At 70.9% G+C, this 51959-nt stretch carries 43 protein-coding genes; 30 read left to right on the top strand and 13 right to left on the bottom strand.

Features of this window, described 5'->3' with window-relative positions; genetic code table 11:
• The first annotated feature begins 1175 nt into the window (after positions 1 to 1175).
• The 3 genes from ACWD3D_RS03930 to ACWD3D_RS03940 all read left to right on the top strand — a co-directional run bounded on the left by ACWD3D_RS03930 (position 1176) and on the right by ACWD3D_RS03940 (position 5222).
• Positions 1176 to 3209: a serine/threonine-protein kinase gene (locus tag ACWD3D_RS03930; RefSeq protein WP_451459331.1), complete on the top strand. Its 2034-nt coding sequence runs from the start codon at positions 1176 to 1178 to the stop codon at positions 3207 to 3209.
• 72 nt (positions 3210 to 3281) lie between these two features.
• The gene (mqnC, locus tag ACWD3D_RS03935) at positions 3282 to 4481 is read left to right on the top strand and encodes a cyclic dehypoxanthinyl futalosine synthase (protein ID WP_451459332.1); all 1200 of its coding nucleotides are present in this window, start codon (positions 3282 to 3284) and stop codon (positions 4479 to 4481) included.
• 90 nt (positions 4482 to 4571) lie between these two features.
• Positions 4572 to 5222, top strand: coding sequence for an amidohydrolase family protein (locus ACWD3D_RS03940; protein ID WP_451459333.1), 651 nt, complete (start codon positions 4572 to 4574; stop codon positions 5220 to 5222).
• A 43-nt stretch (positions 5223 to 5265) separates the two neighbouring features.
• Here ACWD3D_RS03940 and ACWD3D_RS03945 read toward each other — a convergent pair whose 3' ends face one another.
• Both ACWD3D_RS03945 and ACWD3D_RS03950 read right to left on the bottom strand, forming a co-directional pair.
• A complete protein-coding gene (locus ACWD3D_RS03945) occupies positions 5266 to 6114 on the bottom strand; it encodes a hypothetical protein (protein WP_451459334.1) in 849 nt (282 codons plus the stop codon).
• Between the two features lie 16 nt (positions 6115 to 6130).
• On the bottom strand, positions 6131 to 6658 hold the full coding sequence (locus tag ACWD3D_RS03950; RefSeq protein WP_451459335.1) for a SigE family RNA polymerase sigma factor: 528 nt from the start codon (positions 6656 to 6658) through the stop codon (positions 6131 to 6133).
• A 188-nt stretch (positions 6659 to 6846) separates the two neighbouring features.
• On the opposite strand from ACWD3D_RS03950, the gene ACWD3D_RS03955 reads away from it, so the two are divergent.
• The gene (locus tag ACWD3D_RS03955) at positions 6847 to 7539 is read left to right on the top strand and encodes a demethylmenaquinone methyltransferase (RefSeq protein ID WP_451459336.1); all 693 of its coding nucleotides are present in this window, start codon (positions 6847 to 6849) and stop codon (positions 7537 to 7539) included.
• Positions 7540 to 7591: 52 nt separating this feature from the next.
• Here ACWD3D_RS03955 and ACWD3D_RS03960 read toward each other — a convergent pair whose 3' ends face one another.
• The gene (locus tag ACWD3D_RS03960) at positions 7592 to 8119 is read right to left on the bottom strand and encodes a GNAT family N-acetyltransferase (protein WP_451459337.1); all 528 of its coding nucleotides are present in this window, start codon (positions 8117 to 8119) and stop codon (positions 7592 to 7594) included.
• 97 nt (positions 8120 to 8216) lie between these two features.
• Between ACWD3D_RS03960 and ACWD3D_RS03965 the strand changes: the two genes are divergently transcribed.
• The 4 genes from ACWD3D_RS03965 (at position 8217) to ACWD3D_RS03980 (ending at position 11845) form a co-directional block, all read left to right on the top strand.
• Entirely contained in the window at positions 8217 to 9500 is a 1284-nt protein-coding gene (locus ACWD3D_RS03965; RefSeq protein WP_327176274.1) for a geranylgeranyl reductase family protein, read from the top strand.
• A 209-nt stretch (positions 9501 to 9709) separates the two neighbouring features.
• On the top strand, positions 9710 to 10276 hold the full coding sequence (locus ACWD3D_RS03970; RefSeq protein ID WP_451459338.1) for a hypothetical protein: 567 nt from the start codon (positions 9710 to 9712) through the stop codon (positions 10274 to 10276).
• A gap of 185 nt (positions 10277 to 10461) precedes the next feature.
• Positions 10462 to 11061: a dihydrofolate reductase family protein gene (locus ACWD3D_RS03975; RefSeq protein ID WP_451459339.1), complete on the top strand. Its 600-nt coding sequence runs from the start codon at positions 10462 to 10464 to the stop codon at positions 11059 to 11061.
• Positions 11062 to 11149: 88 nt separating this feature from the next.
• A complete protein-coding gene (locus ACWD3D_RS03980; RefSeq protein ID WP_451459340.1) occupies positions 11150 to 11845 on the top strand; it encodes an NUDIX domain-containing protein in 696 nt (231 codons plus the stop codon).
• 730 nt (positions 11846 to 12575) lie between these two features.
• Here the strand turns inward: ACWD3D_RS03980 and ACWD3D_RS03985 are convergent.
• Together ACWD3D_RS03985 and ACWD3D_RS03990 are read right to left on the bottom strand one after the other, a co-directional pair.
• On the bottom strand, positions 12576 to 12776 hold the full coding sequence (locus tag ACWD3D_RS03985; RefSeq protein WP_328721207.1) for a DUF397 domain-containing protein: 201 nt from the start codon (positions 12774 to 12776) through the stop codon (positions 12576 to 12578).
• Positions 12777 to 12787: 11 nt separating this feature from the next.
• Entirely contained in the window at positions 12788 to 13642 is an 855-nt protein-coding gene (locus ACWD3D_RS03990; protein WP_451459341.1) for a helix-turn-helix domain-containing protein, read from the bottom strand.
• Positions 13643 to 13894: 252 nt separating this feature from the next.
• Here ACWD3D_RS03990 and ACWD3D_RS03995 point away from each other — a divergent pair, with 252 nt between their 5' ends.
• From ACWD3D_RS03995 to ACWD3D_RS04005, 3 genes are all read left to right on the top strand, one after another.
• Positions 13895 to 14389: an ATP-binding protein gene (locus tag ACWD3D_RS03995; RefSeq protein ID WP_451459342.1), complete on the top strand. Its 495-nt coding sequence runs from the start codon at positions 13895 to 13897 to the stop codon at positions 14387 to 14389.
• Positions 14390 to 14601: 212 nt separating this feature from the next.
• A complete protein-coding gene (locus ACWD3D_RS04000; RefSeq protein ID WP_451459343.1) occupies positions 14602 to 15540 on the top strand; it encodes an alpha/beta fold hydrolase in 939 nt (312 codons plus the stop codon).
• A gap of 302 nt (positions 15541 to 15842) precedes the next feature.
• Complete coding sequence (locus ACWD3D_RS04005) at positions 15843 to 17057, top strand: esterase/lipase family protein (RefSeq protein ID WP_451459344.1); 1215 nt, start codon at positions 15843 to 15845, stop codon at positions 17055 to 17057.
• Positions 17058 to 17863: 806 nt separating this feature from the next.
• On the opposite strand, the gene ACWD3D_RS04010 is transcribed toward ACWD3D_RS04005, so the two are convergent.
• Positions 17864 to 18709 carry a C40 family peptidase gene (locus ACWD3D_RS04010; RefSeq protein ID WP_451459345.1) on the bottom strand — a complete coding sequence of 282 codons (846 nt, stop codon included), beginning with the start codon at positions 18707 to 18709 and terminating at the stop codon, positions 17864 to 17866.
• A gap of 1066 nt (positions 18710 to 19775) precedes the next feature.
• On the opposite strand from ACWD3D_RS04010, the gene ACWD3D_RS04015 reads away from it, so the two are divergent.
• The 15 genes from ACWD3D_RS04015 (at position 19776) to recQ (ending at position 38157) form a co-directional block, all read left to right on the top strand.
• On the top strand, positions 19776 to 20135 hold the full coding sequence (locus tag ACWD3D_RS04015; protein WP_266705409.1) for an NADH-quinone oxidoreductase subunit A: 360 nt from the start codon (positions 19776 to 19778) through the stop codon (positions 20133 to 20135).
• 15 nt (positions 20136 to 20150) lie between these two features.
• Complete coding sequence (locus ACWD3D_RS04020) at positions 20151 to 20705, top strand: NuoB/complex I 20 kDa subunit family protein (protein WP_103760379.1); 555 nt, start codon at positions 20151 to 20153, stop codon at positions 20703 to 20705.
• Positions 20702 to 21481 carry an NADH-quinone oxidoreductase subunit C gene (locus ACWD3D_RS04025; protein WP_451459346.1) on the top strand — a complete coding sequence of 260 codons (780 nt, stop codon included), beginning with the start codon at positions 20702 to 20704 and terminating at the stop codon, positions 21479 to 21481. Before ACWD3D_RS04020 ends, ACWD3D_RS04025 begins: the two co-directional genes overlap by 4 nt.
• Positions 21481 to 22803 carry an NADH-quinone oxidoreductase subunit D gene (locus ACWD3D_RS04030; protein WP_451459347.1) on the top strand — a complete coding sequence of 441 codons (1323 nt, stop codon included), beginning with the start codon at positions 21481 to 21483 and terminating at the stop codon, positions 22801 to 22803. Before ACWD3D_RS04025 ends, ACWD3D_RS04030 begins: the two co-directional genes overlap by 1 nt.
• Positions 22804 to 22829: 26 nt before the next feature.
• Positions 22830 to 23651 (top strand): NADH-quinone oxidoreductase subunit NuoE, encoded by an 822-nt coding sequence (gene nuoE, locus ACWD3D_RS04035; RefSeq protein WP_451459367.1) that lies wholly within the window; start codon positions 22830 to 22832, stop codon positions 23649 to 23651.
• Positions 23651 to 25033, top strand: a complete 1383-nt coding sequence (gene nuoF / locus ACWD3D_RS04040; RefSeq protein ID WP_266705402.1) for an NADH-quinone oxidoreductase subunit NuoF — start codon at positions 23651 to 23653, stop codon at positions 25031 to 25033. The genes nuoE and nuoF overlap by 1 nt, the downstream gene beginning before the upstream one ends.
• Positions 25030 to 27537 (top strand): NADH-quinone oxidoreductase subunit G, encoded by a 2508-nt coding sequence (locus ACWD3D_RS04045; RefSeq protein WP_451459348.1) that lies wholly within the window; start codon positions 25030 to 25032, stop codon positions 27535 to 27537. The genes nuoF and ACWD3D_RS04045 overlap by 4 nt, the downstream gene beginning before the upstream one ends.
• Positions 27534 to 28937: an NADH-quinone oxidoreductase subunit NuoH gene (nuoH, locus tag ACWD3D_RS04050; RefSeq protein WP_451459349.1), complete on the top strand. Its 1404-nt coding sequence runs from the start codon at positions 27534 to 27536 to the stop codon at positions 28935 to 28937. Before ACWD3D_RS04045 ends, nuoH begins: the two co-directional genes overlap by 4 nt.
• On the top strand, positions 28930 to 29637 hold the full coding sequence (nuoI, locus tag ACWD3D_RS04055; protein WP_451459350.1) for an NADH-quinone oxidoreductase subunit NuoI: 708 nt from the start codon (positions 28930 to 28932) through the stop codon (positions 29635 to 29637). Before nuoH ends, nuoI begins: the two co-directional genes overlap by 8 nt.
• Complete coding sequence (locus ACWD3D_RS04060; protein ID WP_451459351.1) at positions 29634 to 30515, top strand: NADH-quinone oxidoreductase subunit J; 882 nt, start codon at positions 29634 to 29636, stop codon at positions 30513 to 30515. Before nuoI ends, ACWD3D_RS04060 begins: the two co-directional genes overlap by 4 nt.
• Positions 30512 to 30811: an NADH-quinone oxidoreductase subunit NuoK gene (nuoK, locus tag ACWD3D_RS04065; RefSeq protein ID WP_024493678.1), complete on the top strand. Its 300-nt coding sequence runs from the start codon at positions 30512 to 30514 to the stop codon at positions 30809 to 30811. Before ACWD3D_RS04060 ends, nuoK begins: the two co-directional genes overlap by 4 nt.
• An 11-nt stretch (positions 30812 to 30822) precedes the next feature.
• Positions 30823 to 32718, top strand: coding sequence for an NADH-quinone oxidoreductase subunit L (gene nuoL, locus ACWD3D_RS04070; RefSeq protein WP_451459352.1), 1896 nt, complete (start codon positions 30823 to 30825; stop codon positions 32716 to 32718).
• 5 nt (positions 32719 to 32723) lie between these two features.
• Positions 32724 to 34295, top strand: a complete 1572-nt coding sequence (locus ACWD3D_RS04075; protein WP_451459353.1) for an NADH-quinone oxidoreductase subunit M — start codon at positions 32724 to 32726, stop codon at positions 34293 to 34295.
• Positions 34292 to 35956, top strand: a complete 1665-nt coding sequence (gene nuoN / locus ACWD3D_RS04080; RefSeq protein ID WP_451459354.1) for an NADH-quinone oxidoreductase subunit NuoN — start codon at positions 34292 to 34294, stop codon at positions 35954 to 35956. Before ACWD3D_RS04075 ends, nuoN begins: the two co-directional genes overlap by 4 nt.
• Before the next feature lie 149 nt (positions 35957 to 36105).
• Entirely contained in the window at positions 36106 to 38157 is a 2052-nt protein-coding gene (recQ, locus tag ACWD3D_RS04085; protein ID WP_451459355.1) for a DNA helicase RecQ, read from the top strand.
• 209 nt (positions 38158 to 38366) lie between these two features.
• Here recQ and fahA read toward each other — a convergent pair whose 3' ends face one another.
• Together fahA and ACWD3D_RS04095 are read right to left on the bottom strand one after the other, a co-directional pair.
• Positions 38367 to 39626, bottom strand: a complete 1260-nt coding sequence (fahA, locus tag ACWD3D_RS04090; RefSeq protein ID WP_451459356.1) for a fumarylacetoacetase — start codon at positions 39624 to 39626, stop codon at positions 38367 to 38369.
• Between the two features lie 148 nt (positions 39627 to 39774).
• Positions 39775 to 41769 carry a CocE/NonD family hydrolase gene (locus ACWD3D_RS04095; protein WP_451459357.1) on the bottom strand — a complete coding sequence of 665 codons (1995 nt, stop codon included), beginning with the start codon at positions 41767 to 41769 and terminating at the stop codon, positions 39775 to 39777.
• 219 nt (positions 41770 to 41988) lie between these two features.
• Between ACWD3D_RS04095 and ACWD3D_RS04100 the strand changes: the two genes are divergently transcribed.
• The 3 genes from ACWD3D_RS04100 (at position 41989) to ACWD3D_RS04110 (ending at position 45561) form a co-directional block, all read left to right on the top strand.
• Positions 41989 to 42999, top strand: coding sequence for a polyprenyl synthetase family protein (locus tag ACWD3D_RS04100; protein WP_451459358.1), 1011 nt, complete (start codon positions 41989 to 41991; stop codon positions 42997 to 42999).
• A 237-nt stretch (positions 43000 to 43236) separates the two neighbouring features.
• Positions 43237 to 44502 carry a LolA family protein gene (locus ACWD3D_RS04105; RefSeq protein WP_451459359.1) on the top strand — a complete coding sequence of 422 codons (1266 nt, stop codon included), beginning with the start codon at positions 43237 to 43239 and terminating at the stop codon, positions 44500 to 44502.
• 426 nt (positions 44503 to 44928) lie between these two features.
• Positions 44929 to 45561, top strand: a complete 633-nt coding sequence (locus ACWD3D_RS04110; RefSeq protein WP_451459360.1) for a TetR/AcrR family transcriptional regulator — start codon at positions 44929 to 44931, stop codon at positions 45559 to 45561.
• Positions 45562 to 45605: 44 nt separating this feature from the next.
• Here the strand turns inward: ACWD3D_RS04110 and ACWD3D_RS04115 are convergent, their stop codons facing one another.
• The 5 genes from ACWD3D_RS04115 to ACWD3D_RS04135 form a co-directional block, all read right to left on the bottom strand.
• Positions 45606 to 46187 (bottom strand): GNAT family N-acetyltransferase, encoded by a 582-nt coding sequence (locus ACWD3D_RS04115; protein WP_451459361.1) that lies wholly within the window; start codon positions 46185 to 46187, stop codon positions 45606 to 45608.
• A gap of 100 nt (positions 46188 to 46287) precedes the next feature.
• A complete protein-coding gene (locus ACWD3D_RS04120) occupies positions 46288 to 47115 on the bottom strand; it encodes an HAD family hydrolase (protein ID WP_451459362.1) in 828 nt (275 codons plus the stop codon).
• Between the two features lie 469 nt (positions 47116 to 47584).
• Positions 47585 to 49180: an FAD-dependent monooxygenase gene (locus tag ACWD3D_RS04125; RefSeq protein ID WP_451459363.1), complete on the bottom strand. Its 1596-nt coding sequence runs from the start codon at positions 49178 to 49180 to the stop codon at positions 47585 to 47587.
• A gap of 70 nt (positions 49181 to 49250) precedes the next feature.
• Positions 49251 to 50255 carry an EamA family transporter RarD gene (gene rarD, locus ACWD3D_RS04130; protein ID WP_451459364.1) on the bottom strand — a complete coding sequence of 335 codons (1005 nt, stop codon included), beginning with the start codon at positions 50253 to 50255 and terminating at the stop codon, positions 49251 to 49253.
• 174 nt (positions 50256 to 50429) lie between these two features.
• Positions 50430 to 51290 (bottom strand): SDR family oxidoreductase, encoded by an 861-nt coding sequence (locus tag ACWD3D_RS04135; protein ID WP_451459365.1) that lies wholly within the window; start codon positions 51288 to 51290, stop codon positions 50430 to 50432.
• Between the two features lie 138 nt (positions 51291 to 51428).
• Between ACWD3D_RS04135 and ACWD3D_RS04140 the strand changes: the two genes are divergently transcribed.
• Positions 51429 to 51836 (top strand): winged helix-turn-helix transcriptional regulator, encoded by a 408-nt coding sequence (locus tag ACWD3D_RS04140; protein WP_451459366.1) that lies wholly within the window; start codon positions 51429 to 51431, stop codon positions 51834 to 51836.
• The last annotated feature ends 123 nt before the right edge of the window (positions 51837 to 51959 follow it).

A 51959-nucleotide genomic window follows, 5' to 3' on the forward strand; every position in this document is an offset into this window, starting at 1 on the left:
TCCGAACTGGCCGGCCGGCCGGCCGGCCGGCCGGCCGGACGGACGGACGGACAACGCAGCGCGACGGACAAGGCAGGCGGACGGACAGGCCGGTACGTGCCCCGCACGCGTCTGGATGACCCGTGCGGGGTTCAGCCGGGCCGGGGATGGGGCTGGGGCTGGGGCGCACGCGCCCGTGGTTCCGGAATCCGGGCTCCGGGAGTCGGGCGCACGTCTTCGGAGTGCTCGGGGTGCTCGGGGTGCTCGCGCGCTCGGAATATCCGTAGCCCACCTCAGGGTGCCCGGAGGTTGACGCGGGTGATGCGGGTGATGCGGGTGACGCGAGGTCGCTCCGGGATGCCCCCGGATGCGATGGGCCGGCATGCGGTACCGCCGGCTACCTGCGCCCGCCCGCTCGGGCCGGCTACCTGCGCCCGCCTGATCGGGGTCCTCAAGGCTCTCCTTCGCCGACGAACCGTTCCTCCCTCTTCGCGTCCTTCGCGCTTTCCCTGCCCCTTCCTCTCCCTTCCTGACTTTCGCGCCCTATGGTGGCTTTCTTCCGAGAGGCCCGTCCTGGACGGTTGTTGTTTTGCCGGGCGCGGAGTGGTCCGGGCGAAAGGGGATCGCGGCGGCGCGGACCGCCCGTGAACGGATCTTGGTTCTTCGTACGGTGCGCCGCTCCCGAGCCGCGACAGCAATGGCCGGGCGGTGGTATCGATCTTTTGGTGTGCGCGCCAACGATGCGCTTCTCCCTCCTCTCGGTTCTCATGCGGGCACCCTCGATTCCGCTTGCCCATTTCCTCTGGCCGATCTCCTCGCCGATCCCTGTGGGCCTATGTCCCCGCGCAGCTTCGTTTCCCGACTTTCTCTTTCCGGACATGTTTTCTCCGTCGGTCGGTAACTTTGCGGTCGGCCATTTCGCTTCTTTCGTGACGTGGAAGGAGAGCTGGGCCCGGTCGCCGGATGTGCGGTGGGGAGGGATGCCTGCGCGTTCCCGATGTCGGACGGGGAGGGGTGCGGGGATGGTGGAGCGAGGGAGCACGGAATTCGGAAGGCATCATTCCGCTACCTGTCGTCACTCCGGGGAACGGTGTCCTTTCCGGCGGAGAGAAATCGGTGGACCGTTTCTTGTGACCGGGTGATGGGCAGCCCTTACGCTTCGGTCGAGGTCCAGTCGCTTCACAGGGGGAGTCGCCATGCAGCCGCTGGAAGCCGGCGAACCGCGCACCATCGGCGCCTACCGGCTGCTCGGCAGACTTGGCGCGGGCGGCATGGGACGGGTCTACCTGGGGCGTAGCGCGGGTGGCCGCACGGTCGCGGTGAAGGTGGTGCATCCGCACTTCGCCCTCGACGAGCAGTTCCGAGCCCGGTTCCGGCGCGAGGTGGACTCCGCCCGGCGCGTGGGTGCCCGCTGGACCGCTCCGGTCCTGGACGCCGACCCCGACGCGCCGGTGCCGTGGGTGGCGACCGGATACGTGGCGGGGCCGTCCCTCGCGCAGGCGGTGACCCGTCATGGCGCACTGCCCGAGCGCGCGGTGCGGACGCTGGGAGGCGGTCTCGCGGAGGCGCTGGGCGCCGTGCACGAGCAGGGCATCATCCACCGTGACGTGAAGCCTTCCAACGTCCTCCTCTCCCTCGACGGGCCCAGGCTCATCGACTTCGGTATCGCCCGGGCCATCGGCGCCACCGTCTCGCTCACCTCCACCGGGGTCTCCGTGGGTTCGCCGGGCTACATGGCGCCCGAACAGATCCGGGGCGCCGACATCTCCGGAGCGGCCGATGTCTTCTCGCTCGGCGCGGTCCTCGCGTACGCCGCCACCGGCTCGGCGCCTTTTCCCGGCGACTCCTCCGCCGTACTTCTGTACAAGGTGGTCCACGAGGAGCCCGAACTCGGCGATCTCCGGGGCGGAATGAGGGATCTCATCGCCGCGTGCCTGGCGAAGGACCCGGCCGCCCGCCCCTCCCCGCCCGACATAGCCGGCGCTCTCGCCCCCGGCGGTGCGGGCGTGTTGGTGTCGGCGGGCTGGCTTCCTGCCGCGTTGGTGCATGAGGTGAGCCGGGACGCCGTGGCGCTGCTCGACCTCGAACCCCAGGAGGGCCCGGTGCTGTCGGGCCCCGTCCCCTTCAGCAGCGCCTCGCTCGAAGCACGCCCGCTCGAAGCACGCCCCCTCGACGCACGCCCTGCCGACGCACGGGGCGCTGAGGGCCGTACGGCGGCGCCCGCCGACGGTGGCACCGGCGGCACCAGTGGCTCGGGTGGCAACGGCGATGAGAGCGCGGGCCCCCAGTCCGCCGACGGTCACTCCACGGGGCTCCACTCCTCCAGAGCCCCGTACTCCGGCGCCGGCCTCGGCGTCTTCGGCCCGCCGATCCCGCTGCCCGCCGTCGACGGGGCGGGAGGTGCCCCGGGCCTGGAGGCCGCTCACCATCCGGCGAACGATCCACGCCGCTCCCCGTCGGACTCGGCCCTCTCCCCGCCCGGGCCGCGGTTCTCCGTCGCGATGAGCGCCGACAGGCTGCCGGAGACCCGGCCCGGGGCCCGTCCCGGCCGGAGGGTCAGCTGCACCGTCGCGCTGGCCGTCGCCGGCGCGCTGGCCGTCGTGGCTCTGACGTCGGGCATGCTCGGCGACCTGTTGCCCTGGGGCGGTGACGCGGGCGATCACCGCGATACCGCCGCCACCCCGCACTCCGCCTCCCCGACCCCGGGGTCCTCCTCCGCCTCTCCGTCCACGTCCGACGACCCTTCCGCCGACTCCGGCTCCGGTACGCCGTCGGGTGACGTCACGTCGCCGCCCGCACCCGGCGACGGAGACCCCGGGGACGACGAAGGGAGCGGCGGCGGGACCGGCGACAAGGTCACCGCCCTGCCCAAGTCGTTCGTGGGTACCTGGTCCGGACCGACCACCGAACGCTCCGGCGTCTCGCACGGCAACCTCACCGCCGTGTTCACCGAGGGGAAGACTGGCCAGGACGTCGTGCGGATGACCCAGTCGATCAGTTACCTCGGTTCGCAGATCTCCTGTTCCAGCATCGGCACGCTCTCCTCCGGCACCAAGAAGGTGCTGAAGGTCCACGAGCGCTCGGACGCGAGCAGTTCCGCGAGCCTGTTCTGCACCGGGGCCGAAGCGGAACTCACCTTCACCCTCAACAAGGACGGAACTCTCGCCTACCGGTCGTACGAAGAGGCCGCAGGGCTTCCCACCGGCACGCTGACCCGGTCCGGCCACTGAACACCGTGAGGGCTGGCGTAGGCTGATTCGGTCCGTGGATCCGTAGAAACACCGCCGAAAGGTGACAGCCCGGTGACCGAGAAGGCCGACCTTCAGCCCATCCTCGACCGCGCCGCCGAAGGCGGGCGAATCTCCGAGGAGGAGGCGCTCGACCTGTACCGGTCGGCACCGCTGCACGCGCTCGGAGCAGCGGCCGACGCCGTGCGCCGCCGCCGCTACGCGGGTACGGAGCACATCGCGACGTACATCATCGAGCGCAACATCAACTACACCAACGTGTGTGTCACGGCGTGCAAGTTCTGCGCCTTCTACGCCGCGCCGAAGGACACCGCCAAGGGCTGGTCCCGCGACCTCGACGACATCCTGCGCCGCTGCGCGGAGACCGTCGAGCTGGGCGGCACCCAGATCATGTTCCAGGGCGGCCACCACCCCGACTACGGCGTGGAGTACTACGAGGAGCACTTCTCCGCCATCAAGAAGGCGTTCCCGCAGCTGGTGATCCACTCGCTGGGCGCTTCCGAGATCGAGCACATGGCCCGTATCTCCAAGGTGTCCGCCGAGGAGGCGATCCAGCGCATCCACGCCGCCGGTCTCGACTCCTTCGCCGGTGCGGGTGCCGAACTCCTGCCGTCCCGCCCGCGCAAGGCCATCGCTCCGCTGAAGGAGTCCGGTGAGCGCTGGCTTGAGATCATGGAGATCGCGCACAAACTCGGTGTCGAGTCCACCTCCACCATGCTGATGGGCACCGGCGAGACCAACGCCGAGCGTATCGAGCACCTCCGCATGATCCGTGACGTGCAGGACCGTACGGGCGGCTTCCGCGCCTTCATCCCGTACACCTACCAGCCGGAGAACAACCACCTGAAGGGCCGCACACACGCGACGCTCTTCGAGTACCTCCGCATGATCGCCATCGCGCGCCTCTTCCTGGACAACGTCCCGCACATCCAGGGTTCCTGGCTGACCACCGGCAAGGAGGTCGGCCAGCTGTCGCTGCACTACGGCGCGGACGACCTCGGCTCGATCATGCTGGAGGAGAACGTCGTCTCCTCCGCGGGTGCCAAGCACCGCTCCAACCGCCTGGAGATCATCGACCTGATCCGCAAGGCGGGGCGGGTGCCCGCACAGCGCGCCACGACCTACGAGCACCTGGTCGTCCACGAGGACCCGGCGCTGGACCCGGTCGACGACCGAGTCGTCTCGCACATCTCCTCCACCGCCCTCGAAGGCGGCACCGCTCACCCCGAGCTGAAGCTCCTCAACGCCAACTGACGACGTCGGCGTCCTTGGCGTCGCCGTGTTCCCCGGCATGCCGTCCTCCTTCCGTCTCTTCCCGCCCGGGACCGGGCCAGGTGTCTTCTCGTGCTGACGATCCACGCCGCCGATCTGCTGCTGCCCGGCCCCGGGCGGCGGCCGGTTGCCGGTGGTGCGGTTCTCGTCAGGGACGGGTCGGCCGTCGCCGTCGGCCCGTACGAGGACCTGGCCGACGGGAATCCGACGGCCCGGGTGCGCCGCTGGCCCGGGCTGCTGACGCCCGGACTCGTCCAGACGCACGGCTCGGCACTGCTGGAACGGGCCTACCACCCCGACCCCCGGGAGTCGGACGCCCTCGGCACCGAACCCCTGACCGGTGCCGCGCTGAGCGGCGTGGACATGGGCGACAGCCGGTGGGGCGCGAGTGCGCGACGCGGGGTGCAGCGGATGTTTGCCCACGGCACCGTCGCCGTGGTGGGGCCCTTCACACGGCCCTCCGTGGCGGACGCGGTGCAACGGTCGGGTATGCGGGTCCTGGTCCGGCCCTCGCCCGAGACGGGGGCGCCGGCCTCGCTGGACCCCCTCACGGGGCGTCGTACGGCAGCCGAGACGTTCGCCGGGCCTGCGCTCGACACCGCGAACCGCCCTGCGGACTTCGCCGTGTTCGACGTCCCCGACGACGAGACTCTCCTCGAGGTGGGCGCGGCCTGCTGCGTCGTCACCGTCCTCGGGGGACGGATGGTCTACCGGCGACGTTGAGGTCGAGTCGAGGCGGAGGCCCTGGCGCCGGCCTCTTCCCGCGTCACATCCCCTTCATCGGGTGCTGGACCGCGTACCGCACCCGCTCGATGAGCCGGGCGTCCTGCGCGATCCCGCGCAGCTTCTCGGCGGTGACGGGCGAGGACTTCCCGTGCTCGTCGTCCGGCGCCACGGAGAGGCCGACCAGGTTGTCCTCGTAGGTGAAGCTGATCCGTACGCCCGTCGTGTCCTCGGAGTTGACCGCGGCCGTCGTCGCGGTGCCCCATATGCCGTCCTGGACCAGGAACTTGTGGCAGGTGCTGTGCTTCGCCGGGACGTCCTCGCACGTCGGTTCACCGGTCTTCCCGCCTTCCGCGGGGCGGACCGAGAAGGTCAGGGGGAAGGTGAACTCCCCGGACTTGAGCTGGTACTGGCTGACGCGCAGGTCCACCGGGTGCACCACACCGTCGGCGAAGAGCATGTCGTCGAGTTCCTGGGCGGCCCTCTTCTGGAACTCCTGTTGGATTCTGCGCTCCGAGGCCGTCAGGTCCGCCATGGAGAACTCGCCGGGCGACGGCTCCACGTGCACCGGCTCGCGTGAGCGGTCGACGTGGCCGGCACGGGCCGGGACGTCCGGGGCGCCGGTGAGGGACAGCCCGGGGTCCGGGCTCGTGACGGCGGTCGTGGCTCCGCCGTCCGGCCAGGCGGACGCCGAAGCGAGGATTCCGAGGGCCATCACCGCAGTCGCCCCCGCGCCCAGGGCCGCCTGGCGGCGGGCACGGCGCTTGCGGCCCTGGACGACCGCTCCTGCGACCAGGTCGCCCGGCAGCGGCGCGCGGCCCGTGGCCTCCTTCATGACGGACCTCAGCAGATCACCCATCTCCCGCTCGACGTCCGTGGGATCGGTCAGCATGGTTCCACCTCTTCTTTCAGGCATGGACGGTGTAGGTGCGGGCGTCGCCGAGCTGCTCGCGCAGCCGGGCAAGGGAACGGGAGCACTGGCTCTTGACGGTGGACTCACTGCACCGCATCAGTGAGGCGACGGTCTCGACGCTCAGGTCCTCCCAGTAGCGCAGGACGACCATCGCCCTTGCCCGGGGCGGCAGTTCGGCCAGTGCGGACAGAAGGGTGACCGTCAGCTCGGGGCTGATGTCGGCGGTGGGTGGGTCCACCGGGGTGTGCGCGAGGAGGTCACGGATGCGCCGTCTTCGCTCGGCGAGGTAGGTGCGCGTCAGCACCGTCCTGGCGTAGGCGTGCGGCGAGTCGGCCGCACCCACTCTGCGCCAGTGCTGGAACAGCTTGGCCAGCGTCGTCTGCGTGAGGTCCCGTGCGTTCTCCGCGTTTCCGCAGAGAAGATAGGCAGTCCTGTACAGCCGGCGTTGGTTCGCGCGGGCGAATTCCTCGAAGCCCTCGGCATTCATGGGGCCGGTCGAGCCCCGGCCCGGTCCTGCGTCCATCTGTCCCCCCGTCCTGCTTCCTGCTACGTCCTGTTCGTCCTGTCCGTCCTGTCTCCCTTCTCTGAGTGCTCCCGCCGGGGAAAGGTTGAGAGGAAGTGGAAACTCGTCGCGGGCGTGCCGTACGGGTCCGGCGCGCCACCCCGGGTGCCCCCGCGAAGCCTGTCGGTGCGGGCTGCTTGAATGGGTGGGTGACCCGAGCATCCCTGGAAAAGCAGCCGCACGAAGTCGCCTCGATGTTCGACGACGTGGCGCGAAGGTACGACCTGACCAACGACGTGCTCTCGCTCGGACAGGCCCGGCTCTGGCGCAAGGAGGTCGCCAAGGCGGTCGACGCGCGCCCGGGGCAGAAGATCCTGGACCTGGCCGCCGGTACGGCCACCTCCTCGCAGCCCTTCGCACAGGCCGGCGCCTACGTCGTGCCCTGCGACTTCTCGATCGGCATGCTGAAGGTGGGCAAGGAGCGACACCCCTGGATGCCGTTCACGGCGGGTGACGGGACGAAGCTCCCGTTCAAGGACGAGACCTTCGACGCGGTCACCATCTCCTTCGGGCTCCGCAACATCCAGGACACCGATGCCGCGCTGAGCGAGCTCCACCGGGTCACCAAGCCCGGCGGCCGGGTCGTGATCTGCGAGTTCTCGCAGCCCACCTGGACGCCGTTCCGCACGGTGTACCTGGAGTACCTCATGAAGGCGTTGCCGCCCCTCGCCACCGCGGTGAGCAGCAACCCGGACGCGTACGTCTACCTCGCGGAATCCATCCGCGCCTGGCCGGACCAGGCCGGACTCGCGACCCTGCTCCAGAAGGCCGGCTGGTCGGGCGTCGCCTGGCGCAACCTCACCGGCGGCGTGGTCGCGCTGCACCGGGGCGTGCGCGACTGAGCGCCGGCCCTACGGGTACCCCCGGAGCCGGCCGGGGCACGTGGGGCACCCCTCAGCCGCCCAGCTCCAGGCGGTAGCAGAGCGCCGTGCGCGGGACTCCGGTGGTGATTTCGTACGACTCGGCGAGGCGCATCCCCAGCCGCTCGGCGACCGCTACCGACCGGTGGTTGCGCGAGTCGATCATCGCCACGACCTCGTCGACGCCCGCAGCCCGTACCCGTTCCAGCGTGGTGCGGGCGGCGGCGGTGGCGTATCCGTGGCCCCAGGCGGCGCGTCCCAGCCGCCAGCCGATCTCGATCGCTCCGACCGGCCCGAACGTGGCGTGCGGCCACGGCTGGGCGCCGGTGAAGCCCAGTACTTCGCCGGCCTCGTCGGTCAGCGTCCAGAAACAGAAGCCGAGTTCGGCGTCGTGCCGGCGCTGGCGCGCGGTCAGCTCCTCGTACACCGAGAACTCCGCGCTCCGGCCGCCGTGGAACTCCATCACCTCGGGATCGTCGAACGTCCGGTACCAGCTCAGGGCGTCCTCGTCGGTGGGAACCCGCAGACGTACCGTCGGGTGGGAGGAAGGCGCGATCGTCATCGGGGAGCCCTTCGGTAAGTTGATCTGCCGGTCCCCATAGACTGCATGGGACCGGTGCCCCGCGGCACGCGTTTTCGAGTCTTCGGGAGATCCGACCGTGACCGAGCCCCTCTCCGAACACAGCGCGGACGTGATCGTCGTCGGAGCGGGCCCAGCCGGCTCCACGACCGCGTACTACCTCGCCAAAGCCGGGCTCGACGTCCTGCTGCTGGAGAAGACGGCGTTCCCCCGGGAGAAGGTCTGCGGCGACGGTCTCACCCCGCGCGCGACCAAGCAACTGGTCTCCATGGGCATCGACATCTCCGAAGAGGCGGGCTGGTCGCGGAACAAGGGCCTCCGCATCATCGGCGGCGGCGTCCGTCTCCAGCTCGACTGGCCCGACCTCGCCTCCTACCCGGACTACGGCCTCGTCCGCAAGCGCGACGACTTCGACGAGCAGCTCGCCCGGCAGGCGCAGAAGGCGGGCGCGCGGCTGTACGAACGCGCCAACGTCGGCGCCCCGATCATCGACGAGCGCACCGGCCGCATCACCGGCGTCAACGCCAAGCTCGGTGAGGAGAAGACCCCGGTCACCTTCCACGCCCCGCTCGTCGTCGCCGCCGACGGCAACTCCACCCGGCTCTCCCTCGCCATGGGCCTGCACCGCCGCGAGGACCGCCCGATGGGCGTCGCGGTCCGTACGTACTTCACCTCGCCCCGCCACGACGACGACTACCTGGAGTCCTGGCTCGAACTCTGGGACCGGCGCGGCCCGCAGGACCGCCTGCTGCCCGGGTACGGCTGGATCTTCGGCATGGGCGACGGCACGTCCAACGTCGGCCTCGGCATCCTCAACTCCTCTTCGGCATTCCGCGAGCTGGACTGGCGCGAGGTCCTCAAGGCGTGGTGCGCCTCCATGCCGGCGGACTGGGGCTACACCCCGGAGAACATGACGACGCCCATCCGCGGCGCCGCCCTCCCGATGGCCTTCAACCGCCAGCCGCACTACACCAAGGGCCTGCTGCTCGTCGGTGACGCGGGCGGCCTCGTCAACCCGTTCAACGGCGAGGGCATCGCCTACGCCATGGAGTCCGGCCAGATCGCGGCCGACGTCATCGTGCAGGCCACCGCCCGTGCGACCCCGGCCCAGCGCGAACTGGCCCTGCACAACTACCCGAAGATCCTCAAGGACACCTACGGCGGCTACTACACGCTGGGCCGCGCGTTCGTGAAGATCATCGGCAACCCGAAGATCATGAAGATCGCCACGCAGCGCGGCCTCACCCACCCGCTGCTGATGAAGTTCACCCTGAAGATGCTGGCCAACCTCACCGACCCGACCGGCGGAGACGCGATGGACCGCATCATCAACGGGCTCTCGAAGGTGGCACCGAAGGCGTGAGGCGGGGGCCGGGCGCGAGGGTGACCGCTTCCTGAGCGGTGAATCGGCCGGTGGTGGCCCCGGGGGACGGCTGAGCCGCCCTCGGGGCTTCTGTCCGCGGAGGGGACATCCGAAGGCCCGCGACCGGTTGTCACCACGAGGGTCCGTGGCGACCATGGGGCCGTGGAGTCAGCGGGTCACGTGGGACGGACAGCCCAGGGGGAAGCGTGATGAGTACAGGTGTTGTCGCTCTGCTGGTCGCCGCCGTAGGGGTGCTGGGCACCTTGCTCGCGCCGGTCACCACTGCCTGGGTGAGTGCGCGCACCCGCCGTCTGGAGTTCGAGATCCAGCAGCGCACCGACCGGGCCAACCGGCAGGTCGAGGATGCACGGCAGGACCTGGAACGCAGACGTGCGACATACGTGGCCCTCAACTCCAGCGCACGTCGCTACCGGTTGGAACTGATGGACGAACTCCACGCCGTGCGCATGGGGGAGTCCGGGGTGCCCGGTCGCAGTTCCACCGAGAACACGCGGGCGAGCTTCCAGAACACGTACGCCGAGGCTCAGATGCTGGTCCCTGACTCCGTGCTCGGGCCGTGCCGAGCGGTGCGCATCGCACTCGCGGACGCTCAGAAGCTTCTGGACGCGCTGCGCGCGGTGACGACGTACGAGACCGATGACTGGGAGGAAGCGCACGCCTTCTTGCTGAGGTTGTGGGATGTCATAGGGGAGATGTCGGTCGCCATGCGACGGGACCTGGGGATCGCGTCGTCTCCCGGCCAAAGCGTGTTGTGAAGGGTCCGCCTATCCGCCGTCCGGGCGGCCGGTGCCACTTTCGGACCACGCCCCGAGCGGCGCACCGGCCCGATGCCCGTCCGGATCGGCCGCCGCGTCCGGCGCGCCGCGATGAGTTTTCGCCGGTCCGACTGTCTTCCTTACGTACAGAGCCTGTGGACGACGGAAGACCAGGGAGCGAGCCCGTGCGTATCGTCATCAGTGAATTCATGAGTCTCGACGGCGTCGTGCAGGCGCCGGGCGGCCCCGAGGAGGATACGGATGGCGGGTTCGCGCACGGTGGGTGGTCGCACCCGTTCTTCGACCCGGAGGTCGTGGGCGGGACCTTCGACGAGGTGCTCGCCAAGGCGGAGGCGCTGCTGTTCGGGCGCCGTACCTGGCAGACGATGGCCGGGGCGTGGCCGGACCGGGCGGGCGACCCGTTCGCCGACCGGATGAACGCCATTCCGAAGTACGTCGTCTCGAAGACGCTGGCCGACCAGGACCTGTCGTGGGCCAACACCACGCTGATTCCCGGCGGTGAGGCCGTCGACCGCATCCGTGCCCTGCGCGGAACGGAGGGTGGTGATCTGGCCGTCATGGGCAGCCCCACCCTCGCGCGGACTCTCCTGGCCGAGGGCCTGGCCGACGAACTGCGGCTGATGGTCATGCCGGTACTGCTCGGTGGCGGTAAGACGATCTTCCCGGCGGACGGTGGCCTGCGCACGCTGGAGCTGGTCTCGACGGTCACCAGCGCCGCCGGAGTGAACGTGTGCACCTACCGGCCGGCTGCTACGAACGTCTGATCGCCTCTCGCGAACGCTCTGGCGAACTCGGCTGTCTCTGCCGAGTAATGCCTTGCGTCCGCCTCCGGCCGCCCACACCATCGGGTCCATGAGAGCAGACGTGCGGTACGACGACGATGCCCTGGTGCTCACGAGCGACTCGACGGAGGACGGCCTCTACCACCTGCCCCGCGCCGGAGAACCGATGGACGAGAGCCGCTGCCGGGCCCTCACCCTCGCGGAGGCGCTGCATGTGCGCATCCGGCCGGTCGGCACGGCGGAGGAGGTGCTCCGCGACTGGACGGTCAGAGGCCCGAAGAGCGGCGCGGCGCGGTGGAAGGACCCGACGACCTCCGTGCCCAAGCGCGTACGGGCCGGTGCGATAGTCATCCGCGACGGACAGATCCTGCTCATCCGGCAGTCCGACCGCCGTTACACCTGGTACGAGATCCCCGGCGGCGGCGTGGAGGCGGGGGAGACCCTGCACGAGGCGGTGCTGCGGGAGTTGCGGGAGGAGACCGCGCTCGCCGGGAGCGTCGACCGGGAGGTGGCCCGAGTGTGGAAGGAGGAGACCCGGCAGCACTACTTCGTCGTACACGCGGAGGGTGAGGTCGGCGCAGAGGACCAACTCGACAACTACGGGGGCCGGCCCGTGTGGATGCCGGTGGCCGAACTGCCCGGGACGGCCCTCTGGCCACGGCGGCTGAGCTGGCGCATCGCCCACTGGCAGAACACCGGGTGGCCCGCGTCACCCATCGAACTCGCCGACAGCGTCAAGGACTTGGGGAAACCCTGTACGTGGTAGCTGCGGGGTGCCGAGGCTCGGTGACGGGTCCGGGTCCGGGTCCGGGTCCGGGTCCGGGTCCGGGTCCGGGGCCGAGGCTGGGGCGCGGTCGGGGCCGCCGTGCGCGCCGGACTCCGCGTGCGACAACAGGAGGTACGTCAGGGGGCGCACGTTCCACTCCAGGTGGCGGCCCTTGCGGAGCCGGAGCACGTACCCGCAGGGCTCGCCCTGGTACAGCGCGCCGAGGGCGGGAATCCAGCCGCCGTGATCCGCCCAGCGGCGGGCCTTGGCCGCCTCGTGCGGAGGCAGTCCGAGAAGGTGGCTCGCGCGGAGCCGGCCGCGGATGGCTCGGACGGCGTCGTGCGGGGTGGGCAGGCTGCGGGAGGTCCACGGGCTCGAGTGCGAAGCCGTTCGCGGGCCCGTAACGGAGCACCTCGAACCGTAAGTCGATCCGCCGCCGGGCCTCGGCGGGCTCGGGTGTTGTCCGGAATGAGTTGGGCATGGTGGACCGTCCGATCGCAGCATCGCGGCAGGGGCGCCCATGTGCCCGCATGACTGCGGGCAGGGCGCGTCATGTCGGTTCCAGGGCGGTCGAGCGGTGCGGGCCGACCGGTATCGACGACGTAGGGTGACGCTAGCGTGACTCCTGGATGCGGTGCAAGGGTGTTCCGGAGCTTTGATGTCGTGGTCACGCGCGAGAGCCCCCTGCCGGACGGCTGGGGGCTCTCGCGCGGTGCTGGGCAGATGTGTCCTACAGGGCGAAGTGGTCGAACTCGCCCGCCTTGACGCCCTTGATGAACGCGGCGAACTTGGCGGGGGTCGTCACTGTCACGATGCTCGGATCGTCGCTCTCCCGCATCAGGATCTGGCCGGCTTCTTCGGCGATCTCGACGCACTGCTCGCCGCCGCCTCCGGAGAAGGACGACTTCTGCCACTCGATCTCAGTGTTCATGCTCCGGATTCTCACATGTCCCGGGCGAGGTGGTGAATGAAGCTTCTCGACTCCTCCGGCGGCAGGCTTACTTCTCGCGCGAAGTCGAGTTGCATCCGGTATCTGCGCAGGTCTGCCGCCGCATCCAGGTGGACGCCGCCGAAAGGGGCGTCGACGTGCACGGTGTCCAGCTCGGGCACGATTCCGCCGGCGTACAGAACGGTCTGGGTGACCTCCACGAACCGATCGCTGGCGAAAGGGATCACTCGGATCGTCACGGCGTCCAACTCGGCTGATTTGAGTAGGTGTTCCAGTTGCTCGCGCGCTACCGTCCGGCCGCCCACGCGCATGCGGAGGCTGGCCTCGTGGACGATGGCCTCGAATCGCGGAGGGCTTTTGCGATGGAGGACCGACTGTCTGCGCATGCGATGTTCCACGCGTGCTTCCACCTCTTCGGCGGGTAGCTTCGGCAACACCCCGTCGAAGAGGGCGCGCGCGTACTCCGGGGTTTGGAGGAGACCCGGCAGGGTGACCGACTGGAGACACCGCATGTGGTCCGCGTGGTGCTCCAGTTCGGAGACGTCCAGGAAGCCCGGCGCGAGTGCACCGCGGTACTCGTCCCACCAGAACTGTCCGCGGTGCTCCAGCGAAATGGCACAGAGGGCATCGATCAACGCTCGGTCGTCGCAGCCGTAGAAGACGGCGAGACGTCGGATCCGCGCCTCGCCGATGCCGCTGCGCCCCGCTTCGATGTGGCTGATGCGAGCTTGGTCGGTGGAGATGAGTCCGGCGGCTTCGCGGGCGGTCTTTCCCGCGCTCTCGCGCAACTTTCTCAACTCCGCCCCCAGGCGGGCCTGGCGGGCGGTCGGGTTGTCTCTCGGTGGCATGTCACCTTCCCCTGTTCTGCCCCACAGTCTGGCGCGGTCGTGGCGTGATGGTCCACCCGACCGTGTGAATAAGGAGGGGGCAACCTTGTTCCGGTGCCTACTTGGACCCTATGGTCCTCCGCATGGCCAGTCGAGCGTGTCGAGGGCTGAGCTGCCTCGCCTGCAAACCGGTCAGCCGCACCACGGTTCGGCTGAAGTGGTCGGAGTCAGGACGTGCGCACTGGAGACCGGATCGCGTAGGGAGAACTCGTCATGACCGTCGTAGCAACCCCGCCCCCGTCCGCCCTGCCCGAGAGGTCGCCTCTGCCGCGACGCGGCGACCGTTACCGGGTGGTGGCACCCAACAACGCCCACGCCGCGAAGCTGGCGCGGGACTTCGTGGGCACACTCCTCCGGGTGACCGGGCACCCCGGACTGGGCGACGACGCCCGGTTGTGCGTGAGCGAGGTGGTGGGCAACGTGTACTGCCACACGCGGTCGAGGCTGATCCGCGTGGACGTGGCGGTCGACTCCCATCGGGTCACGGTCCACGTGACGGACGACCAGCCGGAGCCGCTGCCCCTCACCGTTCCGGGGCCCGGCGCGGAGAGTGGCCGGGGGCTGCTCATCGTGGACCGGCTGTCCTTGCGCTGGGGGGCCACCGTGCAGGGGCGGGGGACACGGCAGACGAAGACGGTCTGGTTCGTGCTGGTGGGGCCGGAACCGGAACTCCAGGCATCACACCCACGGGGCGAGCGAGAGCTGTAGCCGAGCCCGCAGCGAGACAATCGCCGGCCGCCTGCCCGCCCTGGCGTATCCCCGTCCTGGGGGTATCCCCACCCTGCTCACTGGCCTCAGCTGCACTGCCGATCGGCGTGCCAACCGGATGTTCCCGGGGCGGGCGCCCCCGGAGGATGGAAGACATCCGGTCGGCTCCGATCGCACCCCGCACCCCGTATTCAGGCATCCAAGGATCACCCATGGCACGTATGCGCCCGCTCTCCCGACGTTTCCGCCGCGCGCTGTCCGCGGTCGCCCTGCTGGCGGTCACCGGCGGGATCGTCACCGCCTGCGGCGAGGGGGATTCCGCCGCCCCGCAGGCGACCCCGACGAAACCCTCGGCGTCGGCTTCGGCTTCGGCTTCGGCCGGGGCGGAGGCGCCGAAGCTGCACATGATCGACAGCGACGGTCACCAGGTCGCGTTCCACGTCACCGCGGGCCACGGCCCCACCATCGTCCTGGACGCGGGGGGCGGGGAGGACTCCTCGTACTGGAAGGACATCGTGCCCCGGCTTCACGCGGACACCGGGGCGACGGTCATCACGTACGACCGGGCCGGTCTCGGCCAGAGTGAGGCGGTGCCCGGGGCCTGGGACGTGGAGGCCGCCGTCAGTGATCTGAAGACGGGGCTCACCGAGTTGGGTGTCACCAAGGACGTGATCCTGGTGTCCCACTCGCAGGCCGGCGAGGTCGCGACCTACTTCACCAAGGAGAACCCGAAGGAGGTTTCCGGCTCCGTGCTCGTGGACGCCAACCTGCCCCCGTTCTTCACGGACGAGGAGATCGCCCGGCTCACCGCCGCGACCCAGCCCCAGCTGGACGCCGCGAAGAAGGACCCCACCGAGCCGGCGAACGCCCAACTGATCGCGACCGCCGAGAACTTCACCCCGGTCCACCAGGCGTACAACAAGATGTCCTGGCCGGACAGCGTCCCCGTGGACGTCATCGTGTCGGAGAAGACCCCCTTCGACGGATCGCCCGAGGACGCTCAGCGCTGGCGTGACGCCGCCGCCTCGTTCGTCCAGCAGGGGCCGAACCGGACGCTCGTCACGGCGATGGGCAGCTCGCACGACGTGCCGAAGGACCGGCCCGATTTCGTGGTGGAGCAGATCGAGAAGACGGTGTCCGCGCGCGGCTGACCCGTCACCGCCGTGGGGCGCACGGGCCCGGGCCGTGGCGGACAGGTCGGACGGGGCGAACAGGTCGTACGAGGCGGATGGGTTGGACGGTGCGTAAGGGGCGGACGGGGTCCGAATGCGGCCCGCTCTGGCCGGTAAACCTGCACATCATGCGTCCCCTATAGGGATGAACCAGGACGCATCCTCTCGCCCGGGGGTTCCCGGCCTGATCATGATGAGCCCTGTCTCCGTGACGTCCCTCAGTTTCCGTGCCCGCCGATCCGTCGGGCCGCTGGGGCGTGCGCAGACGGAGGAGCATCACCATGTCCGGTCAGCAGGCTGAGCAGGGCGTCGGCGAGTTCGCGGTCGGCGGGGCGGTCCATGCCCAGGCGCCGATCACCCTCCCGGTGCCCCGGCCCGACGAGGAGTGGGAACTCCCGAACGGCTTTGCCCACGTCTTCTACGGCGAGAACAACGACGGCATCCGGAGGCCGGTCCTCCTGGCCGACGGGTTCAACCTCGGCCCCTCCGACCTGGACAAGCTCTTCCGCGGCCTGGACGGGGGTGAGTACGCACTCGTCACGAAGATCCGTCGGAGCGGCCGGGACGTCGTCCTCATCGGCTACGACGAGCGCAGCGCCTCGATCCTCGACAACGCGAAGACCGTCACCGCCGCCATCCAGCGCACCATCGCCGCGAGGCGAGGAGACACCCCCCTGACCGTGGGCGGCTTCAGCATGGGCGGGATCATCACCCGGTACGTCCTCGCCAAGCTGGAGGGCCAGGGCATCGACCACCAGACGGCCCTCTACTTCTCCTGGGACAGCCCGCACCGGGGTGCCGTCATCCCTATCGGGCTCCAGGCTTTCTCCTACTTCATCCCGATGGCCAACAAGTTCGCCCGGCAGATGGACAGCCCTGCCGCGCGCGAGATGCTGTGGCGCCACTACGACCGGGAGACGGAGACCGTGGGGGCCGCCCCCGAGCGCGAGAAGTTCCTCGCGGAGCTGCGCTCGGTCGGGTTCTGGCCGCAGATCCCCCGCCTCATCGCGGTGGCCAACGGGCGCGGCGACGGCCTGGGGCCGGCCGTCAACCCCGGTCAGGTCGCACTCGCCAGCGTCGGCGAGCTGGTCTACCCCGGCACCACCTTCTACACCCAGTCCGAGGGCCACGAGGTCGTCGTCGCCGAACTGAAGCGACTCTTCCCGGCCGCCGAGAAGACCGTCACCACCAGCGGGTTCCCCGAGCTCGACGGCGCACCCGGCGGCACGCTCGACTCGTACGGCATCCTCGCGGAGATGCTGGAGCAGTTCGGGGCCGAGACCGAACTGAACCACGCCGACGTCTGCTTCGTCCCGACCGTGAGCGCCGTCGCGATCCGTGACGTCGACCAGCCGGACGACCTCTACGCGAACATCGACGGGCTGCCGCCGGAGGAGAGCGACCTCGACGAGTTCCTCTGCTCGTCCGAGACCACCGGGCACACCCGGGTCACCGAGCAGCTCGGGAGCTGGCTTCTGGAGCGGCTGCCGGACTGAGTCCACCCGGGCTCCTTCCCGGCCTTCCCGCCGTGCCGGCAGCCGGGCAGAGGGCGGGCAACAGGGCTCGACCGGGGGCGGGTTCGCTTTCGATTTTCCCGATGCTGCGGCGGGCAGGTGGGGATCGGCGGGCGGCCTGGGGTGTGGGGGCGCGGGCGCCCAGTCCCGCGCGCGGGGAGCACACGAGCCTGCTGTACGGGCACGGCGCCAACGCGGGACTTGGTGTGGGGGCCATCCCCGCACGCGCGGGGAGCACCAGACGGAAACGCCGATCATGACCCGCGACGAGGGACCATCCCCGCACGCGCGGGGAGCACAACGACGCGGCGAGATGTGAGACCACGGCGACGGGACCATCCCCGCACGCGCGGGGAGCACTCTTCCTGACCTGGGGCGTTATGACGCCGGAAGGCCACTGAAGGCCAACTTCGCCGAGTCCGGCATAAGGTGCACTTCGCCAAGGGGCGCATCGCAACCCGTCACGTCGCGCCCGTACGGAAGGGCAACCGCCCCTGCCGTGCGCTCCCCGAGCGTACCCAGCCGCCACCCGCTCCACCGCCGCCTCGGCCGATCCGCCGTCACGGGCCCCGCGCCCCGCACCGCCACCGCCCCGACGCACCGGGGCCGATCGCACCAAGGTTCCCACGCGCCAAGGGCCGCCCCTCCCGAGCGGGGAGGGGCGGCCCTTGGCCGCGCACGACCGACGGCGAACCGCGAGCGAGCTTGTGAATCAGTGAACGTACTCGGCGCGGGCGCCTTCCACGCGTGGGGCGACCCGTGCCGAATCGTTCACGCGGTCAGTGCGGTCAGAGAACCCGGACCGCGCCCGTCGGCTGGTCGTAGGAGAGGTCGCGCAGGACCGTGCCGGTGCTGGAGTTCTGCGCGCCGACGAACTGGCCGCCGCCCACGTAGACGGCCACGTGGTACGCGCTGCCCGCGCTGCCCCAGTAGAGGATGTCGCCGGGCTGAAGGTTGCTCAGCGAGACCTGCGTGCCGGCCACCGACTGGTCCTGCGAGACGCGCGGCAGGCTGACGCCGACCGAGGCGTACGCGGCCTGGACGAGGCCCGAGCAGTCCCACGAGTTCGGGCCGGTGCCGCCGGAGACGTACGCGTCGCCTATCTGCGCCTTGGCGAAGGCGACCACCGCGGCGGCGGAGCCGGAGACGCTCGACGAGGACGACGAGGTGGCGGCCGTGGTCGTCGCGGTGGCGGACGAGCCGGAGGATGCGCTGAGCGTGGTGCGCGCGGAGCTGCGGGAGGCGCGCTCGGCGGCCTCCGCCTTCTCCTTGGCCTCGGCCTTCGCGGCGGCCTCGGCCTTCTTCTTGGCCTCGGCCTTGCGGACGGCCTCGGCCTTGGCCTTGGCGGCGGCCTTCGAGGCGCTCTCGGCCGCCGCGTCCTCGGACGCACGCGTTTCGAGGTCGAGGGCGACCTGCTGCGTGGCCTGCACGGAGGCGGCGACGGTGGTGGAGAGGCCGGCCGTGAGGGTGGGCATCTCGATGGTCTGGGTCACCGGCTCGGCCTGCGCGGGGCCGGCTGCGCCTGCGACCGCGATGGTGCTGAGCACGCCACCGGCAACTCCGGCCCGCAGCGTCGTCCTGGACGAACGCTGACGGGGCTTCCGGTGGCTGGGTATGTGAGCGGTGTGGGACATGGGTACTAGCGCTATCAGGGCTGTAGGGGTCCCATCAAGAAACGTGTGTTGCGACACAGTTACGTCCGGAATATGAGAATCCGCTTCCGTGGAGCCTTTATTGACGGCGTAACGGACGAAATGGACATGGGTTCATAACGCCGTGATCACGGGGTTTCGGCAATACGCCCGAATTGCCCGTCACTTACCATCCGTTCACGTCGATGGCCAAGCCCACTTGATTCTCGCCGAGTTCGAAGTGACGCAGGTCACTGTGTGACCTACCTGTGAAGGGCAACCGCGCGCGGGTGTTCCGCGTGGAGGATCCGGCCGGGCGTCGCGCCCGTCCGCCGCCCGGTGTGCGCTCGTCCACGAGCGCCCCGCGTTCGCCGCCCGCGCTCGTCCGCGAGTCGCCCCGCGCCCACTCCCGGCATTCGCTGCTCGCTCCCCATACGCGCTCCCCGTACACGCTCCCGGTACCCACTCCCGCCGCCCGCTCCCCGCGCCCGCCTCTTGAGCTCGCCGCCCGCACCGCCCGCACTCGTGCGTTCATTCACAGGCTCGCTCGCCGGACCGTTCCCCGGGATTGCCGACGCCCGGCCGGCATCCCGCCCGACGCCCCACCGACGCCTGTCGGGAGCCTCTCGGTGCCCCGTGTGCCCGGAAGTTCGTCATTCCGCCGCGATGTCCACATCGTTCCGCGCAATCGCTCGTCCGAGTGGCATCGAATCCGGCGAATCCCTATATCACCCCTGTCCGTCCATCTCCAATTTGCGCGCAGTGGGCATCGGTTGATAGTGCGCCAGGGCGTTGACCAGCGGTAACACCTTCGAATGTCACCACTCGTGATCACTTGGCCGCTTCTCGTGCGAACATCTCCGCTCATCCGACTTCATGATCGTTCGTCAGGTGGTGGAGATCACAAAGGCGTTGGTGTAACCCGTGTCGCAGATCACAGGACGGCGGGCATAGTATGCGGGGCAGTCGGGCTTGTGAACTGCCTCACATGTGCACGATCTTGGTGAGGCGGGGAGCCGGTCGCCCGATGCGGTCCAACGGTCAAGGACGACTGGAAGGAGCGAGGAGCGTGAATGCCTACGCGCCCATCCTCGTGCTCGGCGCCCTCGGGGCAGGGTTTGCGATCTTCTCCGTGGTCATGGCCACGCTTATCGGCCCCAAGCGCTACAACCGGGCAAAGCTCGAAGCGTACGAGTGCGGTATCGAACCCACTCCGACTCCCGCCGGAGGCGGTCGCTTCCCCATCAAGTACTACCTGACGGCGATGCTCTTCATCGTCTTCGACATCGAGATCGTCTTCCTCTATCCCTGGGCCGTCACCTTCGACGCCCTGGGGATGTTCGGGCTCGTGGAGATGCTGCTCTTCGTGCTCACCGTCTTCGTCGCCTACGCGTACGTGTGGCGGCGCGGCGGCCTGGAATGGGACTGAGGGGCTGAGGGGCACATGGGACTCGAAGAGAAACTGCCAAGTGGCTTCGTACTGACCACTGTCGAGCAGGCCGCCGGATGGGTACGGAAGTCTTCCGTCTTCCCCGCCACCTTCGGCCTCGCTTGTTGCGCCATCGAGATGATGACGACCGGAGCCGGGCGGTACGACCTCGCCCGCTTCGGGATGGAGGTCTTCCGCGGATCGCCGCGCCAGGCGGACCTGATGATCGTCGCCGGGCGGGTCAGCCAGAAGATGGCGCCCGTGCTGCGGCAGGTCTACGACCAGATGCCGGGCCCCAAGTGGGTCATCTCCATGGGAGTTTGCGCATCGTCGGGCGGTATGTTCAACAATTACGCAATTGTTCAGGGTGTTGACCACATTGTCCCAGTAGATATCTATTTGCCGGGGTGCCCGCCGCGTCCCGAGATGCTGATCGACGCCATCCTCAAACTCCACCAGAAGATCCAGGGCTCCAAGCTCGGGGTCAACGCGGAGGAAGCCGCCCGTGAGGCGGAGGAGGCGGCCCTCAAGGCGCTCCCCCTGATCGAGATGAAGGGGCTCCTCCGGTGAGCGACAACCCCAGCGGTGGCAACGGCGCCGCCGCCGACGACAAGAACGGCGCCAACGGCCAGAACCCCGCCAACGGCGCGGACGCCAACGCCCTCCCCGCCCCTCGCGGCGACGGCGGCGAGGTCATCCGCGTACGGAAGGGGATGTTCGGCGCCAACAACGGCGGCGACACCTCCGGTTACGGCGGGCTCGTCCGGACGGTACGGCTGCCGCACGCGAGCCCCCGCCCGTACGGCGGCTGGTTCGACGAGGTGGCCGACGAGCTCGAAGGCGCCCTGGACGAGCAGGGGCTCGTACCCGAGAACGCCATCGAGCGGACCGTGGTCGACCGGGGCGAGCTGACCTTCCACATCGCGCGCGAGCACCTGGTGACCGTCGCCCGCACCCTGCGCGACGACCCGGCGCTCCGCTTCGAGCTCTGCACCGGTGTCAGCGGCGTCCACTTCCTCGGCGACAAGGGCCGCGAGCTGCACGCCGTGTACCACCTGCGGTCCCTCACCCACGGCCGGCTGATCCGGCTGGAGGTGTCCGCGCCCGACAGCGACCCGCACGTCCCGTCGCTGGTCGCGGTCTACCCGACCAACGACTGGCACGAGCGCGAGGCGTACGACTTCTTCGGGCTCGTCTTCGACGGGCACCCCGCGCTCACCCGGATCATGATGCCGGACGACTGGCAGGGCTTCCCGCAGCGCAAGGACTACCCGCTCGGCGGCATCGCCGTCGAGTACAAGGGCGCCCAGATCCCGGCTCCGGACCAGCGGAGGTCGTACTCCTGATGACCACATCCCACGCAACGCCCCGCGACACGACCGAGGGGACTGTATATACAGTCACCGGCGGCGACTGGGACGAGGTCGTCGAGGCGGCCGTGAAGTCCGACGACGAACGCATCATCGTCAACATGGGGCCGCAGCACCCGTCCACGCACGGCGTGCTGCGACTGATCCTGGAGATCGACGGCGAGACCGTCACCGAGGCCCGCTGCGGCATCGGCTACCTCCACACCGGCATCGAGAAGAACCTCGAATTCCGGAACTGGACCCAGGGCACCACGTTCGTCACGCGCATGGACTATCTGACGCCGTTCTTCAACGAGACGGCGTACTGCCTCGGCGTCGAGAAGCTCCTCGGCATCGAGGACCAGATCCCCGACCGCGCCACCGTGCTCCGGGTCCTCCTGATGGAGCTGAACCGGATCTCCTCGCACCTCGTGTGCATCGCCACCGGCGGCATGGAGCTCGGCTCCACCACGATCATGATCTACGGGTTCCGCGACCGTGAACTGATCCTGGACCTCTTCGAGCTGATCACCGGGCTCCGGATGAACCACGCGTTCGTCCGCCCCGGCGGCCTCGCCCAGGACCTGCCGCCCGGCGCGGTCGACCAGATCCGCTCCTTCGTCACGACCATGAAGCGGAACCTGCCGGAGTACGACAAGCTCGCCACCGGCAACCCGATCTTCAAGGCCCGCATGGAGGACGTCGGCTACCTCGACCTCACCGGCTGCGTCGCGCTCGGCGCCACCGGCCCGGTCCTGCGGTCCGCCGGACTCCCGCACGACCTGCGCAAGACCGACCCGTACTGCGGCTACGAGACGTACGACTTCGACGTGCCGACCGCCGACACCTGCGACTCCTACGGCCGCTTCCTCATCCGCCTGGAAGAGATGCGCCAGTCGCTGCGGATCGTCGAGCAGTGCCTGGACCGGCTGGCACCCGGACCGGTCATGGTCGCCGACAAGAAGATCGCCTGGCCCGCGCAGCTCGCGCTCGGACCGGACGGACTCGGCAACTCGCTCGAACACATCAAGAAGATCATGGGCACCTCCATGGAGGCCCTGATCCACCACTTCAAGCTGGTGACCGAGGGATTCCGGGTCCCCGCCGGACAGGCGTACGTCGCCGTCGAATCGCCCAAGGGCGAACTCGGCGTGCACGTCGTCTCCGACGGCGGTACCCGCCCCTACCGGGTCCACTTCCGCGACCCGTCCTTCACCAACCTCCAGGCCATGGCGGCGATGTGCGAGGGCGGCCAGGTCGCCGACGTCATCGTCGCCGTCGCGTCCATCGACCCCGTGATGGGAGGCGTCGACCGGTGACCGCGAACCAAGAGGTCAGTCTGGGGATGCCGCAACTCCCCGCCCCCGCCTACCCCGACGACGTACGGGCCAGGCTCGAAACGGACGCGCGGGAGGTGATCGCCCGCTACCCCGACAGCCGCTCCGCGCTGCTGCCGCTGCTCCACCTCGTCCAGTCCGAGGAGGGGTACGTCTCCCGTACGGGCATGGCCCTCTGCGCCGAACTCCTCGGGCTCACCACGGCGGAGGTCACGGCGGTCGCGACCTTCTACACGATGTACCGGCGCAAGCCGAGCGGCGACTACCAGGTCGGCGTCTGCACCAACACCCTCTGCGCGGTCATGGGCGGCGACGCCATCTTCGACCGGCTCAAGACGCACCTGGGTGTCGGCAACGACGAGACCACCGACGACGGCAAGGTCACGCTCGAACACATCGAGTGCAACGCGGCCTGCGACTTCGCGCCCGTCGTGATGGTGAACTGGGAGTTCTTCGACAACCAGACCCCCGAGAGCGCGACGAAGCTCGTCGACGACCTCATCGCCGGGCGGACCGTCGAACCCACCCGGGGCGCCCCGATCTGCTCGTACAAGGAGACCGCCCGCATCCTCGCCGGGTTCCCCGACGAGCGCCCCGGCGCGGTCGCCGCGAGCGGCGGTGCCGGACACGCCTCGCTGGCCGGGCTCCGCCTCGCCAAGGGTGAAGCCGCCCCCGGCCGCCGGGTCGTCTCCCAGCGCCGGGACGTCCCCGCGGGCCAACCGCACGATCCCTCGCCGTCCGAGCACCTCAGCTCGCACGACGCACCGCAGCAGACATCGGCCTCCGACCCGGACCACCCGGCCGGACCCGCAGCCGAGGAGGGGGAGTGATGACCTTGGCCGCCGAGATCGACAGGAACGGGACCAGCCCCGAGAAGCTCCTCGCCCCGGTCCTCTCCGCCCACTGGGACGAAGCGGAACCGTGGACGCTGGAGAGCTACCGCCGCCACGACGGGTACGAGGGCCTGCGCAAGGCACTCGCCATGTCGCCGGACGACCTCATCGCGTACGTCAAGGACTCCGGTCTGCGCGGACGCGGCGGCGCCGGCTTCCCCACCGGGATGAAGTGGCAGTTCATCCCGCAGGGCGACGGCAAACCGCACTACCTCGTCGTCAACGCCGACGAGTCGGAGCCCGGCACCTGCAAGGACATCCCGCTCCTCTTCGCCAACCCGCACAGCCTCATCGAGGGCATCGTGATCGCCTGCTACGCGATCCGCTCCTCGCACGCCTTCATCTACCTGCGCGGCGAGGTCGTCCCCGTCCTGCGACGGCTGCACGAAGCCGTCCGCGAGGCGTACGCGGCCGGCTACCTCGGCAAGGACGCGCTCGGCCCGGGTCTCGACCTCGAACTGACCGTGCACGCGGGCGCCGGGGCGTACATCTGCGGCGAGGAGACAGCGCTGCTGGACTCCCTCGAAGGACGGCGCGGCCAGCCTCGGCTGCGGCCCCCCTTCCCCGCGGTCGCCGGTCTGTACGCCTGCCCCACCGTGGTGAACAACGTCGAGTCCATCGCCTCGGTTCCCGCGATCCTCCAGCGCGGCAAGGACTGGTTCAAGTCGATGGGCAGCGAGAAGTCCCCGGGCTTCACGCTCTACTCGCTCAGCGGCCACGTCACCGGCCCCGGCCAGTACGAGGCGCCGCTCGGCATCACGCTCCGCCAGCTGCTCGACATGAGCGGCGGCATCCGCGCCGGGCACCGCCTCAAGTTCTGGACCCCGGGCGGCTCGTCCACCCCGATGTTCACCGACGAACACCTCGACGTGCCCCTCGACTACGAGGGCGTCGGCGCCGCCGGATCCATGCTCGGCACCAAGGCGCTCCAGTGCTTCGACGAGACGACCTGCGTGGTGCGGGCCGTCACCCGGTGGACCGAGTTCTACGCCCACGAGTCCTGCGGCAAGTGCACGCCGTGCCGCGAAGGCACCTACTGGCTCGTCCAGTTGCTCCGCGACATCGAAGCGGGCAAGGGCCGCCCCGGCGACCTCGACAAGCTGGGCGACATCGCCGACAACATCAACGGCAAGTCCTTCTGCGCGCTGGGCGACGGAGCCGCCTCGCCGATCTTCTCGTCGCTGAAGTACTTCCGCGACGAGTACGAGCAGCACATCACCGGCAAGGGCTGCCCCTTCGACCCCGCGAAGTCGACCCTCTGGGCCGACGACGCCGACGACCAGGACGACCGAGACGCTCACCGGGGGGTGAACGCATGACAGTCACCACGAGTGCGCCCTCCGGGGGCGGACAGGCGGCCGTACCGCCCGAAGACCTCGTCACGCTGACCATCGACGGCATCGAGACCAGCGTCCCCAAGGGGACCCTGGTCATCCGCGCCGCCGAGGAACTCGGCATCGAGATCCCGCGGTTCTGCGACCACCCGCTCCTCGACCCCGCCGGTGCCTGCCGCCAGTGCATCGTCGAGGTGGAGGGCCAGCGCAAGCCGATGGCCTCCTGCACCATCACCTGCACCGACGGCATGGTCGTCAAGTCGCAGCTCACCTCACCCGTCGCCGAGAAGGCCCAGAAGGGTGTGATGGAGCTGCTGCTCATCAACCACCCGCTGGACTGCCCGGTCTGCGACAAGGGCGGCGAGTGTCCGCTCCAGAACCAGGCGATGTCGCACGGCGACGCCGAATCCCGGTTCGAGGGACGGAAGCGGACGTACGAGAAGCCCGTCCCGATCTCCACCCAGGTGCTGCTGGACCGTGAACGCTGCGTGCTCTGCGCACGCTGCACCCGGTTCTCCAACCAGGTGGCCGGCGACCCGATGATCGAGCTGATCGAGCGCGGCGCGCTCCAGCAGGTCGGCATCGGCGAGGGCGACCCCTTCGAGTCGTACTTCTCCGGCAACACCATCCAGATCTGCCCGGTCGGGGCGCTCACCTCGGCGGCGTACCGCTTCCGCTCGCGCCCCTTCGACCTGGTCTCCTCGCCCTCGGTCTGCGAGCACTGTGCGGGCGGCTGCGCCACCCGCACCGACCACCGGCGCGGCAAGGTCATGCGCCGCCTCGCGGACAACGACCCCGAGGTCAACGAAGAGTGGCTGTGCGACAAGGGACGCTTCGGCTTCCGCTACGCCCAGCAGCGCGACCGGCTCACCACCCCGCTGGTCCGCAACGCCGAAGGCGTCCTCGAACCCGCGTCCTGGCCGGAGGCGCTCGCCGCCGCCGCGGCGGGACTCGGCGCGGCGCGCGGCCGGGCCGGGGTGCTGACCGGGGGCCGCCTCACCGTCGAGGACGCCTACGCGTACAGCAAGTTCGCGCGGGTCGCCCTGGACACCAACGACATCGATTTCCGGGCCCGGGTCCACAGCGGTGAGGAGGCCGACTTCCTGGCCGCCCGCGTCGCCGGACGCGGCCACGACCTGGACGGCGAGGGAACCACCTACACCTCGCTGGAGAACGCGTCGACGGTCCTGCTCGCCGGATTCGAGTCCGAGGAGGAGGCGCCCGGCGTCTTCCTCCGGCTCCGCAAGGCCCACCGCAAGCACGGCCAGCGGACCTGGGCCCTCGCCTCGCACGCCACCCGCGGACTGGAGAAGGCGGGCGGCACCCTGCTGCCGGCCGCCCCCGGCACCGAGACCGAGTGGCTGGACGCGCTCGCCGGAGGCGTCGGGCTCGACGAGGCCGGAGCCTCCGCCGCCGAAGCGCTGCGCGGCGGGAACTCCGTCATCGTCGTCGGCGAACGGCTCGCCGGGGTCCCCGGCGCGCTGACCGCCGTCCTGCGCACCGCCACCGCCACCGGTGCCGACCTGGTGTGGATTCCGCGCCGGGCCGGGGAGCGCGGAGCGCTGGAGGCCGGGGCCCTGCCGACCCTGCTGCCCGGTGGCCGCCCGGCCACCGACCCGCGCGCCCGCCAGGAGGTCGCGGCCCTCTGGGGCCTCGCCGACCTCCCCGCCCGCCACGGCCGCGACACGAGCCAGATCCTCGGTGCCGCCGCCACCGGCGAACTCGGCGCCCTGCTCGTCGCGGGCGTCGAACCCCGCGACCTGCCGGACCCGGACGCCGCACTGGCCGCACTGGACGAGGTCGGCTTCCTCGTCTCGCTGGAGCTGCGGCCCAGCGAGGTCACCGACCGCGCCGACGTGGTGCTGCCGGTGGCCGCCGTCGCCGAGAAGTCCGGCACCTTCCTCAACTGGGAAGGCCGCGCCCGGATGTTCCAGGCGGCGCTGAAGCCCGAGCAGATGACCCGTACCCTCGCGCCGACCGACGGCCGGGTGCTGCACATGCTGGCCGACGCGCTCGACGTCCACCTCGGACTGCCCGACCTCGCCGCCGCCCGCCGCGAGCTCGACCGGCTCGGCGGCTGGACCGGCGGACACGCGGGCGCACCGAGGGAGATCGGACGCCCGCTGCCCCGGGCCGGCGACGGCGAGGCGATCCTCGCCGGACACCGCATGCTGCTCGACCTGGGCCGACTCCAGGAGGGCGACGAGGCACTGGCCGGTACCCGGCACGCCGCCGTCGCCCGGCTCTCGGCGCACACCGCCGCCGAGACCGGGGTCAAGGACGGCGACCTGCTCGCCGTCACCGGACCGGCCGGCAGCGTCGAACTCCCGCTGCGGATCACCGAGATGCCGGACCGGGTGGTCTGGGTACCGCTCAACTCCACCGGACGCGGCGTCCCGGCGCAGACCGGCGCCCGCCCCGGCGGCCTGGTCCGCATCGGCGCAGCCACCACCGCAGCCCCCGCAGACTCACCGGAGGTGCGAGCGTGAACAGCCTCGCTCACCTGGCCACGGCCCCCGGCGGAACCCCGCTGGCCGCCGAGGACCTCTCGATGTTCGGCACCGACCCCTGGTGGCTGGTCGTCGTCAAGGCGGTCTTCTGCTTCGCGTTCCTGATGGTGACCGTGCTCTTCGCGATCGTCTGGGAGCGCAAGGTCGTCGCCTGGATGCAGCTGCGCATCGGCCCCAACCGGAACGGCCCCTGGGGCCTGCTCCAGTCGCTCGCCGACGGCGTCAAGCTGATGCTGAAGGAAGACCTGATCGTCAAGCGCGCCGACCGGGTCGTCTACATCCTCGCGCCGATCGTCGCGGCCATCCCGGCGTTCATGGCGATCGCCGTGATCCCGTTCGGCCCGTCCGGCAACGAGGTGTCGATCTTCGGGCACCGCACGACGATGCAGCTCACCGACCTGCCGATCGCGATGCTCTACATCCTCGCGGTGGCCTCGGTCGGCATCTACGGCATCGTCCTCGCCGGCTGGTCCTCCGGCTCGACCTACCCGCTCCTCGGCGGTCTCCGGTCCTGCGCCCAGATGATCAGCTACGAGATCGCGATGGGCGCCGCGTTCGCCTCGGTCTTCCTCTACTCCGGGTCGATGTCGACCTCGAAGATCGTGGAGGCGCAGCACGACCGCTGGTTCATCATCCTGCTGCCGGTCTCGTTCATCATCTACATCGTCACCATGGTCGGCGAGACGAACCGCGCCCCGTTCGACATGCCGGAGTCCGAGGGCGACCTCGTCGGCGGCTTCAACACCGAGTACTCCTCCATCAAGTTCGCGATGTTCATGCTCGCCGAGTACGTGAACATGGTGACGGTCTCCGCGGTCTCCGCGACCCTCTTCCTGGGCGGCTGGCGGGCCCCGTACCCGATCAGCACCTTCTGGGAGGGTGCGAACCACGGCTGGTGGCCGATGCTCTGGTTCGTCGTCAAGGTGCAGGTGCTCCTCTTCTTCTTCATCTGGCTGCGCGGCTCGCTGCCCCGCGTCCGCTACGACCAGCTGATGAAGCTCGGCTGGAAGGTCCTCATCCCGGTCTCCGTGGTCTGGCTGATGCTGGTCGCCACCGTCCGCGCCCTCAACAACGAGGGCTACGACTTCTCGCGGATCGTGCTGTACGTCGCGGGCGCCGTGATCGCGGTGCTGCTGATCTCCTTCCTCGCCGACGCCTTCCGCGACCGCAAGGGCCGCGAGGAGCAGGCGAACGCGGGCCCGCCGCCCGAATTCGACCCGATGGCGGGCGGATTCCCCGTACCGCCGCTGCCCGGACAGACCCTGCCGCCCGTACCCCGGCGCACCCCGCGCCGCGCACGGGAGCTCGTTGTCAGTGGTGGCCCCGATACTCAGAGTGACGACAGCGTGAGTGACGGAAAGGAGGCCGACCGTGTCTGAGTCACAACCCCCGAACTCCCCGGGGGAGAAGTTCCAGAACCCCGTGGCCGGGTTCGGCGTGACCTTCAAGGCCATGTTCAAGAAGCGGCTCACGGAGCAGTACCCGGAGACGCCGAAGGTGACGGCGCCGCGCTTCCACGGCCGTCACCAGCTCAACCGGCACCCGGACGGCCTGGAGAAGTGCGTCGGCTGCGAGCTGTGCGCCTGGGCCTGTCCCGCCGACGCCATCTACGTCGAAGGCGCGGACAACACCGACGAGGAGCGGTACTCCCCGGGCGAACGGTACGGCCGCGTCTACCAGATCAACTACGCGCGCTGCATTCTCTGCGGTCTCTGCATCGAGGCGTGTCCCACCCGGGCGCTCACGATGACCAACGAGTTCGAGCTCGCCAACACCACCCGCGCCAGCCTCATCTACACCAAGGACGAGCTGCTCGCGGGACTGGAGGAGGGCATGGTCGACAGCCCGCACGCGATCTTCCCCGGCATGGACGAACAGGACTACTACCGGGGCCTGGTGACCGAGGCCGCCCCCGGCACCGAGCGCCAGCGCGCGGTGTCCAAGGGCGAGAAGACGGACGAGCCCGGCTCCGAGGCCAACGCCGCCGCCTCCCACGAGCACGCGGACCACGAGCACGCGGGCCACGGACACGGTTCGCACGGGCACGGTTCGCACGGCCGGCGGGGGGCGGACGCATGAGCCCTCTCGCGGCGGCTGCCTCCACCACCTCGACCGGCGAGGCCGTGCAGTTCTGGATCCTCGCCACGGTCGCCGTGCTCGGCGCCCTCTCCACCGTCCTGATGAAGCGGGCCGTGCACAGCGCGCTCTCGCTCGCCGGGACCATGATCGTGCTGGCGGTCTTCTACCTCGCCAACGGTGCCTACTTCCTCGGCATCGTGCAGGTCGTCGTGTACACCGGCGCGATCATGATGCTCTTCCTCTTCGTCGTGATGCTCGTCGGCGTCACCGCCGCGGACTCGCTGAAGGAGACCCTCAAGGGCCAGCGCTGGCTGGCCGCAGGATGCGGTCTCGGCTTCGGGGTGCTGCTCATCGCCGGCATCGGCAACGCCTCCCTGAACAGCTTCAACGGCCTCGGCACCGCCAACGCCGTGCACGGGGGGAACGTCGAGGGACTCGCCAACCTCATCTTCACCAAGTACGTCTTCGCGTTCGAGATCACCGGCGCCCTCCTCATCACCGCGACGGTCGGGGCGATGGTGCTCACCCACAAGGAGCGCACCGAACGCGCGCTCAACCAGCGGGAGATGTCCGAGGCCCGGGTCCGCTCGAACCACCTGCCGCCGCTGCCCGCCCCCGGTGTCTACGCCCGGCACAACGCCGTGGACATCGCCGGCCTGCTCCCCGACGGCACCCCGTCCGAGCTGACCGTGATGCGCACCCTGCGCGACCGCGGACAGGTCCGCGACGTCTCCGAGGAGGCGCTCGCCGACCTCAAGGCACTGGAACAGCGGTCCGGTGAGCGGCTCGGCCGCTCCACCGCCCTCACCGCCCGGGGCGCGGGTGCGCCTTCGAGGCAGCGGGGCGACCGTGCCGGGAATGCGGAGGACACCCAGTGAATCCCGTCAACTACCTCTACCTGGCAGCCCTGCTGTTCACCATCGGCGCCAGTGGAGTGCTGATCCGGCGGAACGCGATCGTGGTGTTCATGTGCGTGGAGCTGATGCTCAACGCCTGCAACCTCGCCTTCGTCACCTTCTCCCGCATGCACGGCAACCTCGACGGCCAGATCATCGCGTTCTTCACGATGGTCGTCGCCGCCGCGGAAGTCGTCGTCGGGCTGGCGATCATCGTGTCGCTGTTCCGCTCCCGCCATTCGGCCTCGGTCGACGACGCCAGCCTGATGAAGCTGTGAGGGGCTGAATCGTGGAGAACCTGATCGCGCTGCTCATCGCGGCGCCCCTGCTCGGAGCGGCCGTCCTGCTGTGCGGGGGCCGCCGGCTCGACCGGGCCGGACACTGGCTCGGCACCCTGCTCGCCGGAGTGTCGTTCGTCCTGGCCGTGGCACTCTTCGCCGACATGCTCGGCAAGGGCGCCGAAGAACGCCTGCTGCACCAGAAGCTGTTCAGCTGGATTCCGGTGGAGGGATTCCAGGCCGACGTCGCCTTCCAGCTCGACCAGCTGTCGATGACGTTCGTCCTGCTGATCACCAGTGTGGGCACCCTGATCCACATCTACTCGATCGGCTACATGGAGCACGACGAACGCCGTCGCCGCTTCTTCGGCTATCTCAACCTCTTCGTCGCGGCGATGCTCATCCTGGTCCTCGCCGACAACTACCTGCTGCTGTACGTCGGATGGGAGGGCGTCGGCCTCGCCTCGTACCTCCTCATCGGCTTCTGGCAGCACAAGCCCAGCGCGGCGACCGCGGCCAAGAAGGCATTCCTGGTCAACCGGGTCGGCGACATGGGCCTCTCCATCGCGATCATGCTGATGTTCACCACCTTCGGCACCTTCGCCTTCGGGCCGGTGCTCGGAGCGACCGGCGACACCAGCGAGGGCAAGCTCACCGCGATCGGCCTGATGCTGCTGCTGGCCGCCTGCGGCAAGTCCGCCCAGGTGCCCCTCCAGTCCTGGCTCGGCGACGCGATGGAGGGCCCGACCCCGGTCTCCGCCCTCATCCACGCCGCGACCATGGTCACCGCCGGTGTGTACCTCATCGTCCGCTCCGGCGCGATCTTCAACGCCGCCCCGGACGCGCAGCTCGTCGTCACCGTCGTCGGAGCGGTCACGCTCCTGTTCGGTGCGATCGTCGGTTGCGCGAAGGACGACATCAAGAAGGCGCTGGCCGGCTCGACGATGTCGCAGATCGGCTACATGATCCTCGCCGCGGGCCTCGGCCCCATCGGCTACGTCTTCGCGATCATGCACCTGGTGACGCACGGCTTCTTCAAGGCCGGCCTCTTCCTCGGCGCCGGCTCGGTCATGCACGGCATGAACGACGAAGTCGACATGAGGAAGTTCGGCGGCCTGCGGAAGTACATGCCGGTCACCTTCATCACCTTCGGCCTCGGCTACCTCGCCATCATCGGCTTCCCCGGCCTCTCCGGTTTCTTCTCCAAGGACAAGATCATCGAGGCGGCGTTCGCCAAGGGCGGCACCGAGGGCTGGATCCTCGGCGCCGTGACCCTGCTCGGCGCCGCGATCACCGCGTTCTACATGACCCGCGTGATGCTGATGACCTTCTTCGGCGAGAAGCGCTGGCAGCCGGACGCCGAAGGCCACGAACCGCACCCGCACGAGTCCCCGAAGTCGATGACGATCCCCATGATCGTGCTCGCCTTCGGCTCGGTCTTCGCGGGCGGCTTCTTCTCCATCGGCGACCGGTTCCTGCACTGGCTGGAGCCCGTCACCGGCCACGACCACGGCGACTCCCCGGTCGGCGCGAGCACCGTCACCGGCGCCACCATGGTGGTGCTCGTCATCGGCGTCGCCATCGCCTGGGCCATGTACGGCCGCAGGCCGGTGCCCGCCGTCGCCCCGCGCGGCTCGCTGCTCACCCGGGCCGCCCGCCGCGACCTCCTCCAGGACGACTTCAACCACGTGGTCCTGGTCCGCGGCGGCGAGCACCTCACCCGCTCCCTGGTCTACGTCGACCACTCGCTGGTCGACGGCGTCGTCAACGGCACGGCCGCCTCGGTCGGCGGCCTCTCCGGCCGGCTGCGCAGACTGCAGAACGGCTACGCCCGCTCCTACGCGGTCTCGATGTTCGGCGGTACGGCGGTCCTCATCGCCGCGACCCTGCTGATGAGGGCGGTCTGATCACCATGTCCTTTCCCCTCCTGACAGCGGCGGCGGCACTCCCCGCGATCGGCGCCATCGCCACCGCCGCCGTCCCGGCCCAGCGGCGCACCGCCGCGAAATGGCTGGCGCTGCTCGTCTCGCTGGCCACCCTGGTGCTCGCGGCGATCGTGTTCGTCCGCTTCGAGCCCGGCGGCGACCGCTACCAGCTCACCGAGTCGCACGCCTGGATCGCCGACTTCGGCGTCCGGTACGAACTCGGCGTGGACGGCATCGGGGTGGCGCTCCTCGCGCTCACCGCGCTGCTCATCCCGTTCGTGATCCTGGCCGGCTGGCACGACGCCGACCCCCTGGAGACCCAGTCCTCCCGGTGGCGTCCCACCCAGGGCTTCTTCGCCCTGATCCTGATGGTGGAGGCGATGGTGATCCTCTCCTTCGAGGCCACCGACGTCTTCCTCTTCTACATCCTCTTCGAAGCCATGCTCATCCCGATGTACTTCCTCATCGGCGGCTTCGGGGACCGGGCCCACGCGGGCACCGACGAGAACGCCTCGGCCCAGCGCTCGTACGCCGCCGTGAAGTTCCTCCTCTACAACCTCGTCGGCGGCCTCATCATGCTGGCGGCCGTCATCGGGCTGTACGCCGTCGCCGGAAGCTTCTCGCTCTCGGAGATCGCCGAGGCCCGCGCGAACGGCTCGCTGGAGATGGCGACCAGCACCGAGCGGTGGCTCTTCCTCGGGTTCTTCTTCGCCTTCGCGGTGAAGGCCCCGCTCTGGCCGCTGCACACCTGGCTGCCCAACGCCATGGGCGAGGCGACCGCACCCGTCGCCGTGCTGATCACCGCGATCGTCGACAAGGTCGGCACCTTCGCGATGCTCCGCTTCTGCCTCCAGCTCTTCCCGGAGGCCAGCAAGTGGGCGACCCCGGTGATCCTGGTCCTCGCGCTGATCTCCATCGTGTACGGCGCGCTCCTCGCGGTCGGTCAGCGCGACATCAAGCGGCTGATCGCCTACGCGTCGATCTCGCACTTCGGCTTCATCATCCTGGGCATCTTCGCGATGACCAGCCAGGGCCAGTCGGGCGCCACGCTCTACATGGTCAACCACGGCATCTCGACCGCCGCGCTGATGCTGGTCGCCGGATTCCTCATCACCCGGCGCGGCTCCCGTCTCATCGCCGACTACGGCGGAGTGCAGAAGGTCGCCCCGATCCTCGCGGGCACCTTCCTCATCGGCGGCCTCGCCACCCTGTCGCTACCCGGCCTCGCCCCGTTCGTCAGCGAGTTCCTGGTCCTGGTCGGGGTGTTCAGCGCCTACCCGGTGGTGGGGATCATCGCCACCACCGGCATCGTGCTCGCCGCGCTCTACGTCCTGGTGCTCTACCAGCGCACCATGACGGGCCCGGTGAAGGCGACCGTCCAAGGCATGCCGGACCTGCGGGTCCGTGAGCTGGCGGTGGTCGTGCCGCTCATCGCGCTGCTGATCTTCCTGGGCGTCTTCCCGAAGCCGCTCACCGAGATCGTCAACCCGGCGGTGGAGCACACCATGTCCGACGTACAGAAGCAGGACCCCCAGCCCGAGGTGGAGGCCGCCCAGTGAGCGCAACAGCTGTCCACGGCATGTGGACCGTGGCGGGCGGGGTGACGCAGGCCGCCCCGGACGTGAAGTTCACGGCCCCCACCATCGAGTACGCCCAACTCACGCCCGTCCTGATCGTGGTCGGCGCGGCGGTGATCGGTGTCCTGGCGGAGGCCTTCGTGCCCCGCCGGGCCCGGTACCTCACCCAGGTGATCCTCACCGTCGTCGCCCTGGCCGCCGCGTTCGCCGCGGTCGTCGGCCTCGCCGCCGGCGGGTACGGCACGACCAAGGCCCACATCGCCGCGATGGGCGCCATCGCGGTGGACGGCCCGGCGCTCTTCCTGCAGGGCACCATCCTGCTGGCCTCGATCGTCGCGGTCTTCACCTTCGCCGAGCGGCGGCTCGACCCCGTTTCGCACGGCAACCGGGTCGACTCCTTCGCCGCGCAGGCCGGGTCCGTCCCGGGCAGTGACAGCGAGAAGCAGGCGGTCAGGGCCGGGTTCACCACCACCGAGGTGTTCCCGCTCGTCCTCTTCGCCATCGCGGGCATGCTGGTCTTCCCGGCCGCCAACGACCTGCTGACGCTGTTCGTCGCGCTCGAAGTCTTCTCCCTGCCGCTCTACCTCCTCTGCGCCCTCGCCCGCCGCAAGCGGCTGATGTCGCAGGAGGCCGCGGTGAAGTACTTCCTGCTCGGCGCCTTCTCCTCGGCGTTCCTCCTCTTCGGGATCGCCCTCCTCTACGGCTACGCGGGCTCCGTCTCGTACGCCACCATCGCGAGCGTCGTCGACGGCTCGGTCACCGAGATCGACCCCGCTCTCGCCTCCACCATGGGCAACGACGCGCTGCTCCTCATCGGCGGCGCGATGATCCTGATGGGGCTCCTCTTCAAGGTCGGCGCGGTGCCGTTCCACATGTGGACCCCGGACGTCTACCAGGGCGCACCGACCCCGGTCACAGGCTTCATGGCCGCCGCCACCAAGGTCGCCGCCTTCGGCGCGCTGCTCCGCCTGCTGTACGTCGTGCTCCCCGGCCTCGCCTGGGACTGGCGGCCGGTCATGTGGGGCGTGTCGATCGTCACCATGCTGGGCGGCGCGATCGTCGCGATCACCCAGACCGACATCAAGCGGCTGCTCGCCTACTCCTCGATCGCGCACGCCGGGTTCATCCTCGCCGGTGTCATCGCGACCACCCCGGAGGGCATCTCCTCGGTCCTCTTCTACCTCGTCGCCTACTCCTTCGTGACGGTCGGCGCCTTCGCCGTCGTCACCCTGGTGCGCGACGCGGGCGGCGAGGCGACCCACCTGTCGAAGTGGGCCGGGCTGGGCCGGCGCTCCCCGCTGACCGCCGCGGTCTTCGCGGTGTTCCTGCTGGCCTTCGCCGGTATCCCGCTCACCTCCGGTTTCTCCGGCAAGTTCGCCGTGTTCAAGGCGGCGGCGGACGGCGGTGCGGGCGGACTCGTCGTGGTCGGTGTGATCTCCTCGGCGATCGCCGCGTTCTTCTACATCCGGGTCATCGTGCTGATGTTCTTCCAAGAGCCGAAGGCGGACGGCCCCACGGTCGCCGTCCCGTCCCCGCTGACGATGACGACCATCGGCATCGGCGTCGCGGTCACCCTGGTGCTGGGCCTCGCCCCGCAGTACTTCCTGGACCTGGCGAGCCAGGCGGGGATCTTCGTGCGGTGACGCACGCTGTTCCACGGACGCCGGACGGGCTGGAGTCAAGCCCGTCCGGCGTTGTCGTACGGGCCGCCTATGGTGAAGAGGAACGTACGGCCCGCGGGACGACGGACACGACGACGGCGAACAGAGCGACGAGCAGGACGGGCGACACCATGGATGTGACCGAGGACGTGACCGGTGCCACCGGCAGCGCGGCCACCGGCGACAGCGAGGCGCGACAGACCCTGCACCGGGTCTTCGGGTACGAGTCGTTCCGGGGCGAGCAGGGCGCGATCATCGAACACGTGGTCGCGGGCGGCGACGCCGTCGTCCTGATGCCCACCGGCGGCGGCAAGTCCCTCTGCTACCAGATCCCCGCCCTGGTCCGCCCCGGCACCGGTGTCGTCGTCTCCCCGCTGATCGCCCTCATGCAGGACCAGGTCGACGCCCTGCGCGCCCTCGGCGTCCGGGCCGGCTTCATCAACTCCACCCAGGACTTCGACGAGCGCCGCTCCATGGAAGCGCAGTACGTCGCCGGAGAGCTGGACATCCTCTACCTCGCGCCCGAACGGCTGCGCCTGGACGCCACGCTCTCGCTGCTCTCCCGGGGCACCGTCTCCGTCTTCGCGATCGACGAGGCGCACTGCGTCGCCCAGTGGGGCCACGACTTCCGCCCCGACTACCTCGCCCTCTCGGTCCTCGGCGAGCGCTGGCCGGACGTCCCGCGCATCGCCCTCACGGCGACCGCGACGAACGCCACGCACCAGGAGATCACCCGCCGCCTGGGCATGCCGGACGCGAAGCACTTCGTGGCCAGCTTCGACCGGCCCAACATCCAGTACCGCATCGTCCCGAAGGCCGACCCGAAGAAGCAGCTGCTCACCTTCCTCAAGGAGGAGCACACCGGGGACGCGGGCATCGTCTACTGCCTCTCCCGCAACTCCACCGAGAAGACGGCCGAGTACCTCTGCCGGAACGGCATCGAGGCCGTGCCGTACCACGCGGGTCTCGACGCCGGGACCCGCGCCGCCCACCAGTCCCGCTTCCTGCGTGAGGAGGGGCTCGTCGTCGTCGCGACGATCGCCTTCGGCATGGGCATCGACAAGCCGGACGTCCGCTTCGTCGCCCACCTCGACCTCCCCAAGTCCGTCGAGGGGTACTACCAGGAGACCGGCCGCGCCGGACGTGACGGCGCCCCCTCCACCGCGTGGATGGCGTACGGCCTCCAGGACGTCGTCCAGCAGCGCAAGCTCATCCAGGGCGGCGACGGCGACGAGGCACACCGCCGCCGCGCCTCCGCGCACCTGGACTCGATGCTGGCGCTCTGCGAGACCGTCCAGTGCCGCCGCGCCCAGCTCCTCACCTACTTCGGCCAGGAACCCACCGCCGCCTCCTGCGGCAACTGCGACACCTGCCTGGTCGCGCCGGAGACCTGGGACGGCACGGTCGTCGCGCAGAAGATGCTCTCCACCGTGGTCCGGCTGAAGCGGGAGCGGAACCAGAAGTTCGGCGCCGGGCAGATCATCGACATCCTGCTGGGCCGCAAGACCGCGAAGGTCATCCAGTTCGACCACGACCAGCTCTCCGTCTTCGGCATCGGCGAGGAACTGGCCGAGGCCGAGTGGCGCGGCGTCGTCCGCCAGCTGCTGGCGCAGGGCCTGCTCGCCGTGGAAGGGGAGTACGGCACCCTCGTACTGACCGACGCCAGCGCCACGGTCCTCGGCCGTGAGCGCGAGGTGCTGCTGCGCAAGGAGCCCAAGCGGGCCACCGAGCGGACGGCGGCCAAGGGCGAGCGCCGCACCAAGTCGGCTGCCGCCGCCGCGGATCTGCCCACGTCCGCCGTGCCCGTCTTCGAGGCGCTGCGCGCCTGGCGCGGGGCGACGGCGAAGGAACAGGGCGTCCCGGCGTACGTCATCTTCCACGACGCGACCCTGCGCGAGATCGCCACCCTGCACCCCTCGACCCTGGCCGAGCTGGGCGGGGTCAGCGGCCTCGGCGAGAAGAAGCTGGCCACCTACGGCGAGGGCGTGCTGGAGGTCCTGGCGGGGCAGGCAGCACCCGACGAACGCCCTGCGGACCTGCCCGCCGCAGAGACCCCGGTACGGACGCCCGCGAGGACGTCCCCGGAGCCCGCACCGGCCCCCGCCCGCACGGCGCCCCCGGCCGAGCCGTACGCCGACGCGGAGTTCAACTGGGACGAGGAGGAGCCCCCGGCGTACGAGTGAGCGGGGGCGGACCACGGAGCCGGTGGCCCGGAGCTACTCCGGAGCCACCGGCCGGCGCGGCGGCGCGATCGCCGTGAGGTCGAGGTCGATCGCCGCCCCCACCACCCCGCCCCCGCCCGGGCCACGCCCCGCCCGGCCGCCTCACCCCGCCGTCACGACCGTTCCCGTCACGACCGTCCCCTCACGACCGTCCCCTCACGACCGTCCCCTCACGACCGTCCCCTCACGACCGTCCCCGTCACCTCGCCGAGCCCCACCCGGGTGCCGTGCGGCCCCGGCGCCCACGCGGTCATGGTCACCGTGTCGCCGTCCTCCAGGAATGTCCGGGTGCCGCCGGGTACGTCGAGCGGGTCGCGGCCGTTCCAGGTCAGCTCCAGCAGGGAACCGCGCTGGTGCGGCTCGGGCCCGCTCACCGTGCCGGAGCCGTAGAGGTCGCCGGTGCGCAGCGAGGCGCCGTTCACCGTCATCTGCGCGAGCTGCTGGGCGGCCGTCCAGTACATGGTGGAGAACGGCGGTTCGGCGACGAGCTTCCCGTTGACCGCGACGGAGATCCGCAGGTCGATGCCGCCCGGCTCCTCCTCGTCCGCGTCGTCGAGGTAGGGCAGGAGTGCGGCGTCCCGGGCGGGCGGTGCGGTGCGGGCCGCGTCCAGCGCCTCCAGTGGGGTCACCCACGCGGAGACGGAGGTGGCGAAGGACTTGCCGAGGAACGGGCCGAGCGGGACGTACTCCCACGCCTGGATGTCGCGCGCCGACCAGTCGTTGAGCAACTGGACACCGAAGACGTGCTCGCGGAAGTCGGCCAGCGGGACCGCCGTGCCCTGCTCGGAGGGCACCCCCACCACGAAGCCGACCTCGGCCTCGATGTCCAGCTTCACCGAGGGCCCGAAGACGGGCGCCGCGTCGGTGGGCGCCTTGCGCTGCCCGGCCGGGCGCACCACGTCCGTACCGGAGACGACGACCGTGCCGGCCCGGCCGTGGTAACCGATCGGCAGATGCTTCCAGTTGGGCGTCAGCGCGGCACCGTCCGGGCGGAAGATCCGGCCCACGTTGGTGGCGTGGTGCTCGCTGGCGTAGAAGTCGACGTAGTCGGCGACCTCGTACGGCAGATGGAGCGTCACCGTGTCGATCGGGTGGAGCAGCGGCTCCAGTTCGGCGCGGTGCGAGGGGACGGTCAGCCAGCCGGTGAGCGCCCGTCGTACGTCCCGCCAGGCGGTGCGCCCGGCCGCGAGGAGCGGCATCAGGCTGGGCCGGGCCAGCAGTCCGGCGTACGGCGATCCGAGGGCGTGGGCCGCCGCTCCGGCGTCCAGCACGTGCGCGCCGATCCGGACACCGACCCGCCGCCGCGCGGGGTCGCCGGACGGGGGGTCGCCGGACGGGTCGGCGGGCAGGGAGAACACGCCGTACGGAAGGTTGTGCGGGCCGAAGGGGTCGCCCTCGTCCGTGTCGAGCGGGCTGCTCTGCTCGGGCATGGGGTGCTGCCTCGCTTTCCAGTCGCGTCGGGGACACGTCGCTCGGGACCACGTTACGTCCGCGTGGCGCGGCGGTGCCCGCAAGCGGGCCTCGTACCCCGGGTGTTCGCCCGCACGCCGTCGCCGCGGAGGACGCGTGGACGGCCCGTCAGCCCGCCGTGCGCGGGACGCGCTTCTCCCAGGTGCGGTGGAAGACGATCTCGTCGCCGTCCTTGCAGACCACCTCGTTGGAAGTGACGAAGTGCGTCGCGTCCGCGCCGGTTTCCGAGCGGGTCGTGATCTCCGTCCGCCAGGCCGTCTCCGGTCGGTGCAGCAGGACCGTCCGCTCCGACCGGGCCCGCGCCGACAGCGGGTCGTCCTGCTGGATCGTGAAGGTGTCGAGGGCGTCCTCGGTGATCTCCAGACCGTCCGGGTGGAACCGCGTCCCGCCCGGACTCGGGTCGGCCTCCAGCCGCCACTCGCCCCGGGCGAGGTCCCGGACGATCCGCCGCTCCGGGCGCTCCCCGTCCAAGGTGGCCGGTACGGCCTCGCCGAGCGGCTCCGCCTGTTCGGGCTCCCCGAAGACGGGGGCGGGGTCCGCGGTGGGCCGCCGGACCGGGAGTTCCACCAGGCTGCCGTCCGCGTGCAGCGTGAACCCCGCCGAGTCGGCCTGCGGCCAGACCCAGGGCCAGTACGAGGAGGAGACGGACAGCCGGATGCGGTGGCCGGACGCGAAGGCGTGTCCGATGCCGCCGAGTTCGAAGGTGACGTCCTCGGTCGTCCCGGGCGGCCAGTCCTCGGCCCGGTCGCGGCCGTGGCGGACGGCCAGATTGAGGGCGCCCCGGGTGACGAGGGCGGAGGAGCCGTCCGGTGCCACGTCGCAGAGCCGGACCACGACCTGGCCACGCGGCACGGCCAGGGTCAGCCGCAGCCGCACCCGGGGACGGCCCAGGATCTCGACGGGCGCCCCCTCCACCGGAAACTCGAAGGCGACCGACTTGGCGTCCTCGTCGCGCTGGTCGGGCGGCAGGTCGGCGTCGTTCCCGCACGGCGAGAACCTGCCCGCGTCCAGCCCGGTCTGCTGCGGCGAGCGGACGATCCGGCCGCCGCCCCGCAGGGCGTACGCCACCGGGGTGGTGCCCTCCGAGGGCCAGGTACCGTCCCCGACCCAGCGGCCGGGCAGCGTCTCGTACCGGGTGGCGGGCGGATGGGAGCCGCTGATCCAGGACCGCAGCAGGGGCTCGCTCATCACCCCCGTCTCCTTTTCCTTCAGATGCTGGTCCCACCAGCGCAGCGTCTCCTGGAGGAAGCCGATGGCCGGGCCGGGCGGCCGGCCCCGGTCCGGGTACTGGTGCGGCCAGGGCCCGATCAGCCCGCGCACCCGGGACGGGTCCAGGTGCTCCACGAGCCGCAGCACGGTGTCCCGGTACGGATCGTGCCAGCCGCCCACCGCGAGGACCGCCGCCCGGATCGCCCCGTACTCCTCGCGGACACTGCCGCGTTCCCAGTAGGCGTCCCGGGTCTGATGGGCCAGCCAGGTGTGGACGACGGGGTCGAGGGACTCCAGCCGGCCGAGCCACATCTCTCTCCAGCCATCCCCGACGATCACCGGGTCCGGCGGCTCCGAGGCGGCTGCCAGCAGGCCGGCGGCCCGGGCGTGCAGGTCCGAGGCGAGGACCGAGCCGCCCCAGTACTGGCCGCCGTTGTCGTACCCGTCGTCCGTGGAGCACACCGCGACGACCGCCCGCAGCGCGTCCGGGGCCGCCGCGGCGAGCCGGAGCGAAACCGAGCCGCCCCAGGAGATGCCGAACATCCCGACCCGGCCCGAGCACCACTCCCGCTGCGCCAGCCAGTGGATGACCGCCACCCCGTCGGCCACCCCTGCCTCGCCGTACGCGTCCCCCGGCAGACCTCCGCTGTTGCCGTGGCCCCGCACGTCCACCCGTACCGAGGCGTAGCCGTGGCCCGCGTACCAGGGGTGGCGCTGCCGGTCCCGGGGAGCCGTCCCGTCGCCGAGACGGTGCGGCAGGTACTCCAGCAGCGCGGGGACCGGCTCCTCGGTGACGGGCCGCCACACGCGCGCGTACAGGTCGGTGCCGTCCGGCAGCGGGACGCGGAAGTCCTCGCGGACGGTCTCGTACGGGAACTCGGTCCGGATGTGCATGGCGTACCTCGGTGTACGGGGCCGGAGGCCCGGGCGACCGGCGGTCTCCGTGCGGTGCGACAAAGCGGCAACTCGTGATCGTATGAGCCGATCCCGAACATACCGGCGGTGGCGGGAAGCCGCCCACGGTGATCCAAAGGCGACCGGATACGCTGGCATGAGTGAAGACAGCCGACAGATCGACATTCGTGTGATCGTCAGCAGACAGGAGACCCTCTCGTGACCGTCGTCGGGCCGTTCGGGCTGCGCGTGCGGGACCAGGCTCTTGAGGCCGAGGTCCAGACCGGCCTGGCCGCTGTCGAGGCCGGGCTTCTCGAGGCCACCAAGAGTGACGTCCCCTTCATCACGGAGGCCGCGCAGCACTTGGTGCGGGCCGGGGGCAAACGGTTCCGGCCCCTGCTGGTGATGCTGGCGTCCCAGTTCGGCGACTCCGACGCCCCCGGCGTCGTGCCCTCCGCCGTCGTGGTCGAACTGACCCACCTGGCGACGCTCTACCACGACGACGTGATGGACGAGGCCGAGGTCCGCCGCGGGGTGGACAGCGCCAACGCCCGCTGGGGCAACTCCGTCGCCCTGCTCACCGGTGACTTCCTCTTCGCCCGCGCCTCGCACATCCTCTCCGACCTCGGTCCGGAGGCGGTCCGCATCCAGGCCGAGGCCTTCGAACGGCTGGTCACCGGACAGATCCTGGAGACGGTCGGCCCGCGCGACGGCCGCGACCCGGTCGACCACTACATGGACGTCCTCAGCGGCAAGACCGGCTCCCTGATGGCCGTCTCCGGACGGTTCGGCGCCCTCATGTCCGGCGCCGACGAGAAGACCGTCGACGTACTCACCCAGTACGGCGAACGACTCGGCGTCGCCTTCCAACTCGCCGACGACGTACTCGACATCGCCTCCGACTCCCACGAGTCCGGCAAGACCCCCGGCACCGACCTGCGCGAGGGCATCGCCACCCTGCCCGTCCTGCTGCTGCGCGCCCAGGCCGCCGCGGACGGCAAGCCGGACGACCTGGAGCTGGTGGAGCTGCTCGACGGCGACCTCGCCGACGACGCCCGCCTCGCCGAGGCCCTGCGTCGGCTGCGCGTCCACCCGGCGCTGGAGCAGGCCCGCCGCGACACCATCCGGTACGCCGAGGAGGCCCGGGCGGCGCTCACCCCGCTGCCCGACTGCTACGCCAAGTCGGCGCTCGCCGAACTGTGCGACCTCGTGGTGCACCGCGCGGGCTGACGCCCCGTTCGGTACCGCCTCTCCGGGTAAACCCCAGGGGATGGCGTACCTCCGGTGGAGTGATGTCATACCCGAGCCGTAGGCGGGGTTGATTCCGCGGGCTGACGCGTGAGTCCGCCCGATGAGGTCAGATGGAGAACAACCACTCCTTCTGACCCCATCGGGTGAGAAGCGCGGCAGGAGTGGACGAGCGCGACCGTAGTGACGGAAGCCGCCGACCACGGAGGTAGGGCACACATGGCACCCATCGACAGCTCGGAGACCCACGGCGCGACCACCGGGGGCCCCGCCGGAGCGGCGACCCGCGCCGACCGGATCCGCCGGAAGGCATCCCGCACCGTCGTCCCCGTGGCGGTGGCGGGAGTGGCCGCCGCGACCATCGGACTCGTCCCCGCACTCGCCGACAGCGGCGACCCCGACCTGCCGAAGATCACCGCGCGGGAACTCGTCGAGAAGATCGCCGCCTCGGACACCCAGCGGCTCTCCGGCACCGTGAAGATCACCACCGACCTCGGCATCCCCTCGCTCGGCGGCCTCGTCGGCTCCCTCGGGCAGGGCGCGGGGGCATCGTCCGGCGCCGCCCCCGAGGACCGGCTGACCGAACTGGCCTCGGGCACGCACACCCTGAAGGTGGCCGCCGACGGCCCCGACAAACAGCGGCTGACGGTCCTGCAGGACTCCTCCGAGTACAGCCTGATCCACGACGCCGACCAGGTCTGGGCCTACGACAGCGGCTCCGGCGAGGTCTTCCACGCGAAGACCGGTGCCGCCGGGCACGAGGCCGGCTCCAGCGGGGACGCGGCGGAGGGCACGCCCCAGCAGTTCGCCGACGAGGCGCTGAAGGCGGTCGGCGACACCACTTCGGTCACCGTCGACGGCACCGTGCGGGTGGCCGGGCGCGACGCGTACCAGCTGCTCATCAAGCCGAAGCAGTCCGGCTCCACCGTCGGTTCCGTACGGATCGCGGTGGACGCGGACAACGGCGTACCCCTGCGGTTCACCCTCACCCCCAGCTCCGGGGGCAAGGCGGCCGTCAACGTCGGTTTCACCCAGGTGGACTTCGGCAAGCCCGACGCCTCGTCCTTCGACTTCACCCCGCCCAAGGGCGCCAAGGTGACCGAGGCCGAGGACGCCGTCGGCCAGGAGACGGCCGGCCGGCGAGGCGGACCTCTCGCGGATCTGCTGCCCGGCGGCCTCGACGGCCTCGGCGAGCTGGAGGGCGCTGACGGTGCCGGGAGCGCCGGGAGCCTGAAGACGAAGATGCTGGGGGAGGGCTGGACCACGATCCTGCGGGCCGAAGTGCCCGGCGGTCAGGGGCTGTCGTCGGCGAAGGACAGCTCTTCGCTGCTGGACGCCTTCGGCGACAAGGCCTCGGGGAAGTTCGGATCCGGCACGGTCTTCAGCACGCGCCTGGTGAACGCCCTCGTCACCGATGAGGGCAAGGTCTACGTCGGCGCGGTGACCCGGGACGCCCTCGTACGGGCGGCGAACGCCGACCGTTAGGGCGCGTGTGTCGAAAGTGGCGCCGTCCGCCCGGAGGGCGGGTCCGGCGACGTCTGGTGCGTGCGATCGCAAGGCGGAGGGTCGCCCCGATACTGGATGTATCGGGGTGATCCCGACAACGCGGCGAGCGTGCGTGCCAGACGCCGCCGGACAGGCGGGACTTGCGACACACGCCCTAGTGGTAACCAGCGTCGGTGATCCTTCGTCGGGACCGGGCTGGAACAGGGGATCGGGGTGATCGGCTCCGGGCCGTCCGTACCGTCGGCCGGCCGAGCCGTCCCCCGATCGGCTCGTCGCGGCACGAACGGCACGAACGGTGCGAACAGCGGAGTCGACACGGTACGTTCCGTTTCCGCCTCGCTCATGTTCGACTTTTGGCGACGACCTGTCAACAAGGAGTGGTGAGAGGCGCCCTATGCTCACGGAATGAGCGCATTGCCGAGTTCTGTGCGACGCAGCGAACGGTCCCGACGCGCGATCCTGGAGGCGGCCCTGGAGCTCTGCACGGAGCGGGGCTACGGGCGCATGACGGTGGAGGCCATCGCCGCCCGTGCCGGTGTCAGCAAGAAGACGATCTACCGGTGGTGGCCGGCGAAGAGCGGCATACTGATGGAGATCTTCACCGATGTCCTGTCCGACGCCGCCCCGTTCGCCGACACGGGGGACATCGAGGCCGACCTCCGCGTCCACATCGGACTGGCGGTACGGCTCCTCGGCTCGCCCCCGTACGGGCCCGCGTACGCGGGCATACTCTCCGAGCTCCATCACGACGCCGACCTCGCGCGGGAGCTCGCTGAGCGGGTCGTCGACCCGCGGGTCGAACTGGCGGTCACCCTGCTGGCCCGCGCCCAGGAGCGGGGCCAGATCCGGGCGGACGCCGATCCGCGGCTCATGGTCGAGCTGCTCTACGGCCCGGTCTACTACCGCCACGTCCTGCGCAAGCCGCCCCAGGACGAGGCGGCGATCGCCGCGCTGGTCGCCGTGGTGCTGCGGGGGCCGGGCGCGGTGGCGGCCGGGGAGCCGCGCGCGGAGGCCGAGGCGGGGGCGGGCCTCGGCTGAGGGGCGGATGCCGGGCCACGCCCGAAGGCGGTGGCGGAGGAGCCTCAGTCCTGCCGGATACGTCCGTGCAGATGCATGTCGTGGAGACCGTCGAGGTGCCGGCCGGCCGCCCTGCGGATTCCCTCCGCCACGAACCCGGCCTTCGACGCGACCCGGCAGGAGGCCGGGTTGGCGGTGGAGTGGCTGAGTTCCAGTCGGTCGAACCCGGCCGTGGTGAACGCCCACTCCGTGCATCCGGTCACCGCCCGGGTGCAGACCCCGCGCCCCCGGGCGGCCGGGGTCGTCCAGTAGGCCACTTCGGCGCAGCCGTACTCCAGGTCCCAGTCGCGCAGCGAGAGCCGGCCCAGCAGCCGTCCGTCCTGCGCGTCCGCCACCGCCCAGTGTCCCGCGGTCTCCCGTTCCCAGTCCTCGCGCCACTGCTCGATCCACCCCCGGGCCTCGTCCACGCAGTCGGCGCGGCGCAGGTGCCAGCGCTGGATCTCCGGGTCCTCGAACGCGGTCCGCACGGCTTCGGCGTCGGTGAGCAGCCATGGGCGCAGCTCCACCCCACCGCCGAGCCGGAGGGTCGGCTGGGTGGTGGCGGAGAGGGCGCCCGCGGCGATCGAGGGAGGGACGAGTGAGGGCATGGGCGCGATGGTACGGACCGGCCGGCCGGGCCCGTACGGAGTTTTCCGCGGGCCCGCGCCCGGAGGGAGCCCGCCGAAGTCCCGCAGGCCCGTGGGACGTTCAGCCGAAGAGGCGTTCCAGCACCACCGCTATGCCGTCCTCGGTGTGCGGCAGGGTGACCTCGTCGGCGGCGGCCTTCAGCTCCGGATGGGCGTTGCCCATCGCCACCCCGTGCCCCACCAGCCCGAACATCGGCAGGTCGTTCGGCATGTCGCCGAAGGCGATGGCGTCCGCCGGGTCCAGGCCGAGGAGTTCCGCCGCCACCGCGAGCCCGGTGCCCTTGTGCACGCCGTAGGGGGCGAGCTCGACCGTGCCGGGGCCGGCCATGGTGACCGTCGCCAGATCGCCGACGGCGGCCCGGCCGAGAGCGGCGAGTTCGTCGTCGGTCAGCTCCGGGTGGCGCACCATCACTTTGATGACGGGCTCGGCCCAGAGGTCGTCGCGGCGGCCGACCCGCTGGGCGGGGAGCGTCGGGTGCGGCATCCGGTAGCCGGGCTCGATGAGGGTCAGCCCCGCCGGGCCGTCCTGGTCGACGGCGGCGAAGACCGGGCCGGCCTCGGCCTCGATCTTGCCCAGTGCCATGTCGGCAAGCTCCCGGTCGAGCGGCACCGAGCGGAGCATCCGGGCCGACTCGGCGTCGTACACCTGGGTGCCCTGCCCGCAGACGACCGGGCCCCGGTAGTCCAGCTCCGCCAGGAGGGTGCGTATCCCCGGGACCGCCCGGCCGGTGACGATCATGTGCCGGGCGCCGGCCGAGGCCGCGCGCCGGAGGGCGGCGTGCGTGCGGGGGCTCACGGAGTCGTCCGGCAGCAGCAGGGTGCCGTCCAGGTCCGTGGCGACGAGGGTGTGCGCGACCCGGGTGTGCGCGGGCGCGGGTGACGAATGCATGGTTCCAGCGTAGGGAGATCGGCTTTTCGCCGGACGGCCCTGACCTGGGGCGACGGTCAGGTTCCTGTCGCTGCGGGGAGGCGGACAGGCGGCCGGGCGGCGGAAAGCGGTGATCTCGGATGAATGGCCCCGGTACGCGCCGTGGGGGAAGCGCGTACCGGAGCGGACCGGAGTCCCCGCCTCCTGTGCGCGGTGCCGGTCGGACGCGTGTACGAGACGCGGGCAAGGCCCGAAGGGGCGCGTGTCCGGGAGGGGTACCGCACGCGCGCCGCGGGGGGAGGCGGTGCGCCGGTGGGGGCCGGGGCCGAGGGGGAGGATGCGGCGGAACCGCCGAGGAGGGGGGTGCCCTTGGTCTGCCCGGGACAGGACGGGGGCGAACCGGTGGGGGACCGCTGAAACGATCCTTCGACGCCCGTTCGGCCCAGCGGCACCGGCAGTCGCCGTCCCGTGCGCCGGCCCCCGGCTCCCGTCACCCCCGGGGTGTGACCGCCTCCGCGCCTCCGCAGAGCAGCGCCAGGTACTCCCGCACCCGGGCCGGGTCCGCCGCCGGGGCGACGAGTCCGACGTGGTGGTCCGGGCGCACCACCACGACGGTGCCGTCCGCGCCGGGCTCGTACGCGGCGCGGGCCAGCCCCTCGTGGTCGATCACCCCGGCCCGGGCGCCCGGCGCCTCGTGGGGGGCGTGGGCCTCCTCGGCGCCGTACACCCGGTGGACGCGGACGGCGTCGCCGTACGTCCGCACCGCCTCGCGGAGGCTCTCCTCGCTCTCCGGGCCGAAGCCGAGGAGGGTCGGGTGCGGTTCGGCGAAGAGGTGGTGCAGCCGGACCGGCGCACCGGTCGCCACCGAGCGGCACGGGGCGTCGGGCGCCCGGTCCCCGGCCCGGGGCCCCGACTCCGGGGCTCCGGCGGCGAGCGAACTCCACCGGTAGCCGGTCGACAGCCCGCTCGCCTCCGGGGCGGTCGCCGAGTCCAGCCCGCCGCCGGGGCGGCGGATGGCGGCCATCGTCTCCGCGAGCCGCTCGGAGGTGAAGTCCAGGGTCCAGGCGGCGACGGGCAGCCGCTCCTCCTCGTAGGTGTCGAGCAGGGCCGGGGCGGCGAGGCCGGTCAGGACGTGGGCGAGCTTCCAGCCGAGGTTGAAGGCGTCCTGGATGCCGGTGTTCATGCCCATCCCGCCCGCGATCGAGTGGACGTGCGCCGCGTCCCCGGCGAGCAGCACCCGGCCGTCCCGGAAACGGTCGGCCATCCGGACGTTGACGCGGTACGTGGAGAGCAGGGTCGCGCGGCGGAGCACCTCGCCGGGGAGTCCGGTGTGCCGGGTGAGGAGACGGCGGAAGCCCTCCTCGGTCGGCGGCTGCGGCACCCCCGCCGCGTCCCGCTCGGGCCCCGCCTGGAACCACCAGCCCGCCCGGGTGCCCGGGATCGGGCAGAGCATCACGGCGCCGGTGGCGTCGAACCACTGGTGCCAGATGCCTCGGTGGAGCGCGTCCTCGTCGACTTCGACGTCACCGCAGACCATCACCTGGTCGGTCTGCGTCTCGCCGGTGAACGGGATGCCGAGCAGCTTGCGCACCGGGCTGTGCGCCCCGTCGCAGCCCACCACGTACCGGGCGGTGACCGTCCCGCCGTCGGCGAGAGTCGCGGTCACGCCCGTGGCGTGCTGGTCGAGACCGGTCAGCTCGGTACCCGGCTCGACCTGGACGCCGTCCTTCGCCAGCCGGTCGCGGAGGATCTCCTCCAGCCGCCACTGGGCGATCAGCCGCGGCCAGTCGAAGGCGGAGGCGGGGGCCGGGGCCGGGTCGGCGTACGGATCGAAGTCGGCGACCGGGAGATGGTCGCGGTACTTGCGCATGGGCAGCGGCAGCGACCCGGAGGCCAGCACCTCGTCGGCCACCCCGAGGCTCGCCAGGACCTCCAGCGACCGCAGGTTCGGCCCCTTCGCCCGTGAGCTGCGCGGATGGTCGGCGGACTTGTCGATGATCCGTACGCCGACGCCCCGGCGCGCGAGGTCGCACGCCAGGGTCAGGCCGGTGGGGCCGGCGCCCACGATCAGTACGTCGGTGGTCATGGCTGCTCCTCGGATGCGGGGGTGGGGCACCCAAGGGAAACGCAACCGAGGTAAAAACGCAACCGGGTAACTAATTTTCGGACGGGGTCCCGGTGGGAGCGGTGATGCCCGTACCGGTCGCGGCGGCCGACGGCGCCGTCGCCCCGGCCGCCGCGACCGTGGCCGCGAGCCGGAGCGCCTCCGCCCGGCCGCGTCGCGCCGTACGCAGCGCGTCCCAGGTCAGCAGCGTCAGCGCCACCCACACCAGTGCGAATCCGGCCCAGCGTTCCGGCGGCATCTCCTCGTGGAAGTACGCCACCCCCAGCGCGAACTGGAAGACGGGCGCGAGGTACTGCAGGAGGCCCAGGGTCGACAGCGGTACCCGGATCGCCGCCGCTCCGAAGGCGATCAGCGGGACCGCCGTCACCAGGCCGGTCGACGCGAGCAGCAGTCCGTGTCCGGCGCCCCCGCCGGAGGTGAAGGTGGTCTCGCCGCGCGCGCCGAGCCAGATGAGGAAGCCGAGGGCCGGCAGGAAGAGGACCGCGGTCTCGGCGGCCAACGACTCCAGGCCGCCCATGTTGACCTTCTTCTTCGCCAGGCCGTACGTCGCGAAGGAGAAGGCCAGCACCAGGGAGATCCACGGCGGGTGGCCGTATCCGACGGCGAGGACCAGCACGGCGGCGAATCCGGTCGCCACCGCGATCCACTGGGCGGGCCGCAGGCGTTCGCCGAGGAGCAGCACGCCCATGGCTATGGTGACCAGCGGGTTGATGAAGTAGCCGAGGGACGCCTCGACCACGTGATCGCTGTTGACGGCCCAGATGTACAGGCCCCAGTTGACCGTGATCACCGCCGCGGCGGCGGTGATCAGGGCGAGCTTGCGCGGCCGGCGGACCAGCACGCCGATCCACGCCCAACGCTTCAGTACGAGCAGGACGACGCCGACCACGGCCAGCGACCACACCATCCGGTGGGCCAAGATCTCGGCGGCGCCCGACGGCTTCAGCAGCGGCCAGAAGAGCGGGACGAGGCCCCACATCCCATAGGCGCCGATTCCGTAGAGCAGCCCTGCCCGCTGCTCGTCCTTCCCCTCCACGGGGCCTCCTTCACGCAGGTGCCGGCGCGGTCGCCGACGCCATGAAGGTAGCTCCGGAAGAGGGCCCGCGTCATTGCCGTATCGCGGCGACGGTCATGACGCGAGCGCCTTCCGGACGTGCGCGGCCCGTGCGCGGCCCGCGTGCGCCTCGTGGGTGACCCGTGCGCGGGGCGGTCAGGCGGCGGCGACGGCCTCGGCGACCGTCACGGAGACCGGCGTGGTGGGGCGGCCGATGAGCCGGGCCAGGTCGCCGCTGGTGCCGGCGAGCAGACCGCGCCCGATCGCCTCGTCCACGTCGACCAGGATCTCGGCGAAGCCCGCGGGCAGTCCGGCGCCGACCAGGATCTCCTGGTGCACGGCGGCGGGCACCTCCTGGTACGCGATCTCCCGGCCGGTCGCCCGGGAGATCTCGGCCGCGTACTCCGCCAGCGACCAGGCGGTGTCGCCGCTCAGCTCGTACGCGGTGTTCAGGTGGCCCTCGCCGGTCAGCACGGCGGCAGCGGCGGCGGCGAAGTCGGCCCGGGTCGCCAGGGCGATGCGGCCCTCGCCCGCGTTGCCCACCACGGCGCCGTGCGCCAGCACCGGCGCCAGGTTGGCGGTGTAGTTCTCCGTGTACCAGCCGTTGCGCAGGAAGGTGTACGGCAGACCGGAGTCCAGGATCAGCCGCTCGGTCGCCTTGTGCTCCTCGGCCAGCAGGAAATCGGCCGCCGGACCGCCCAGCACGCCCGTGTACGCCAGCTGCGCCACGCCCGCCTCCTTCGCCGCGTCGATCACCGCGGTGTGCTGCGCCACGCGCTTGCCGACCTCGCTGCCGGAGATCAGCAGAACCCGGTCGCCGGGGTGGAAGACCGCCTTGAGCGTCTCGGGCCGGTCGTAGTCGGCGACCCGCAGCTCGACACCGAGCGCGGCGAGCGGGGCTGCCTTCGCCTCGTCGCGTACGACCGCGGCGATCCGGTCGGCCGGGACGGTGGCGAGCAGCTGCTCGACGACCAGGCGTCCGAGCTGTCCGGTGGCTCCGGTGACGACGATGCTCATGGGGTGGTTCTCCTTCGTGTAGCACTGCCCCGAACGGGTTGATGGGGCCTGTTGGGGTGTTTTGCTGTTGTTTACTCCACTCACCCTAGGGGGTGTACTTACTCTGGGGAAGTACCCACTTTGAAGTAAGGTGGTCGCATGACGGTACGTACGGAGACCCCTGGACAGCTCGTGGCGGCGGCGGCGCGCGAGGCGGACGTGAACCGTGCGATGTGCCCGTCCCGGATCGTGCTGGAACACGTCACCAGCCGCTGGGGCGTGCTGGTGCTGGCGGCCCTGCTGGAGCGCCCGTACCGCTTCAGCGAACTGCGCCGCACCATCGAGAACGTCAGCGAGAAGATGCTGTCCCAGACCCTGCGCACGCTGGAACGCGACGGCTTCGTGCACCGGGACGCGCAGCCGGTGATCCCGCCCCGGGTGGACTACTCCCTCACCCCGCTCGGCCAGGAGGCCGCCCGGCGCGTGTGGGAGCTGGCCCGCTGGTCCGAGCACCAGGTGGACGCGGTCGAGGCCGCGCGGGCGGAGTACGACGCACGCGGGGCGTGACCGGCACGGGAATCTCCCCCGGCCCGGGAAGCAGAGCCCGGGTCCCGCCGCCTCATGACGGGCGACCGCTGCCGGAGCGGCAGGATGATCTCCTCGTACGCGAACTCGCCGAGCATCTTCGCG

The organism is Streptomyces sp. NPDC002690, assembly GCF_053592415.1.

Excerpts from the sequence above, each read along its gene's own strand:
- ACWD3D_RS03930 (WP_451459331.1), top strand. The coding sequence starts at position 1,176 with ATGCAGCCGCTGGAAGCCGGCGAACCGCGCACCATCGGCGCCTACCGG.
- ACWD3D_RS03945 (WP_451459334.1), bottom strand. The coding sequence starts at position 6,114 with ATGCTGACCGATCCCACGGACGTCGAGCGGGAGATGGGTGATCTGCTG.
- ACWD3D_RS03950 (WP_451459335.1), bottom strand. The coding sequence starts at position 6,658 with ATGGACGCAGGACCGGGCCGGGGCTCGACCGGCCCCATGAATGCCGAG.
- ACWD3D_RS03960 (WP_451459337.1), bottom strand. The coding sequence starts at position 8,119 with ATGACGATCGCGCCTTCCTCCCACCCGACGGTACGTCTGCGGGTTCCC.
- ACWD3D_RS03970 (WP_451459338.1), top strand. The coding sequence starts at position 9,710 with ATGAGTACAGGTGTTGTCGCTCTGCTGGTCGCCGCCGTAGGGGTGCTG.
- ACWD3D_RS03980 (WP_451459340.1), top strand. The coding sequence starts at position 11,150 with ATGAGAGCAGACGTGCGGTACGACGACGATGCCCTGGTGCTCACGAGC.
- ACWD3D_RS03985 (WP_328721207.1), bottom strand. The coding sequence starts at position 12,776 with ATGAACACTGAGATCGAGTGGCAGAAGTCGTCCTTCTCCGGAGGCGGC.
- ACWD3D_RS03990 (WP_451459341.1), bottom strand. The coding sequence starts at position 13,642 with ATGCCACCGAGAGACAACCCGACCGCCCGCCAGGCCCGCCTGGGGGCG.
- ACWD3D_RS03995 (WP_451459342.1), top strand. The coding sequence starts at position 13,895 with ATGACCGTCGTAGCAACCCCGCCCCCGTCCGCCCTGCCCGAGAGGTCG.
- ACWD3D_RS04000 (WP_451459343.1), top strand. The coding sequence starts at position 14,602 with ATGGCACGTATGCGCCCGCTCTCCCGACGTTTCCGCCGCGCGCTGTCC.
- ACWD3D_RS04005 (WP_451459344.1), top strand. The coding sequence starts at position 15,843 with ATGTCCGGTCAGCAGGCTGAGCAGGGCGTCGGCGAGTTCGCGGTCGGC.
- ACWD3D_RS04010 (WP_451459345.1), bottom strand. The coding sequence starts at position 18,709 with ATGTCCCACACCGCTCACATACCCAGCCACCGGAAGCCCCGTCAGCGT.
- ACWD3D_RS04020 (WP_103760379.1), top strand. The coding sequence starts at position 20,151 with ATGGGACTCGAAGAGAAACTGCCAAGTGGCTTCGTACTGACCACTGTC.
- ACWD3D_RS04030 (WP_451459347.1), top strand. The coding sequence starts at position 21,481 with ATGACCACATCCCACGCAACGCCCCGCGACACGACCGAGGGGACTGTA.
- nuoE (WP_451459367.1), top strand. The coding sequence starts at position 22,830 with ATGCCGCAACTCCCCGCCCCCGCCTACCCCGACGACGTACGGGCCAGG.
- nuoF (WP_266705402.1), top strand. The coding sequence starts at position 23,651 with ATGACCTTGGCCGCCGAGATCGACAGGAACGGGACCAGCCCCGAGAAG.
- ACWD3D_RS04045 (WP_451459348.1), top strand. The coding sequence starts at position 25,030 with ATGACAGTCACCACGAGTGCGCCCTCCGGGGGCGGACAGGCGGCCGTA.
- ACWD3D_RS04060 (WP_451459351.1), top strand. The coding sequence starts at position 29,634 with ATGAGCCCTCTCGCGGCGGCTGCCTCCACCACCTCGACCGGCGAGGCC.
- ACWD3D_RS04075 (WP_451459353.1), top strand. The coding sequence starts at position 32,724 with ATGTCCTTTCCCCTCCTGACAGCGGCGGCGGCACTCCCCGCGATCGGC.
- recQ (WP_451459355.1), top strand. The coding sequence starts at position 36,106 with ATGGATGTGACCGAGGACGTGACCGGTGCCACCGGCAGCGCGGCCACC.
- fahA (WP_451459356.1), bottom strand. The coding sequence starts at position 39,626 with ATGCCCGAGCAGAGCAGCCCGCTCGACACGGACGAGGGCGACCCCTTC.
- ACWD3D_RS04095 (WP_451459357.1), bottom strand. The coding sequence starts at position 41,769 with ATGCACATCCGGACCGAGTTCCCGTACGAGACCGTCCGCGAGGACTTC.
- ACWD3D_RS04105 (WP_451459359.1), top strand. The coding sequence starts at position 43,237 with ATGGCACCCATCGACAGCTCGGAGACCCACGGCGCGACCACCGGGGGC.
- ACWD3D_RS04110 (WP_451459360.1), top strand. The coding sequence starts at position 44,929 with ATGAGCGCATTGCCGAGTTCTGTGCGACGCAGCGAACGGTCCCGACGC.
- ACWD3D_RS04115 (WP_451459361.1), bottom strand. The coding sequence starts at position 46,187 with ATGCCCTCACTCGTCCCTCCCTCGATCGCCGCGGGCGCCCTCTCCGCC.
- ACWD3D_RS04120 (WP_451459362.1), bottom strand. The coding sequence starts at position 47,115 with ATGCATTCGTCACCCGCGCCCGCGCACACCCGGGTCGCGCACACCCTC.
- ACWD3D_RS04125 (WP_451459363.1), bottom strand. The coding sequence starts at position 49,180 with ATGACCACCGACGTACTGATCGTGGGCGCCGGCCCCACCGGCCTGACC.
- ACWD3D_RS04135 (WP_451459365.1), bottom strand. The coding sequence starts at position 51,290 with ATGAGCATCGTCGTCACCGGAGCCACCGGACAGCTCGGACGCCTGGTC.
- ACWD3D_RS04140 (WP_451459366.1), top strand. The coding sequence starts at position 51,429 with ATGACGGTACGTACGGAGACCCCTGGACAGCTCGTGGCGGCGGCGGCG.